This window comes from Microcystis sp. CS-574 (genome assembly GCF_028329095.1).
GTDB lineage: Bacteria > Cyanobacteriota > Cyanobacteriia > Cyanobacteriales > Microcystaceae > Microcystis > Microcystis ichthyoblabe_A.
The window spans coordinates 1-52,277 of sequence record NZ_JAQMSY010000152.1 but is presented as its reverse complement, the minus strand read 5'-3'; the positions used below and the strand labels follow the sequence as shown (position 1 = coordinate 52,277).

The window sequence follows — 52,277 nt, the reverse complement described above, 5'->3', positions numbered from 1 at the left end:
CAGTTAGGGAGTGAGTTAGGGAGAGGGTTAGGGAGTGAGTTAGGGAGTGAGTTAGGGAGTGAGTTAGGGAGAGGGTTAGGGAGAGGGTTAGGGTTAGGGAGTGAGTTAGGGAGTGAACACTCTGACTCATCACGATAGTGCAATTCTCTTGCGATCACTTCATAAAGGGTTATCAGTTGATAAGTTGGCACTGATCGAACATCTATCTCGATCGCATCTACTGACTGGTCACTGTCCGGGGTCAAGGTTTCGATCGAGTCTTCATTTTCACCACCGTCCGGGGTCAAGGTTTCGATCGAGTCTTCATTTTCACCACCGTCCGGGGTCAAGGTTTCGATCGAGTCTTCTGACTGGTTGCTGTCAGGGGTCAAGGTTTCGATCGAGTCTTCATTTTCTAAGTCCCATTGGCTGATCGGACGATCAGGGGGTTGATACTGAGAAAGATCAATTAATGGTAATTGACCGGGGATAACTTCATAAGCCGGCCTAACCTCGTCCATCCTTACGGTTATCTCTCGCAAGTCTGAGAGGATGACCCGGACTTTCTTTTTCCAGACTTGTTTAACCGTGGCCTTTTCTCCCTGATAGGAGACGCGATCGTTTATAGAGAAAGTCATCATAGTGGTAAACGACAAAATTTTTGTCACTTTCCCCAACGATTAGCCTTTTCGTTGGGGTGTTTTATTAGTTAGGGGAATCGTCGGGGATACCGGTGGTATCAATGCCTAAAGCGCTCATCACAGTTTTGGGTGATTGATTGAGAACACGACACATATCGGCAAAAACATCTATACTAGGGCGATTAATTCCAGAAACATAAAACTTTACTGCTGAATAATTAACGCCAATCCGATTAGCGAATTCTTTTTGAGTAATACCTGCTTCTTTGATTAAAGACTTCAATTTAAAGGATACTCGCGAATTAAGGGAAACACTCAACTTAACGAGATAGCTTATAAATTAGAGTGTAATGCTGAAGCGATCGAGATTATTAAATCTTTAGAATCTGACGCGATCATTCTCGAACCTACGGGTTACTGGTATGCAAGCTTCTGGGTTAATTGCGCTAAAAAGTTAGGCATGGATATCTATTGGATATCTCATCAGCAAACTAAGATAAATCGTCAGCACTATTTTAAGACTAAAAATAAAGACGATTATCTTGACGCGCTAACCATTGCCCTAACCTATTTTGATAAATCAGGGTTAGACGATTTAGGCAATCCCCCGATCTTAAACAATTATGATCACGACTCAATCGATTTATTGCGCCGGACTTTTCACGAACGGGAACAACTCGATAAAAACAAAAATTCTTTAATCAATCAACTTAGACAGCGATTATGTTGTGAATTTCCGGAGATTGCACAAAGAGACTTTGAGTATATCGGGGTTAAGGGTTGTAATCCTACGTTAGGACATATCGCTGGTTTGACAAAAAACCCGCGCATTAAAGCCACAGCCAGGACCGGAGTTAGTGAATACAGTCAATTACTGGCTAATGATATTATCATGTATCAAACTAGAATATCAATTAAAGAACAAGAGCTAAGAGATATTTTAGACTTAGAACAGTTTAAACTTTATCGTCAAGTCTTTAATCAATTTTGCTTTGGCACTATCACTCAAAGTTTACTGCTTTTACATTGCTACCCTATCGAAAGATTTTTAGTTAAGGGAAAACCTTACTTTAAAGGTGATCACGATATCAGCCTGAGAAAGTTTCAGGCTTATCTAGGGTTAGGCTATTCCTATCAAATTTCAGGGGATACCTCAGCCAAACAAGACAAGGTTAAAAAAACCTGGAAGGGTTCCGACTTAATGCGCTCTCACTTGTATGCTCATGCAATGGTGACTATTTGTCCAAATAAACCGGCTAAAACTGAGATTATGACTAAACTTAAGAACTCTTGGCTAAATCCCAGAAAACACACCTATTTTACTCGCAACGAAAAAACCGGGCTAAAAATTGAAGTCACTCAGGAGCTACCAAGTTTTAAGGCACTGGGGAAAGATGGACTGTGTCGCTTGCTATTTTACGAGACCAGGCTACTCTATCAACTTTTAACCCAAAATTTAGTAAAGTGATACTAAATCCAGTTATTAAAAACTGATTTAGTATGACATGGACAAACACCAACAGACCATGATCTGGAGAGATGGTCAAGAAAAGTATCAGAGTGAACTATTGGAAAAGAATTGGTAAAATATAATTAGTAGGGAGAGTATTGCTGTTAATGTTTCGCTTTTTAACGAGACGTTAACCAAGCCCAAAGGCAAAAAATAGCAGTAATTTGTCAAAAGCTCAGGGCCGATGGCTGACTGCTCTGTATATCTCTCGTATTCTTTACTTGTCGAGTTCAACACGACCCCTTTATGGAATCAAGCAACCCGTCAGGGAAGACTTCCGAACCTCCTAGTCATAGGTGGGCCAATCTACTCGGAACTATGATCGCAATTCTGACCCTAACGTTACCCTTGTTAGCGATTGGATATAACTCCACGCCTAACTATACCGAAGAACCCCTTACCGGCAACACATCCTACTCCCTAACGAGGCAAATGAGGTGACAGAATTGAGATAGACGATTGCCAAGATAAAATTTTTTTCTTCGTCCCGATCCCCCTTGTGGGTAAAATTTGGATCGGAGTCAATCAAAGTGTCTTTTAATTTTGCCTGCGCTTTTAGGTGACTCTAAAGGCGCTATTGTCTTGTATTTGGAGAAAGCTTGTGGATTTATCGCGCATTCCTGCCCAACCGAAACCCGGTTTAATTAACGTTTTAGTGGAAATTACTGCTGGTAGTAAGAATAAATACGAGTTTGATAAGGATTTAAACGCCTTTGCTCTCGATCGCGTTCTCTATTCTTCGGTACAATATCCCTGTGATTATGGTTTTGTTCCCAATACCCTCGCCGATGACGGCGATCCTTTAGATGGTATGGTGATCATGGATCAGCCTACTTTCCCCGGCTGTGTGATTACAGCGCGTCCCATTGGTATGTTAGAAATGATCGATGGTGGTGATCGCGATGAAAAAATTCTCTGTGTTCCCGCTAAAGATCCCCGTTATGCAGAGGTAAAATCTCTCAAAGATGTCTCTCCCCATCGCTTGGACGAAATCGCCGAGTTTTTCAAAACCTATAAGAATCTAGAGAAAAAAGTCACAGAAATTCTCGGTTGGAAAGATGTGGACGCAGTAACCGCTTTAGTTGAACAGTGTATTGCTGCTTATAAGTAAGGTTTGCGGCAAAAAGTTTGCTGGTGGGGTTAGTTATCAGTTATCAGTTATCAGTTATCAGTTCACTGATTACTGTTTACTGTTCACTGATAACTGAAAAGTCTCCCCACACCCCACACCCCACACCCCACACCCCACACCCTACACCCCAATTTATGCGAATAGAAACCTTAAAATCGGGTTTAATCGTCTCCTGTCAAGCGCCAGTGGAGTCATCTCTGCACGATCCTGTAATTATTGCTGCCATGGCTCATGCTTGCGTGGATAGGGGTGCTTGTGGGGTAAGAATTGATAGTCCCGCTCATCTGAAAGCCACCCGTCAACAATTGCCGGATATACCGATAATTGGACTCTGGAAACGCAATTATCCCGATTGTTCGGTATATATTACGCCCAAATATCAAGATGCTCTGGCCATTGCCGATGCGGGTGCCGATATAATTGCCTTGGATGCTACCCCCAGAAAGCGTCCTAATGATGAAAATTTAGCCACAATTATCGATCGTATTCATCGGGAAACTGGTAAATTAGTCATGGCAGATATAGACTCGATCGAAAGTGCTATTTATGCCGTGGCAGCTGGTGCTGATATTGTCGGTACAACTCTTTACGGTTACACAGAAGCAACTAAACAGCTGCAGCCGCCGAGTTTTTCTTTCCTAGAAGAATTAGTTAATAATTTATCAGTTCCTGTTATCTGTGAAGGAGGAATATCGACTCCAAAAGAAGCCAAAAAAGCCTTAGAAGTTGGTGCATATTCGGTAGTTGTTGGCACAGCAATTACAGGGATTGATTTAAAAACTAGCGCTTTTTTACAAGGAATTTTATCAAAAGATTAATGACATTAATCTTGCTCCTAGCCGTGCCTAATAGCCACTTCTAGGGATTAGGAAAAAAACCAAAAAGTTTCGCCGCACCACCCAAAATGGCGACGACTAAAGCGATTAAAATCCCCCGGTTAGTAAATTCCTGATAGGCAACCCGTGCCGTTAATCCCTTGATTTCCGTGGTCAATCGCTCATCTAAAGCTTTAATATCTCCTTTTAACTCTCCCTTGAGTTCGGCTTGTCCGATTTCTAATTTTGTGAGACGTTCATCGATTTTGTCGAATTTTTGAGTAACATCTCTTTGTAGGTTATCGATTTTTCCCTCAATCCTTGTCAGAACGTTTTCTAGGGAATAAGTTACAGTTTCGTTAGACATTTGCTAAACCCCTATTCAGTTTTCAGTTATCAGATTTGAATTTTAAGTGAGCGGTATTAAATGGCAGTTTTCTACTGTCTTTGCACCGATTACTATTTACTGATTATGGCAGTTTTCTGCTGTCTTTGCACCGATTACTGTTTACTGATTACTTTTAACTGGCTGTTAACTTAGTCATAACTTGGATAATATATAATACCTATGTCAAGTTTATGTAATAAAATTTAACCTAATCAAGGTCTGAACACCAGTTTTGACTTTATTCCTGAAAATATGAGTATTTCTCGCCGTAATTTCCTCACCTTTTTAACTGCCACTGCTGGTGTCTCTTTTTTCAGTCTGCAAGAGAAAAAATATTCCTCTCTGATTAGCAGTCCTGCGATCGCTGCCAATAGTTTCGGTTTCAACTTTTCTCCAGTCAAACTGCCAATTCCCTTAAAAATTGACGGTATGAGCGATGAAAGCCAAAAAAATGCCTATCAAACCTATAAAGTCCTAGATGATCTCGTTCTTCCGCAAGGATTCACCTATGATGTGCTGGCACAGTGGGGGGATAAAGTGGGTGATTCCCGTTTCGGTTATAACAATGATTATCTATCTTTTATCGAAACCAGTCCGGGTCAAGGTTATCTAACCGTTAATTTTGAATATATCAGTGGTCGTACTTGGCTACAAACCTTTGAACAAGTGATCGGTAAAACCCTACCCGTCAAGGAAGTACGGGAAAAAACGAACGAAAAGGGTGAAATTGCCGCCTATCACCTGCAAGATGCCAGCTTAAAGGCAAAAATCGAGGAAATCTCCCTAGAAGGCTTAATTGATCAGGGAATTGGCGTAATTTCCTTAGCTAAAGATCAAACGGGAAAATGGCAACGTACCTATAGTAAAGCCGATCGCCGCATTACCGGTATCTCTGGACTAAAGGACGGTCGTTACCTGAAAGCCACCGGTCCTGCTGTAGCAATTTTTACCAAAACCGATAAACTTGGCTACGATGACGGATTAGGGTCAAAAATTATCGGAACGTTGCAAAATTGCGCCGGGGGAACAACTCCCTGGGGAACCGTATTTAGTGCCGAGGAGAACTTTCAAGACCAAGTGACCGAGGTAGTGTTAAAAGATGGTTCCTCTTTGCATCCCGATACTACCCCCTTTATTCTCAATAGTGGGGAAGTGGATGGCCGGGGTAACGTTTTTGGGTTAGCGGGAAATAAATACGGTTGGATGGTGGAGGTGGATCCGGCCAATCCCGACGATTACGGCACAAAACACACCTGGTTAGGGCGTTTTCGCCATGAAGCAGTCGCTTTTCTCGCTCAAACGGGGCAATCCTTGGCGGTTTATTCAGGATGCGATCGCAGAGGCGGTCATGTCTATAAATTCGTCTCCGAGGGCAAAATTAGCGATATTAAAGACAAAAATAACTCAAAACTCCTAGAAAAAGGAATGCTCTACGGGGCCAAATTCAACCCCGATAAAACCGGTTATTGGATACCCTTAAATCCCGACACGGAGATCAATCCCGTCCTACCGAGTCAAATTGCCGCTAGTCGCGGGGATGGGGTGGTAGCTTTGCCGAATCCCGAAAGAACGGTCAATGAGACTAAATTACTGCTATTTAAGGACGATGAGGAGATTTTAGCCTACAAAGCTAAATATAAGACCCTCGCAGACCTGTATGAAGGTAATGGGACGGAAAAACAGGGAGCAATTCTCATCGATGCTCATTTTGCCGCTAACGCCGTTGGGATCACTTGTACTGGTCGGCCAGAAGATACGGAAGTGGACGAGAATGGCACTTTATATATAACCTTTACCTCTGGTAGTCCCAGTGAAGCGGAGGGAGGAGCCGATAGGGAGATATTTAAGGGACCAAATGGCGAAATCCCCTACGAATTTGGTTGGATTATCAGCTTAAGGGAAGATAATAACGATGCTGCTTCCTTAAGTTTTCGTTGGGATGTGGTCGCTTATGGAGGGGAACCGACAGAGAAAGGTGAGGGTTTTTCTAATCCCGATAACCTCGCTTTTGATAAACAGGGAAATCTCTGGATGGTTAGCGATATTTCCACGGGTGGGTTAAATCGAGAGATGAAAACTCGTTATCCCCAAGGGGTTCCGGTTAGTCAACGGGATTTATTGGGTATTTTTGGCAATAATAGCGCTTGGGTGTTTGCCAAGGGTCAAGAGCATCCCTATCCTTTTGCTATCGCTCCCATGGATGCGGAATTAACGGGATTGTACTTTACTCCCGACCAAGAGACGTTATTTTTGGCAGTACAACATCCGGGGGAAGCGGGGGGAATTCGTCGGGATTTGGCCTTTGAAAACCGCAAATTTGCCCTGAAAACCACTAATGGGCAGGAATTTGAACAAATACGACAAGTACCCCTAGGGTCGAATTGGCCCAGTGGTCAAGTTAATCAACCTCCCCGGCCGGCAGTGGTGGCAATTCGCCGAATTGAGTCAAAATAGACTTTAAACGAAAGTTTCCTCTTTCTTTTCTGGCTATGCCGCCATTGTATCGACTTCCTAAACTATTACTTCTCTTCCCATTCCGCAAACAGGGAATCAATTCCCTTTTCCTCTTCCTCTTGCGAAACCCGTAACCCCTTGTGCGGACGGAAACCAAAACTACTGGGATGCGACAGGCGATAGAAGAACCATCCCACAAAGATCCAGAGTAATAGACTACAACTGGCGACCAAAAAGCCTATAGCCCCGATCCCGATCAATTGTGCCATAAATAGATCCACTCCTCCCCCGAAAAGTAACCCCCCTTTCGGCAGCTTTAAATAGGTATCCGCCCAAGGAATATCTTTGGGGGCTAAACAGAAAATCCCCACGGCCAGAGTACCCCAGATACCGCAACCGAGATGAACGGGAACGGCTCCCACCGGATCGTCGATTTCCCCTTTTTCGAGCCAAATACTACACGGAAGAACGATCGCCCCACCGATAAAGCCGATTAGCGCCGCGCTCAAAAAATTCACGAAGGCACAGGGGGCGGTAATACTGACACAACCCGCCAGAATGCCATTAATAATAAAGGTTAGACTCGGCCTACCGGAGAATATCCAAGCGAGAGTGGTGGAGGCCAGCGCGCCGAAAGCCCCGGCGATGAGTGTCGTCAGGAGGATATGGGAGATTGCGTCCGCATTGGCCGCGAGGGTAGAACCCGCGTTAAAGCCGAACCAACCCAACCAGAGAATAAAGCATCCCAAGGTCGCTAGGCTCGGATTACCGCCAAAAGTCGCCATGATTTTATGGCCGCGATAGCTAGTAATTTTGAAGGAACGGTTTTCCCCTTGCCCCCAAGGGATATATTTTCCCGCACGAGGCCCTAACAGACACGCCCCCGTCAAAGCCGCCCATCCTCCCACCGAGTGAACCACCGTCGAACCCGCGAAATCCCGAAACCCCAACTCGTGCAACCAGCCCCCTCCCCAAATCCAAAAACCGGCAATGGAGTAAATCAGGATAAAAAAGGCACTAAAAAGGACGAACGCCCCGAAGCGAATCCTCTCCGCCACCGCCCCCGATACGATCGTGGCGGCAGTTCCCGCGAAAGTGAGTTGAAAGAAGAATTTAGCTGTTAGAGGAATATCCGCCCGATCTAGGGAGGGAAATTGACCATTGAGTAGAAGAAAACCCGGTGTTCCGACAAATTTGCCGCCATCCCCGAACATCAGCCCGAAGCCGATCAGCCAATAGACTGCGGTAGCGACGGTAAAGACGATCGTGTGTTTGGCGAGGACGGTGATCGCATTTTTACTCTGGCAAAAGCCCGTCTCTAGCATGGCGAAGCCGCAGTTCATGAAGAAGACGAGACTACCCGTGAGTAACACCCAGATCGTATTTTGACCGCGGTTTAACTGCGCCACTTGCTCGGATAATCCGGGATCTTGAGCCATTACCGCCGATATACCAACGTTTACGAGTATAGTAGCGAAAAATAAGCTGAAATATCGCCACCGAAAAATTTTTCTAACGATAGCCCGCTGAAATTCTGCCTTAGTCATGGAAAAGAAATGTCTGACTTGTGAATCAGAAGATAGATCGGAATGACTGTATTTTGTCTAACTCCACGCTACGATAGATTTATACCATTCGGGATAAACACTTAAATCTTATCTCGCAGAATCTTATTTCTCTCTTTTTTGTTCTCTATATCTGAATTCCCGATCGCCTGTCGAAAACTCAATGCGATTATGTATCAATCCCATCTGTCCCCGGCCGGAGAACCCCGAAGATCGGAGTATCTGTGAGGCTTGCGGTTCCCACTTGCTAATACAGAATAGATATCGGGTGATGAACGTACTACACCAGAGGGAGGACAGAGTAACTACCCTTTACGATGTGGTGGATGTGAAGGATCAAGACACTCCTAAGGTTCTCAAAGTTCTCTACACAGGGAACCCGGACACGATTTCTCGGTTCGATCGAGAGGCAGATTTATTAAAAAATTACCGGATCGAGGGACTTCCTACAGTAGGACAAGGCGGATATTTCCCGATCGAGTTTCCCAATAATCCTATTCCCGCTTACTGTCTAGTGATGGAGAAAATCCCAGGACTAAACTTAGAGCAGTGGCTAGAACAGCACGGGGCGATCGATGAAAGGCGGGCGATCGACTGGTTAAAACAAGTAACTACTATTTTAGAAAGACTACATTCTAATAATTTCATCCATCGCGATATTAAACCTTCTAATATTATGTACCGCGATAGCGATAACAGGATATTTCTAATCGATTTAGGTGCGGTTCGCTTAATTAATCAAAATATTTTAGAGGGGCAGACTACAACAACGATCGGGAGCTTCCCCTATATGGCTCCTGAACAGTACCGAGGCAGAACCGATTTCAAATCCGATTTTTATGCTCTCGGGCGTACTTTTGTCCATCTTCTAACCAACAAGAATCCCTCTCAAATCGAACAAGATACTCAAGAAAAGTTACTGTGGCGTGCAGAATCTACACCCGTATCGGATCAATTTGCCGCCTTAATCAATAGTCTTTTAGAGCGAAAACTTAACGGGCGGCCCGGAAATACAAAGGATATATTGAAACGAATTCAAATCATTGAAGATAAGGTTAATTCACAGGAAAACTCTCGTTCTATATTTCAAACAGTAGTCTTGTGGGCTATGGTATTAGGGGTTTCAGTTTTCGTATATTTCGCGATCAATTCCGATCCTTCTCGAACTAATCCTAATACTAGCAATGACACCAAATGCAGGATTAGAAAAGATGGCAAACAGGATAGCAATGCCCTAGCTAGAGATGCCCAAAAAGCGATTAATGCCGCTAAGTTAAAAGATAGCCCTTATCCTATCATCCAAAAATACTCGAATATTATTCTCGATCCCAAGCAATATGGTTGTACCGTGCAGGTGGAAATCCTCAGAAAACGAGACGAGACCATTCTCCCAGAACTAGCGGAGGAACTAGAGCAAGTTATCCGAGGGAGTGTTAATAATAGTGTTAAAGACGCGATAAAAGTTAACATCGTTCCTCGCTATCTCGATTGAAGTCCTAGAACGTAGGATTTAATCAAATTCGGAAGAATAAAGCCTGAATCTCTGCTTTCGATGAACGATCGCTTTCTCAAAGAATCAACTGCGTCCGTCAGTCCGGGTTTATTGAGCTTCGATCGTAATTCCGAGACAGAAATCGCTTCCTCTTCCCTCGCCAAAACCTCCAAGATCTCCCGCTCGATTTCCGAAAGCCTTTGCAACTGCACCTCGATCATCCCATTAATATCACTAAAATTTATCGTCCCAGCTTGTAAAAACTCCGCAATATTACCACCGAAGAGATCGACGATTCTAGCCAAAGCAAGCTTAAGAAAAAAAGGATTACCCCGATACAGTTCGATAAAATCCCGAATCTCCCTCTCTGTTCCTTCTCCTCCCTCCTTATTTACCATCTCCCTAGCCGATAGTTCATCGAGTCCTCCCAAGAACAGAGACTTTACTGTATTCTGCCGCTTTTCTAGAAAATCGATATCCTTGGGTTTCTCCCGACTCATCAATACTAAACAACTCTTATGCGGTGCTTCTCCCACCCGTCTCAATAGCTTTTCGTAGTTTTCAAACTCCTCTCGATATCTCCCGCTTAAATCGCCGCTTTGCAGAATTTCCTCGCCGTCATCCAATAACAAAAGACACCGATGATAGGTCATTCGATCGATTAGCCTAGCCAAACGGATATCGATACTATCAGGTAACTCCCGGCGGGGAGAATTTGCCAAAATCTCTAACCAATCCCCCAAAAGTTCCGTAAGGCGAGAAACTTGTTTAAGGGAACGATAGATGAGGTAATCGAAATATCCCTCGATCCCCTGCGCTAGTTTCACCGCGAGAGCGGTTTTTCCCATCCCTGCCATCCCAAAAACCGTAATTAAACGGCATTTGTCACCGATGATCCACCGTTTGATCTCGGCGAGTTCTTCCGTCCGTCCGTAGAAAAAATCCGCCTCCGGTACCCCTCCCCAGTCCTTCCGATCAATTTCCCCTTTCCCGAACGTTTCTTCTAGCAATGCTATCTCTTGCCAGTTTAAACCTAATTTCTCGCAAATTGTCGTAAAATTCTCATGACTAATCGGCTTACCTGTGAAAAATTTGGTAACTGTCGCTCTAGCCAAAGGAATCAATTCGGCGAAGGTACTTTTATTCGTGTATCCCTTTTGTTTAAGAGCGAGTTCGGCTTTAGGGATGTATTCGGGATTGATTTTCAGCGATCGAGACATAAGCAGTTATTTAGAAGTTATTCAGAAGTTATTCAGAAGTTATTCAGAAAGAATTTAAAACTATAATAAAGCAATTCTTAGGGCAATTCATTTCCCTCGCCAGCAGGAATGTATCTTAGAATACATTTTACCCACCAAATCCAAGAGAGCCAAATGAGCGTCAATCTTTTGAGAGCGATCCTCGATCTGATCGATGAATTTCGCGACCCCGACGCAAAAGAGGAGGAAGAACAAGAAGGAAAACAGTAGTCAATAGATGCTATCGCTCTAGGGTAATGAGCCAACAAGACTATCCTTGTTGGCTTCTCCTTTGTTTGGGCGAAGTTAGCTTTAAAATGGATTCCAGAGGGATTTCTAATGATCTAGGCATAAATGGTAATTTTAGGTATATGTCTATAGTAGCATAAGTTAGTCAGAAGTTAGTCAGAAGTTATTAAATATGTAAGATCTCGTCCTACGAATTAGCCAAGATAATAATAAGGAAAGAAAATCAGAAGATAAAAAGTTATCGAAATGCTAGAAATTATCAATTGTATACAGAAGTTAGTCAATTAGTAGTAGTTTTCTGTTCTTTTCTTTGTAAAATCACTATAGTAAGAGTGTTTCCAGTGTATTTTAAAGACACTAAAATCAATGATCCCCATCACTACTCAAGAATTAAAACGAAATATTCAAGAAGCTTCGGAGGCAGGAGTCCCGAAATCGAGGATCGATCGAATGAGGGACTATCTAAAAAAACTCGAATCTGGAGTGTTCGCCAGTCAGGAGAGTACGGGAGTAGCCTATCGGGAAATAGTTCGCGACGGCAGGAATATAATCGAGATGGCAAGCGCTCCCATCCTGCCGGAAGATCCAGAGAAAGACGCATTTGATGAATTAGATGACGGGCAACAGCCAACTATCTTTGACCCTTCAAGCAAGAAAAAATAATATCTTACAACACATATAATATAACCCAATCTACGATGTTGGGCTAGGTTATATTATTAGAATAGTCAGTTAAGAATCTACGAAAATCACGTTGCGATGCCTAGGATAAAAGACTTTAGTAAACAATATACTCTAGACGAATTAGAATCACTATCGGATTTTGTCGAGCAGGAACTTCGTCTTTCGTCACCAATCGAATTAGCGTGGTTGGATGCAATAGAAATTAAGGACTTGCGGAGTGATGACAATGGTTATTGGGTCGGGAACTACGATCGAGATCGACAAACATTTACGGCGACAATTTACCTTAACTCTCTTGCTTTAGGTACGATCGAGCAATTAAAACGAACCTTAGCCCACGAATACGGCCATCACTGGACTCTATCCTATCTCGCTGTTCATCACAACTGGGGCTTACGAATTTATAAAGAACGATTACCCAGAACCTATTACAAAATACGAGGTTTAAGCGAAGAGCATTGCATTTATAGTCCCCAACAGATTAGAAATCGTGACGACTGGATGAGATGCGATAAAGAAATTATCGCCGAGGATTATCGGGTTCTATTTAGTCCTCATCCTCACAATCAAGATCATCGAATGGTAGGAAATTTACCGTTGATTAGGCTCTCGGCCCATCCATCCATCAGGGAACAAGCTTTAAACATCTGGAGATCGATCCAAAATTTCTTCTACACGGTATTCAAGCTAGGGATCAGCCATCCCGATGATCGAGTTCAGGAATATATCAGGAATCTCCCCACCACTCCATAGTATTGGATTTTAGCAAAGCTTGATGAGGTTTTCTTCTGTATTTTTGGCAGTACAACATCCGGGGGAAGCAGGGGGAATTCGTCGGGATTTAGCCTTTGAAAACCGAAAATTTGCCCTGAAAACCACTAATGGGCAGGAATTTGAACAAATGCGACAAGTACCCCTAGGGTCGAATTGGCCCAGTGGTCAAGTTAATCAACCTCCCCGGCCGGCAGTGGTGGCAATTCGCCGAATTGAGTCAAAATAGGTGAGGGAAGTGAGGAGGTGGGGAAGTGGGGAGAAAAAGGAAATAGATTGTTTCCTTGGAGTAGAAAAGCGATCTTTTTCAGGAAAAATCGTTAAATTAAGGATTTTAAGGGCAAGGTCGCCATTAAAATCTCACTTTTGCCGGAGATATGTTGTGATTTTGTCCTTGAGTTTCCCAAAGATGGGCTTACTATGAGAGTAGGGGGAAAAAAGATAATTTTAGCGATCGATTAACAATGACTAGGGATCTCTGTAGAATTTTATTGATAGAGGACGAACCGACGACTGTTAAATTAATCCAGAGATTGCTGTTAAAGGCCCCCCAATGTTCTCTGGCTGAGGGGTTGACTTTTACCCTCACCCAAGCTCAGGATCTACAGGAAACTGCCGAAAAACTGGCAGGGGAGAAATTTAATCTCATCCTCTTAAGCTTGGAAATCTCCGTCCCCCCCGGCTTAAATATTCTAGTCAAAACCAGAGAATTAGCCGCTGCTATACCGATAGTGGTTCAAACTACTAGCAATGATGAGAAATTAGTCGTTAGAGCCTTTCAACTGGGTGCTGATGGTTATATTCAGTTAAATAATATCGATAGTAGTCTTTTAGTCTATCAAATTCGTGTAGCGATCGAGCGTCAGCAATATATCCTCAATCTTAAACATCAACAACAGGAAGAGGAATTTCGCGAACTGGAACAGTTAATCAAGGGAGGACAAACTAGCATCACGGCGAAAATGTTCGGTTCTGAGGCAATAAGGCAGAGTATTCCCGATATTTTTCAAGAATTAGTCCAAAATTACGGAGATTTATTAGATTTAGCTTTAGAAGAACAAGCATATAAAGTGGAACATAATCTATCGGAACGACTGCGAAGCTTGGCCGATAAGTTAGGATTCTTAAAAGCTAGTCCTCGCGATGTGGTGGATATTCATACCACCACCCTACGCCAAAAAAATCAGGATGTCACCCTGGCCAAAGCGCAGGCCTACGTTAGCGAAGGTCGTCTCATGGTCTTGGAATTGATGGGTTATCTCGTCTCTTTCTATCGTAAATACTATATCGGTCTCAGCAACATTAAACTGTTCAATAACACGCAATCATGAGTCAATATCTTCTCAAACTCTACATTATGGGTGATTCAAGTAAATCCCAAAGGGCGATCGCCAATATTTTTCGCATCTGTCGCGAGGAGTTATCCGATCTTTATACGGTAGAAATAATTGATGTTCTCGAACAGCCGCAATTAGCGGAACAGGATAAAATTCTCGTAACTCCTACTTTAGTCAAACAACTTCCCCCACCCCTACAAAGAATTATCGGCGATATGTCCAATACCCAAAAGGTTCTCCTCGGTTTGGATGTTATTCCCAAAGACTCGCGTCTCAATTAGGACTCACCTAAAAATTCGGCTCTTCTAGGTTCTGTGTGATAAGTTTAACTTACTATATGATCGATTAATCTTTGTGTCCTTTGTGTCTTTGTGGTTCGTTCCACCCCCTCGCTAGGAGGAATGTATCTTAGAATACACTTTACCCACCAAATCCAAGAGAGCCGAAATTCTTGCGGTTAGGTTTTTCCTCGCTAATAAGTAGATAGGATTAAAATTACCCCTTGAAGACAGTTGAAAATCAATAGTCATCCCCATCATAGCAAAGACTGGACACGATCGAGGGGCCAGTAAACTTTATAGGCTTGACCAACGATATAACTTTCTGGCAAAAAACCCCAAGCATGGGAATCAAAACTATGGTTACGATTATCTCCCAAAACAAACAGATTTTTTGGGGGTACAGTCATAAATTCTATTTCATAATTGCCCAACTCGGCGGTGTAGGGTTCCTCGATAACTTGCCGGTTGAGATAAACTTTACCCCTGCGGATTTCAATGGTATCTCCGGCAATAGCGATGACTCGTTTGATAAAAAAATCTCCAGAATTAGGATCTAGTTGCTTAATTTTTTCGGGAGTCCTAAAAACAATTATATCGCCTCTTTCCGTTTGATAATTACCAGATTGACTGACGAAAATGCGATCACCTACTGCGAGGGTAGGTAGCATGGATTCGCTCGGAATCTGGAAAAATTCTATTCTTTGATGTAACCAATTGGGAAAATAATTACAGATAATTCCCCAAGTAAAAATTGCTGCCACCATCAGTGCCAAAATGGAACGATAGGTGTGACGATGGGGGTGGAATTGATGGGGGAAAGTGTGATAAACATGATAAATAGCGATCGCTGTAACTAAAGGGGTAAGAAAGAGGATATTGGTGAAAAAATGATCCATTTTCAGGCTAATCTGGGATATAGTCAGAAAAATTATCCCTAATCTCACCTTATCAGCGTACAATTGCCCCAAACCTGGCATAATCCGGTTAGCGAAGACGGCAAACCATGGGTTTTTTTGTTTCCGGGGAATTTTCTCTAAGCTGTTATTCTGTCTGGAATCATAAACAGTCCAGTGAGCGTCAAAAATATTGCTAATGTAAACGATAACCAGAGCAACTATTCCCCCTAATCCCCAGCTTACAGGGCCATTGGGGCTAAAAATTGACCAAATTGTCACAATTATTAATATTACTTGAGCGATCGCCCAAATGGTTGCTTTTTGGTTTTTGTTAGCATACCATTGTCCCAAACCGGGGAAAAACATCGAGAGATTGACCGCTAACCAGGGATCTTTTGCTTGTGAATTAGTCGCATAAGGACGAGAAACAGCCGAAAAAAGGGAGGGTTTGCTCATAGTATATATTTATTGGCAATTCAGTAATTAGTAAACAGTAATCAGTAAACAGTGATCAGTAATCAGTGATCAGTAATCAGTGAAAACACATTAGGAATAATACTGCTCCCTTAATACATACTGCTCACTTAAAACTCAAATCTGATAACTGATAACTGGTAACTGCTCACTTAAAACTCAAATCTGATAACTGGTAACTGGTAACTTAAAACTCAAATCTGATAACTGATAACTGCTCTAACACCCAATAACAATTAATGCTTTTACTTCAATTTAGCACATCTCATTACTGTCGCAAAGCTCGTTTAGCCCTAGGTTATAAGGGGATTGATTACCAAGTAGAAAATCTTACCCCCGGACTACATATTCTCAAACTCAGTCCCCTAACTAAAGGGTTAACCACTGTCCCCGTTTTAATGGCAGCAGATGAGATTATTGCCGATTCTACTGCCATTTTCAGATATTTAGAAAAAGTAGTTCCTTTCCCCTCTTTTATTCCCGCTGGGGAAAAGGAGAAAAATCAAGCTTGGTTACTAGAGGATTGGTTAGATGAAAGTATTGGAGTAGCGACGAGATTTGTCTATTATGATTATCGCGCTGGAGAGGGAAAAGCGATCGATTCTTCCCTGAGTAGTCAAATAATTATTAAGATCGTGCGACAACAATATAAAATCACCCCAGCAAGGGTAAAACTAGCGGAAGAGCGCCTAGAAAATGCCCTCAAGATTCTAGAATATTGGCAAAATCAGCCCTATTTGGTGGCGGATAAATTAAGTGTAGCCGATATTGCCGCCACTGCCCTACTCAGTCCTCTGGCTCTAATTCCCAGTTATCGTCAAAAATATCCCTGGTTGTTTGCTAGAATCGGGGAAATTCATCAACAGTGTCGAGAAAAATTGCCCCCCGGTTTAAATTAAATGCAGCGAACGACAAAAATTATCATCCTCATCTCTATCGGTTTCTTATCGCCCCTAAAAGCCCTTGCTTTGCCCTCTCCTGAAGATATTCCCGAAGAAGTTTTACGAGCAGAAATTATCACCTCGGCTCGCTCGCCCCTTGATAATCAACCCCTAACTGCGGCAGAATATGCCTTACTAGAAGAACAATTAGCCACCAGCATTTATCCTCCCCAAATTAATCCCAAGATTCGACAATTAATTGCCCTGAGAAGATTACAAAAACTCCTCCAGATATTGATACCTTTCTATCGTTAAAATAAACATAGTCAATCTCCTTTGGCGAGAGTGCATCTGCTAACCAAAAAGTTAGAGAGGATTGGCGTAGGGCGATCGCTTTTTTCGCCAGCAGACAAAAATCCCGTGTTATGATTAATGAAAAAATCATAAAGTTTTGTAACAAACCTTGACTGCTATCCTCCGCCCCCAAGAAAAGCCCCTGCTTAATCCTCCTTGGTACTCCCTGTCCCCTCTCTGGCAAGGAGACGAAACCAATGTTAAACAAGGTTTACCCCATAGTCAACTCGCGCCTCCTTGGCAGATTTTAATTCTCGGCGATGGTTCTCCCACCCGTCATTTACAACTTTTAACCGGTGAAAAAACGGAAGTGGATGTGATCGATATGTCCCCCATCGGCGATGATGAGGATGGCGCACCGATGAAAATTAGCCTGATTCCAGGACCGAGATTGCGTCGTCAAGTCTGGTTACGCACAGCGAGCGGTCAAAGGTTAGCCTATGCCGCTTCTTGGTGGTCTGCCAATCAAGTGGACGAATATCTAGAAAATCGTTCCCTACCGATTTGGGAAAGTCTCTCGCGGCTGCACACGGAATTATATCGCGATGTGCAGGGACTTTATTACGGTCATTCCCCGGAATTAGAAATAGCTTTTGGGGAAAAAGGAGCATTTTGGGGTCGTCATTACCTATTTTGGCACGCTCGCCAACCCCTTACCCTGATTTACGAGGTTTTTTCTCCCTATCTCCGTAAATACCTCGGCGAAATGAGAATTGATCAATTAGAATAACTGCCGTAGATATTTCTATGTAGGGTTTACTGAATAAATCTAAAAACCTTCTTGGATAATATCTTTAGGCTTTTTTGAAATCAAAAAGTGGGGGAAATTTAGGCACTTTTTCCCTGAAAATTAGGTAATTGGCCACCTCAAAACTGGTAAAACCCCACACCCCACACCCCACACCCTACCCCCACGAAAAACTTTTTGCCGCAAACCCTAGCTAATCTTTGCAGAGAATTAAATGATTTTTCTCCGTTAATTTTGCCATCCAACCCGGTTCAATCACAATCGTGCTAATTTTTTCGATAATAATTGCCGGTCCTGCCAGACAATCAAAAGGTTGCAGATCTGAACGCTGATAAATTGGCGTTTCCCGCCATTGATTAGCCATAAAAACCGCTACTCGATCGAGGATATGAGGTAATTCTCCCATGGGACGGGTGCGAGTTAAAATTGCTTCTTGGGGACTGTCCATAGTCTGGATCAATTCCACGGCAATCGACTCAACAATTAAAGCTTTTTGTTCTTGTTTAAACCCATAACGTCTTTGATGTTCCCGTTCAAAATCCTGACGCATTTGATCGCTAAAATTAACCACTAAAGTGGCATCACTGCCTTGATATTTTAAACTAACTTGCTGCCGCACCCGATTATAACCCTCTAATTCCCGACCCGCTAAAACTTCTAATTCCTTCATCTCCGTGAGTAACTGCCCGATTAAATCGGCATTTAACGGCTGTTCGATCGCTTTTTCTTTAATTACCCTCAAATCGGCCAAACCCATGCCGTAGGCGCTTAAAACCCCAGCGTAGGGATGGAGAAAAATACTTTTCATTCCCAGAGTATCGGCAATTAAACAGGCCACTTGACCCCCGGCACCGCCAAAGGTACAAAGAGTATAATCACTGAGATCATAACCCTTTTGTAGAGAGATTTTTTTAATCGCATTAGCCATATTTTCTACGGCAATTTGAATAAACCCCGCAGCCAACATTTCAGGACTATTATTACCCCCCATTGTTGCCGCCAATTCTTGAAACTTTGTCAGCACAATCTCTCTATCTATGTGTAAATTTCCCTCTTCTCCAAAAATAGCGGGAAAATAGGCGGCTTGAATTTTTCCTAACAAAACATTAGCATCGGTAATTGTTAAGGGTCCACCCCGTCGATAACAGGCAGGTCCGGGATTAGCTCCGGCACTTTCTGGTCCGACCCGAAAACGATAACCATCATAGACTAAAATCGAACCCCCACCAGCGGCCACGGTGTGAATACTTAACATCGGCGCTCGCATTCTTACGCCGGCAATTTCGTTATCTGTTTGCCGCTCGTATTCCCCTTGAAAATGAGAAACATCGGTGCTAGTTCCTCCCATATCAAAACTGATAATTTTGCTAAATCCTGCCCTTAAACTGGTTTGTACTGCCCCAACTATTCCCCCCGCAGGACCAGATAAAATGCTATCTTTACCCTGAAATTTATCGGCTGTGACTAAACCGCCATCGGATTTCATAAATAGTAAGCTAGTTTTCGGTAATTGCTGGCTAATACTATCAACATAGCGGCGTAAAATTGGTGATAGATAGGCAGAAACTACCGTGGTATCTCCCCGGGATACCAGCTTCATTAAAGGACTGACTTGGTGGGAAATGGCTAGGTGAGTAAAGCCGATTTCTTCGGCAATGGCTGCCACTTGTTTTTCGTGGTCAGGATAACGATAACCGTGCATAAAAACAATCGCACAACTTCGGATACCCCCTTGATAAACTGGTATTAAATCGGCTTTAACTTGGGCGGGATTAACGGCGATTAATTCTTGTCCTTGACTATCGTACCGTTCGGCCACTTCGATAACTTGTTCGTATAATAAAGAAGGAAGAATAATTTGACGGGCAAAAATATCGGGGCGATTTTGATAGCCAATTCTCAAGGCATCTTTAAAACCTTTGGTGATTAATAAAACCGTGCGCTCTCCTTTTCTTTCTAACAGCGCATTGGTGGCTACTGTTGTTCCCATTTTAATCACTTCGATGTTATCTAGGGAACCACTAATATCTTTGATCCCTTGAATGACTGCATCTGGGTATTTTTCGGGATTCTCCGAGAGCAGTTTATAGAGAACAATCCACTGTTGATCAGCAAGGGGAACAATCAGAAATCTAGCGGCATCTCTAGCTAGTCGTTCAATAATTTCTGGTCGATCGATTATCGCCACGATATCGGTAAAAGTTCCCCCTCGATCAATAAAAAATTTTAACATAATCCCTTCCAGTTCTCAGAATCAATTAACAATTGCGCCTAATCCTTTTAAGATAAACTAGATTGATTTATCTGAGTAAGCAAAATGTCCACAGGAATCGCTATCTTAGGGGTAGGACGTTGGGGAGTGCATTACGTCCGTCATTTTTCTCAACATCCCTCAGCGCAAGTAGTGGCGATCGTTGATCCCTCCCCTGAAAAACTCCGTCTCTGTCGGGATCAATTTAATCTGGATACTAATAAAGTTATTTTAGCCAATGACTGGGAATCTATTCGCAATCACCCCGAAATCTCGGCTGTGGTCGTCGTTACTCCCGCCATCAGTCATTATCCCCTGATTAAAGATGCTCTTAATTTAGGTTATCATGTCCTCGCCGAAAAACCCTTAACCCTCAATCCCCAAGAATGTGGCGAATTAACGGAATTAGCGGCGAAAAAACAGCGTATTTTATTAGTTGATCATACCTATCTTTTTCATCCGGCCGTTATCACCGGACAAAAAGTCCTGCAATCCGGGGGTATCGGTAAACCTCTTTATGGTTATGCCACTCGCACCCACCTGGGGCCAGTTCGTCAGGATGTGTCCGCTTTGTGGGATCTGGCTATTCACGATATCTCGATTTTTAATCATTGGTTAAATAGTACACCAGTATTAGTGCAGGCAAGGGGAACCTTCTGGCTACAACCTAATCTAGCCGATTTAGTCTGGTTAACCCTGATCTATGGCGATGGTTTTCAAGCGACTATTCACCTTTGTTGGTTGAATCCCGATAAACAGCGACGTTTAGGGATAGTTGGCAGCGAAGGGACTTTAATTTTTAATGAATTAGACTCTCGATCGCCTTTAACCCGACAAAAGGGCGATTTTGAACGTCAGGAAGCCTATTTTATTCCCCGGGGACAGGAGACGGAATCTATCCCTATTGCCGATGGTGAACCCCTGAAAGCATTGTGCGAACATTTTCTAGAGTCGGTGGCTACGGGTGTCGATTCTCCTGTATCTTCGGGATCGGTAGGGACGGAATTAGTCAAAATCCTCCAGGCAGCAGAATTATCTCTAGCCAGAGTTGGAGAGATTGTGCGCTTAAAATAGGGAAACATGGGATCGATAGGTAGGGTCTGGTGAAAAAGTTTTTCGTGGGTACAGGGTGTGGGGTGTGGGGTGTGAAATATAACCTGATTTGCTATTGACGAGGAGTTTGTACGGCGTTAGATTTATTAGAGGTTTTCTTAATTTGTACCCAGTAAGAGGGTATCGGAAATTCTCTTAATCCCCCCTACAGCACAGGTTATGCCTTTTTGTCAACGGGGAAGTCCAGAACCCGATCGGTGCGTAGCGCGCTCGATCGCTAACGGCTCAAATCAGCGACGGCATTAGAAAGCAAGCTCGGCAGCGACGAATTGCGACCGTCCGCTGCCACGCAGTGTTAGCTGGTGGTTCAAGGAAATAACTCAAAGTAATCGCAGTGACTTGGACGAATAATCGAAAAATCTCGGCGATCAAGTGTGTAAACGCGAGTAATAGTAAGCCTTTCAGCTATGGCAATGATCGCTGCATCTGTAAAGTCAAGCTGATTGTCAGCATATTGTTCCAATATCTCATGCACTCGTACCAAGTCTTCTGGGATTACAGGTTCAACTTGAACCGCATCAGGTGTCATACTGGATACAAAACGGCGCATTGCTTGGTGGCCCAATCTTGATACAATCAGATAGCAGACCTCAGGCAGGACAACGACAGGTAGAACCAATGGCTCATTCACGCTTTGAGCAATAGCCAACACCCGTTAATGATTGCGATCGCCCTGATCGGTCAAGGCAAACAAAAAACTGGTGTCAAGTATCGCCGTCATACTGAATTGCTTGGCTTAAGATTCCAGCCGGACACCGGATCAATCTCATTGCCTAGAATCTCTTCATCACGTTCTGAAATATCCTCTTGACCAGAGTTGCCTAAACCTGCAACTGCAAGCAGAAAACTAGAAGAATGAGTGGTCAGTTCTCTTTGATGGGCTGCTTTATAGCGAAGATAGTCCAGAAAATTAGACAGTTCCACTAAAGCCTCATCAGGGAGAGCCTTGACTGCTTCAATTAGCGGTTGCCGTTCTATAATGCTTCTATCCATTACTAAATCTTAGATTAGGACTTCTCCTATTTTACTCCTCAACTCAACGAACAGGCTCACTTACTAACTATCACAGCAGGTAACACCTGAATACAGTCCGCACAAATTGGCATGAAGTCAAAGATCACAGTTGGGGGTCTGCCGTCAACCTAACCCACCAGAGCGGCGTACTGCTACCCAGTGCCTTCGGCATCGCACTTAAATCCACAGTTTCCATCAATGTGCATGGTGCGTTCCCCAAAATCTATTAGTGGAGTAGTAGGAGCCAGATTAGGGAACGCACCCTACGGCGATGGCGATCGCATTGCGTAGCAGTGCCTTCGACATCGCACTAAGTTTGGAGCATAACGATCGATTTCACCGACATTTTGGATCGTAGCGGAAAAATGTCAGGTACAACGATTTGTTATACCTTATCTTTCTTTGTCAGTTAAATCAATATATTCAGTTTGTATTCGTTTATTCTTGATTAGTATTCTAAAATACGGACATTTCCCATTTACTGATAAATCTTTATCATCATTCCCTTTCCTGAATTTAATTATTTCAAATTGGTCGGGATTAAATTTATGTAAAAATGTTATTGGCACCCCCATATATCCCTTATAATCTATTGGTATGTCTTGTGTTTTATTAATATTAATCCCATCATAATTGTCATATTTTGGATATTGAAATTCGTTGCCAAAATATCTTTTTGTAAGTTTTATATCTTCGTGCCGCTTAAAATTATCTAAATTAGTAAGCCATAAACAATTGTTCGGTGAGATTATTCTATTACCAGAGTTATCTATTCGACTTTCTGTTCCATATAGTTCATAGTGTTCAGGTACAATAAAACCTGAAATACCTCTACCAAGATTTATTCCTAACCACGCCTTGTTTTCTTTAATAAGTTTGAAAATTTCTTTATAGGTTATTGCATTAATATTTCCAATTATCAAAAACTTTTTATCGTATTTAACCAATTGAGCTACATACTCTCTGAATAATGAAAATGGGGGATTGGTAACAACAATATCGGACTGCTTTAATAGTTCAATGCTTTCCGAACTACGAAAATCACCATCTCCATTAAAGTAAACTAGGTCTGTTGAACTTGGTTTGTTTTTTTCGCCTTCTGTACCTGTATATTCAAAGAAAAACCCTTTTTCATCTTCTTCTGTATTAAATAAATTTTTTACTTGCTCTCTATAACAAGATGTTATTATTTTTTTAAGACCTAATTCATTAAAATTTGAGGTAAAATAATTAAAAAAGTTACTAATTCGGGGGTCATCGCAATTGCAATAAACTACTTGATTTTCAAAATGACTTTTATAATGCTGTAATTCGCTTTCTATATCTGAAAGCTGTGTATAAAACTCATCACTTTTTGATTTTTTAGCTTTTTGTAATAATTCGTTTGTTGCATTTCTTGCCATTTTCAACCTATTTTGATTTAATAAATCTTTGTTTTAGTTATTTACTTTTGGTTATCTGATTAAATATCTCACTGCCTAATACTTTAAGAGAGGTTTTAGAAATTTCAAGCATAATATCAAACATTTTTTTGAGATCCCATTTTTCGCCATTTCCTTGTGTGTATATAGAAGTTGCTTGAAGCATAATTGTTTTATCTTTATGCTTGACAAACTTATTTTTACACAAATTGGTATTAATGAGCATTCCATAATTTGCAGAAGTTAACCTATCTAATCTATTTAGCGTTCCTGAATTGTATTCAAGCGTTACAACCCTTCCATCGGGTCTTTTAATTGAAATAGTTTCTGTTAAAAAATTTGAGCCTTCTAGAAATAATACATAGGGAAAATGAGATTCAGATAACATCAAATTAGCGATTTCAGATATGTTTTTATGGGATCTTTCTATCGCATTACCAGCAGCCATCAAATCTTGATCATTTTTTGCTCCTACAAGTTTTCCTGCTTTGATGTTTTCAATGTCTTTCCCCTGATGTTTAGCTTCCGAAACTAAAACGATTCTCCAATTACCGTTATCATCTTTTACTTCTATTATTCCACCATCGGGTATAATACTTGAATTTGGTACAAAAAGTGTTTGTCCTAATTCAGGGTCAATTTTCTTTAATGCTTCGTTTATTTCTTCTTTTTTTATGCTCGTTTTGTATTGAAAAGATAATTGAAGAAACTCCTTTTCAAGCTGTTCAATTACAAAAAGTGAAATTTTTCCAACAGTTATGTCGTGTGATTTTGCTTCATCTCCAAATATACCAACTACACCTTTAGACTCTTTATGTTGATTCGTTAATCTTTTTGATTGATTCTTTTTAGTCATATTGTGCCTTTTCTTTACTTAAATCTGCCACTTTCTGCTACAGATAATGTATGTAAGTAGTCATGCAAAATAAATTTCCTAGTGAAGACAGGCAAGAGGCAATAGGCAAGAGGCAAAAGCTTTATCGAAATGTGTAATTAATTTTGCTTAGGTACTTATAACTAAAAATTATCCGGAAACTTTCTGTATAACACTCTCCAGAGTAACGATATGGGTCAACTTTCGCTATTCTATTTAGGCGCAATCACCCGAACTTTTCCGTATATCACGCCCAAAAGCGTGTTAGCCAGATTAGCCCACATCGCACTTTAACCCACAGTTTCAATCAATGTGCATGGTGCGTTCCCGAAAATCGATCGGTGGAGCAATAGGAGCCATATTAGGGAACGCACCCTACAAGATTGCGATCTGCTACGCAGTGCCTTCGGCATCGCACTATGCCAAGCTTGATAGCATATCCGCCAGTTCCATAGGCAGGTCTACCATGATATTGTGGCCACAAGGCATTTTTCTTAATGACCAACCGGATAGCCCATCAACCTTTTTGGCGAAGTAACGGAATGGGCTTGGATCCCAATTGTCTGCAAGGACATAATGCTTGCTCAAGTGATCCAATGTACTTGATAGTAATACTGGACACTCGAAGGTAGCTAGTGCTTGTGGGCAAGAGCGGCGGTCTATCCACGAACGCTTTTCACTGACAACATTAAAAAGCTCTGCCGGTAAAGGCTTCATCATTCCACAATGATTCTCAGCTGCCGAAGATCGGAAGCCTTCAATGAATAAAGCCGCTTCATCGGGTTTCAGTGCCTTGTGCAATAACCCAATTAAAGAATCACCAGATTCCGGCACATATGCATCGACGTAAACTAAGTGACGAATAAGGTTGTCATAGCGATCAGCCACAGCTGTGGCAACCATCCCCCCATAACTATGACACGCAAGAATAATCTCGTCAAGCTCTTCTGCTTCGATACAGCCACAAACATCGCGAATGTGTGATTCAAGTGTAATGCTCTCTGCGGACTGGTGTTTCCGTTCACCCAGACCTGAATGGGTAGGAGTAAACACATCATGCCCAGCCGCACGCAACAGCTTGGCAACATCTCTATAACACCAACCGCCATACCATGCGCCATGCACAAGTAAATAGGTTGCCATCAGCTGTAGCCCCCAACTAGTAATTATACGGAAAATTTCTGGATAACACTCCTCAGAGTAACGATATGGGTCAACTTTCAGTATATCACCCCATTTAGGAGCAATCGCCAGAACTTTTCCCTATATCACGCCCAAAAGCGTGTTAGCCAGATTAGCATATTGTCAAAAACCTTGTTTAACTAAATTTCTGACAACTAGGCTGATTCTAGCGACGATTATTCGATCTGACCGCACCCCTTGACAAAAATTTATAATTATTCGATTCGTTTAATTGTCGAGGCCTTCTGTAAAGATTTTTTACCTGGAAATCCACACCCACCAACAAACTTTTTGCCGCAAACCCTAATTCAACCTTTTGCTCCTGTACTTTTAGCAGCACAGGAGCAAAGCTGAAAATAAAAATTAATAATTGTCCTCATCGGTGATAACTTCCACGGGAATCACTTCTTCTAACACTTTTTCCTGCATTTCTTGGCGACGAATTGGTATTTTGGTTTTTTCTAATTCCGGTAAAGCGACCAATTCCCGTTGTTTTTCCCGGACAGTATTGGGTAATAACATCGGTAAAGGTTCGGGAGTTTCTAACCAGTAGCTGGCCACTGGTAGAGTATGTTCTAAATCTTCCAATAAACGGGGAATAATCATCACCGCGTGCAGTTCACCGATTTTCTCTGCTTCCCGCATTCCCGCATCAATGGCCACGGCCACATTAGCGACGGAACCCCGGATAATGGCCGTACACAAACCATCCCCAATCGTTTCGTAGGAAGCTAACTGCACATCGGCCGATTTTAACATGGCATCGGCTGCCCCCACCATAGCGGGAAAACCTCGGGTTTCCAAGAGACCGATCGACATATTGCTCAGTTTGCTGAAACCCCGTTGACTTTGGGCAATTTCAGCTAAACGGCTACCAATTGGGAAAATTACCTCTAAATTGGGCATCGGTCGGGGAATAACCGATTTAGATACCAATTGTCCGAACTGTGCGGCGGTTTTTGCCCCTTCTTCCACTGCTAACCGCACATCGGCAATATTACCACGCACGATCGCCGTACAGTGACCACCGCCAATTTTTTCGTAACCCACGAGGGTAACTTCTGCCGATTTTAGCATCATATCCGCCGTCCCGACGATCGCCGGAAAGCTGAGGGTAGAGACTAAACCCAAGGCGCTATCTTTGGGGTGACGCTTGGTTTTCATCGTCCTTTGACCGGGGTTAGTTGTGGACGAGGGGGGAATGCTTCCATTAACTCTTAATCTAGACATTGAAGATAAACTTGCCCTAACAGGTACGAAGGGGGTGATTGTCAGCTATCCTGTTACTATCTAGTCTATCCTGTTAACCTTAATTGCTATTGAAGATTTTTGAGGGATTAGATAAATTTTAGTTATTGTAGCTTGATCAAGTTGTCTATGACAGAACAGCCTCGCAGTACAGATGATCGAATCAGCGAAACGGAAGCGACCGAATTAATGCGCTCGCTGCTTCATAAGGAAGGAAATTGGGTGAATTGGGGGCAAAAATGTCAAAAACTGCAAAAAGCTGGCTACGATTCCCAGTTAATTTTTGAACAAACCGGTTTTCAAAATGCCCAACAAAATTTAATTATTGTCGCTGCCCAAGTTTTTGAGAGTTTAATCAAAGCGGGAGCAGATGAAGATTTGTTAAGTTACTACATCGGGCCGCGCAGTGATGTGCTATACGAATTACGGATTCTCAACCAAGAACAAAGATTGGGGGCAGCGAAATTAGCGGCAGAAAAAAGGATTGAGGTGGCCGAAGCACACGATATCGCCAAAGCTATCCAAGATTTTTCCCGTTTATCCCAGATTCCCAGTGAATTTACCCGTCATCCTGGAGATGCGATCGCTTATCAGTGTTGGAAACGGGGCAAACAAAAGCGGGATTTAGCCGAAAGAGCGAAATTAATCGCTAAAGGTTTGAAATTTGCCCATTCTGACTCGGCCAGACAGGCGATCGAGTCCTTACTACAAGATTTTACCGTTACTCCCACCCGTAGCGCTCCCCTGCTGCCCGTCCATCGTTTACAGGATGAGGACGAATTAGCCAGAATTATTCCTTTAGTAGGAAGATTTCCGGTGACGGTAACTGATATAAAACACACAGAAAGTTTGAGCGTCGAGGAACCTTTTCGACTGGTAACGGTGGGGGATAAACAAACGATTGTGCCTCTCCCCGGTTGGCAAGCAATTCTCAAGGCGATCGATCCTGTAGCTATTTTATGGCCTAGCGATCAATTACCTCGATCGATTGCCACTAGGTCTGAGGAAGTGTTATTAGTAATCGATCGAGTTTTGGCCGAATGGGACGTGAACAATTATTATCTAGTGGAGAGAGATAATTCCGTCTCTTTACAATGGTTTGATAGTTCCCCCGATGTCACCATACTAGGTGAATTGATCTTGATTTTAAGAGCCAAAAATATCCTCGATGAAAACAACATCACCGAACCCTGGCAAATGGACGACTAAATCAGTGATCAGTGATCAGTAACCAGTGATCAGGTTTAAGCTATTAGTTATGAGTGGGAATAAGAAAATAGATAAACTGATAACTGAATCTAATAAAACTGGTCACTACTAACTTGTAGCTGACGGCATAACTTAAGAAACTAAGAGACATTTTTCAAGGAAAAAGTAACAAAGAGGACAAAGGAGACAGGAGACTCGGAGACAGGAGACAAATTTACCATACTTTTGCCTTTTGACTCTTGCCTTTTTCTGGCTGATAACTGATAACTGATAACTGAATATATGCGTGCAGTAATTTGTGGATATTATGGGAGAGGAAACGGAGGAGATGAGGCATTATTAGTGTCTCTATTGCAGATGTTGCCGTCAGAAATTAAACCTATTGTTTTGTCAAATAATCCCAGAGAAACCAGTCAACGTTATGGGGTGGAAACCTGTCCTAGTCGGGATTGGTGGCAAGTTTTTCAAACTCTTAAAAAAGCCGATATATTTATCTGGGGTGGTGGCAGTTTAATGCAGGATGTCACCAGTTTTGCCAGTCCAATTTATTACGGTGGTTTAATGGCTCTTGCTCAATTATTGGGCTTAAAAACTATTGCTTGGGGGCAGGGAATTGGACCATTAAATAGACCTTTTACCCGTTGGTTAACCAAAAAAGTCTTAAAACAATGTAGTTTAGTTAGTGTGCGCGATGATATATCGGCTCATTTAGTGGCTGATTGGGGTATTAGTCCGATTGTTGCCCCCGATCCAGTATGGGCTTTAGAAGCTCAATCAGTCAAGGGGTTATCGGATTTACCCGCCCCAAGAATCGCCGTCAATTTACGTCCCCATCCCCTATTAACCCCAGCAAAATTAGATAAATTAACCCAAGCTTTAATTCATTTGCAAACCAGTACGGGAGCGTTTATTCTCTTAGTCCCTTTTCAAAAGTCGCGGGATTTGCCCATCTGTGAAGCTGTAGCCCGTCAATTAAGGGAAAATCATCAAATCATTAGCTTAGAGGATCCAAGACAGTTAAAAGGCTTATTTCGCGGGGTAGAAATGGTGATCGGAATGCGCTTTCATAGTTTGATTATGGCCGCAGCAGAAGATTGTCGTTGTTTTGCCCTTAGTTATGATCCGAAAGTGTCGCGATTAATTGCCGAAGTCCCGATGCAGGGTTGGGAATTAGATCAGTTACCAGAGGCAGTTAATGATATTAGTAATGCTTGGATTGATTTTTATGCCAATGGAGAGGGATTGACCAGCGATCGCAAACATTTTTTAATCGATCGAGCTTTAATTCATCGAGAAATTTTATCTAGATTGGTGAGCTAATTTTTATGTCGAGTGCTATTACCGAAGCGATCACGACTATTGCCCTGGGTGAGACAAGATTTAATCTCTCCTTAACAGAAGATGGGGCATTTTTCCCGAATGGCAAAGTGATTTACTGTCCCTATCTAGCCATGAAAAAAAGAGTTTAGATGAACTAAGACAAAGATATGTAGTAAGGATTCAGGTCAGGGGATTGACAAAAACAGAAAAAAGTGTAGATTGAGAGGATGAAGCAAAAAGAGCCGCAGCAGCTACTAGACAGGGAAAGCCTGAAAAAACTTACCCCAGAACAACTGGTGGAGATGGTGCTGAAATTACAGGAGTTAGGGACTTCCAAAAAATAAACTATTCATTCTCAAGAATAATAATCATTCTCGGAGTGTGGGAGGTAGGGGTCGATGGTTGCCCCCTCCTTCCAATTTTGTAGTAGAATTAATCCTGTACATTATTATCGCTCTTGGAGGGAGTCTGGCAAAAGTCTTACAGTCTCTAAACTCTAGCTCTCTTATGGGGTAAGCCTTCAAGCTATCGCTAACTAACAGAAACCCGAAATTTGAGTTTTTATTCTTTTTTGATATTAATTAGTAGAAAGCATTCAATGAAAATTTACTCGCAACTTATCGCTTTTCTTAGCTGTTTGGCTCTAACCGAGGTGACTATCTTTACAACGCCTTCTTTGGCTAATAGATTGCCCGTTTCTGCTAAGTGTCAAGCTTCCTTAGATAGAACGCAAGCTAAATTGAAGAAAGCTAAGGCATGGAGTTGGCAACTAAATTTTAGTGGCGGAAAAGTACCATCTGAATTTAGGATATGGACTCTGAATTCATCAAATGAATACATATATAATGGACAAAATAATCCTTGGAAAGCAACCAGAAATAAGATAGTAAACATAACAGTCGGTGAACCAGGATTAAACAATGTTGGCAATTCCCCCAAATTTATGGAATCAATCAGTCAAGACATCATATTTTCTTGTTCGGATGTTGTATTGATTAAGTTTTGGCTAGGATATGAATGGGGACCAGAAGTCGGTCTTCTTCAAGATGGAAATGTTAGAGTTTTTAAATGTTTGAGTGAGGATAATAGAAATTATGGTGAAAATTATCCTTGGGGATATGATGATTGTTGCTGCTAGTTATTAGACATCTCCAAAAATTATCACCGGCTCATAGCTTGCTTTGGGGCTGTGTACTAACTAAACAGTTCGATAAGTCTTGATATTACCCTTAGATTCTTGTTGATTTAGATGGAAACAAAACGCGACAAGTGCAGTATGAATGATAATCTTTACAGAAGTCCCCGACAATTAAGTACGTTGAATAATTGTAAACTTTTGTCAAAAAATGCAGTCAGATCAAAGAATCGTCGCTAGACTTCCAGAAAGTTTCTGTTATTTCAGCCTATTGTCATAAATCTACTTCAAGCTTCTGGGTGTGATATACGAAAAATTCTGCGATCGCACCCAAATAGGCTGATATGCCGAAACTTTTCACAGTTCGTTACTCAGACTTCAAAAAATTGCCGTTTATTAAGAGAGGAGCAAGTTAAATGCCGAGTAATTTTTTCAGTTTATTATTCGACCTTTCCTTTTCCAAATTTATTGGAATTAGAATTATTGGTTTAATTTACGGAGTAGGGGGAATTTTTATCTTCCTAATTTCTTTAACATCTTTGATAAATGGATTTCAAGCAGGTCCGGGTCAAGGTTTACTGGCTTTTCTCTTGTCCCCAGTTTTATTCCTATCACTCCTGATTAGCTTTCGCATTGTTTTAGAGGGATTTGTGGCCTCACTAAAAACTGCTGAAAATACTTCAGAGCTTGTTGAACACTTCAAACGGCTTCCGTAAGTCTGGAGTTTTTCATCACAAACTTCTGAAAACAAGTTAAGGTCATGCCAAATCATTAACCCTTAAATGAACTACTCCACTTGATCGTGTAGCAGCGTAGAGTGGTTCATTTTTATTTATTTACACCATGCGTTGCTTCTGCTTCCATCTGGTGCTATGTAATTATGATCACCATCACAGCTTTGTACACCATTAAAATTAGCACCTGTCACATCCGCTCCTGTAAAATTAGACTTACCTATAAAAGCATTTATCAAACTTGCTCTTTTTAAATTAGCATCCATTAATTTTGCATAGCCCATATAAGCACTATTAAGTCTAGCATTTGATAAATTTGCTCCTATTAATTTGGTACTATTCAAGTTAGCTCCCGTCAAAATTGCGCCACTTAAATTGGCTTTTGTTAAATCAGAACCACCAAGACTAGCACCACTTAAATCAGCGCCTTGTAGATTAGCGTGTCTTAGATTTAATCCACTCAAATCTGCACCACTTAAATCACATCCGGGGCATTGTTTTGTTTGCTTAAATTTCTTTACATGATCGAGATTTTCAGCACCGATAGAACTTGCTAAACTCACAGAAGATAGAACGATTATTGAAAAGATGACAGTAAGTTTCATAGCTATTTTACCTCAATTTTTTTCAAACAAATAAGTAGCTGGTTATAATTAAATTAAAAATGGATTTTAGGTTCGATCCCCCCTGCCCCCCTTGATAAGGGGGGTGCCGATCCCCCCTTAGTCCCCCTTTAATAAGGGGGAATCTGATAATTTTTAACGCCTACCTACTTAAGAAGCAATTATAACATAGTATTTCCCTGATGCGGACGAAAAGGATGCTATCCCTCAGTGCATTTTCTGAGGGCAATTTATTCTTCACTAACCCTATTGAGTCCAACGAAAGTACCTTTGAGATTTTCATTTCTAGGGAAATCGCAAAGGTTTTGAGTCATATCAAATAAAAGCCTTTTTTAGTAGGGCTTTTACCTATATTGAGCGAACCCTATCTTGTAACATCGGGATAAGATGGACATTCATAGACTGTTACTTCATGCATCTCCTTGTCACAGATTATGCTTCCCAAGAGATTGATGATTCCCAAGGGATCATCGATACGATTACCAGGGCAAACACGCTTTGTTGTTGGTACTTTATTCTTTTCTTCAACAATGGTTGTTGTTTCCACGTATGCTGTGAAGGTTCCCTGGTCAACTATTGTGTTTTTTTCCTTAATCGTATAATCGAAATCGTTTTCTCCCTGTCTGACGATTAGAAATTGTCCATCGTGTCCTGAACCGATGGTTATCTCGGTAATTTGGGAGCCTCTGCCCCGGCTATAATCTCGATCGGTGAAGGGAAAAGGATCGCTCGCCACTCCCCGGCTAACATTTCTAACAATAACCCTTCTGTCCCGACTCGGAGGGAAGGCGGTGGAGGTAAAGCTTGCTTTTACTATACCTTTAGAAAACCCCGGGCATTCACCAGTGTATCGGTACATGGGAATCACCAATCTGTTGAGAGAGGGACTTCCTATTATTTCCAAACCAACTTCCGGCGATTCCGTTTGCTTATTCTGTTGTTGTTGGTTGCTGGTGATAATTGGCGGGTAAATATTAATGGCTTGGGTATTTGACGGCAGACAAGTTAGGCAGAAACTTAGGCTGAGAAATTTCAGAGGTGAAATGAAACCGTTATTCATCATAATTAGGGTTCAGATTCGCTTGAGATTATATTCTCTATAATACCTGAGTCTGTGAAACTTAAAGCATCGCATTTTTCCAATCGGTTAAGAAATGTTCCGAAGTCGGAAGCGGCAAGAAGTTTATAGGATGGCAAGTGACCTTTTTTGGCTTCAAGACTGTAGTTGGGGGGATTGGTCAATGGTCCTTCATAGCCACGCCGCCATCCCACCCTCTCTTCAAATTGCTTATAGTCATTTTTTACGCCTCTCCAGATTTCTCCCTGAACGCTAAAGCCAAAATGTCCACTGGAATATTGCACCCAAAGTCGATTAATAATCTTCAGGTCAGAACAAGACAGATTGTTTATGATGTTTCCGTTAAAGTAGGTTTGATCTGTACCTCGAAGCATTAGTTTTTTCGTTTCGGCTTCGGCCCGCTGCCAATTTCCCTGTTCGAGAAGATTGCGAAGTGTCTGAAAGCGATTATTATCGGGCAGCGGAGTGGCTCGACAGTCGTCCACCACTTGGATATTTTGCCAGCTTGCATAAAGATTAATAGGAACGGATAAAAATTCTATAACTTGTGTGTTAGGGTCTCTGTCACCTCCCCCATTAATTCCCACCAAACAGCCGTTTTCGTGTAATAGTGAACCGCCACTCATTCCCTGTACAAGTTCGAGTTTATGGGCAATTTGATATCCCCCTGCGGCTTTTCTGTCAATACCAAGTATATTCCCTGGACCCAAAAATCGCGCACGTCGGTCTCGGCTAGTTTTGCTAGGAACTGCCCAGCCAAATGCATAAACTTTACTTGAGCCAGATAGCTCTTCTGCATTACCTATTCTAACAGTTTCGTATTCTATTGTACTAAAAAACTGGAGAATTGCTAAATCAGCATTCGGATGAATTTTTACCGAGGAAATTTCACTTATATATTGTTGTCTGTCAGAAGTTTCAACGCGATAACCAGTAGAGTTGAGCATCCCTTGGCTGGTTAGCTTATTTTCTTGATTGCAGAATTTTCGATCATTTGAATCAAGAAGAAGTACATGGCAGTTAGTCAGGACAGTATATAAATACCCTTGCCGTCCTTTAGATGTATCTTTTTGTTTCTGAACAATTGCTCCAGTACCTGGTTTATGACCAATTATTTTGACTGTAGTTTGTTTGGCGATTTCCTCAACTTCTCTTTGGGAGAGAGCTAATAAACCTTGCTGAGTTAACGAAACCGCTATTAATCCAACCATAAGCCAGTTTATTGTAGCTAATATTTTCATCTATTTATCAGATATTACTTTAATAATTTGTTCGCTGGGGATTGCCCAACTTGAGTTATTGATTAGAGTCTGCAAATCCGGCGATGGTTGAGAACCATCTTCATAATTATCGGAGTTTTCCCACAAAACGGGATGTCTGCCGCTGATGCCGACTAATTCTCCCTTTTTATTGAGTAATGGACCTCCGCTCATTCCCTTTTCAAAGTCGCCATTATATCCAATTTGATATCCTCCTTCTAGCGGTTTTTCTAAGAATGCAACTATTTTACCCGGTGTAAAATCAAACTCGTCGTTTAGGCTCTGAGTGCTTTCTTTTGTTTCTTTTTTTTGTATTGACTCATTGGCTGGATAGGCAAATTGTGGTTGCAAATAAAAAGGGAAACCCGCCGCTAACACATATTCCCCTCTCTTTAGGTTAGCGGAGGAACCTAGGCGAGAAGCCACATAAAAGCAGGGGGATTTAAATTGTAGTAAGGCTAGGTCATTCCGAGCAAAATTTGCAGTTTTTACCACTTCTGAAATATGAATCTTTCCGTCAAAAGTTTGAATGCTGTAGGAAAAGTGATTATCCTTGAGAACATGGGCGTTAGTAATCACTTTATAATTGTTGTTTTGGGAGTAAATTATTACTCCAGAACCGATAAATTCTGATTCATATAATATTTTTACTGTGATAACTTTAATCTTATTATATAAAGAATCGATCAAAATTGGTCGAGAAGATGGGCATCCCGACCGAATAATGTGAGGTGCAAAGTAGCTATTATCTGCATCAGTCACTAGCCTTAAGGCTGGACTACTGATCAGAAACATTATTAGTAAAAGTTGACATTGGGATTGGTTCACTGCCAAACTTACTCCTAGCGAGGCTCATTTTCTGAAGCTTCGATTATTTCTTCAAGATTGTTAATAAAAGTCTCGACATTAATATTAAGTTCTCCTTCTGAATCATAGGAAAAAGGCTGGTCAGTAAATCTAAATTTTGAAGGATTGCCATGGCGATTCACATTAAATAATTTTTTGGCAACTTCTTCAGGGTTTACCCCTGCTTTTAGAGTGAATAATACCTCGTTTTTAGCACAACTTCCGCCCTTAACTTTCGGAACACAGATAACGGGATAGCCGTTGACATTTGAAGTTTTAACATTGGTCAGCAGAGGAGCATATTGATTAAAGCGATCAGAAACTGTGATGCAGCGTTTCCTGTTGTCCCATCCTGAATCGGCAAAGTCGTTGGAAGTCCATTCAATTATCGCTATGGTTCTTTTAGGGCGTTTGACAAAGGTATTCCACTTTCCCTGAAGTTGGCCGCATAAGAACAGTCCCTTTCCTGCGGACTTGCTAGGTTCTGGCACACTGAAAGTGGCCGCACCAGTTAAGAATAACATCGCCAGAATTTGGCATGGCTGTCGGTGTTTCATTTTCAATGACCTCTTTTTTCGTTTTGCTTGCCAGTCTAACATAGGATTCATCCCAAATCAACTTTTAATAATACGATTAACTCCCGATCGAGCTTTGAAAACCTGCGCCCCGCTTCCCACTTACTTATAGCTATCAGTCATCAGCCTTGAAGACGTTATTAAACAAGATGTAGTATAAAAGCTGGTCAGGATAATCTTGACACCGATAATTCAGAAACTCGGCCGCAAAACTTGGATTTTCTTGTCAAAATTGCTGGCAACGGTACGCCCATCTCCACTGAGGGCGATCATTCTAGGTGAATCGAAAGATTTGGGAGAGGAAGGGGAGTAGCTAAAAATCTCCTTTTTGGTGTTTAGGTTCCATAATCTAATGGTTTCATCGGAACTGCGGCCAGCAATTATCTTGCCATCTTCGCTGATAACTATCAAACAGATATCGGCGGATGACCCTGCTTGGAGAGGAGAATCTTTCCAATTGCTATCTTTCCAAATTCTGATATTTTCTTGGCAACTGCTACTAGCGGCGGTGGTTCCATCGGCACTGACGGCAACCGAAGGGGCTTCCCATGAATTGATAGAGCGAAAAATGCGTGGTTCGTATGGGTTACTGCCTTGTTTTTGCCAAAAACTGATGTCACCACCCGAATGTCCGCTGACGATAATTGATGCGTCTTGATTGATGGCAAGGGATACCACCTCTTTTTCCACCGGTAGCGTCTCGATTAAATTTCCCGTTGACAGATTCCAGAGTTTAACTGTTGTATCTTTTCCACCAGTAACCAATGTATTGCCATCGGAACTTAAGGCTAGGGCGATCAAACCTCGTTGGTTTGGCAGGGTAATACGTTCTTTCCCCGTTTTTAAATCCCAAACCTTGATTGTGCCATCTTCACTGCTGCTGGCTAATATTTGTTGATCGTTACTTATAGCGATCTCTAAAATAGCTTTTCCGTGTCCTGCTATGGTTTTTTTCCGTTTTCCAGTTGCCACGTCCCACAGGTAGATGTTCCCTTTCTCATCCCCACCTAGCAAAGTTTGACCATCTTCGTCTAGTACAAAAGAATTAATCTGGCTCGACGGCTCAATCAAGGGAAGTTCTTTAACCGTTGGTTCATTTGGGAACAAGTAATCCAACCACGGTTTTATTATTGGATGGCCAAACCCAAAAGAAAACCCACCAGTTATAACAATAAAAATTACCCAGAACCAACGTTTAAACCTCGATGGCGGGAGAATTTTGGTATCAGGAGGAACAACAACAGGCGTTTTTTCCCGTCCAGCGGAACCAGGCAAGTCGGTTAACATTTCTTGAGCAGAGGTGAAGCGATCGCGGGGGTGGAAACGGACAGCGCGATCGATAACGGCGGCTAAATTGGAGTGGAGGCCCGGCGCATCTTTTCGCCAGAGGATTTCACCGGTGTTGGGGTCGCTGGTGAGAGCTTGAGGAGTTTTGCCCGTCAGCAGGAAAATTGCGGTTAGACCCAAGCTGTAGAGGTCGCTGGAGCGAACTGGATGGCCAGCTGCTTGTTCTGATGCCATGTAGCCAGGAGTTCCCAATGGGACTGTTTTATTGCCGCCATTGATATTGTTCACCTCTTTGAAAATACCAAAATCAATGAGAACCGGTTTACCGTCGCTGGCCCGCAGGATGATATTGTCGGGTTTGATGTCCCGGTGGATGATTCCTCGGCCGTGGATGTAGTCGAGGACGGGTAGGAGTTCTCGCAAGATTTTTTCTACTTCCGCTTCCGAGAGGTTGCCTTCTCGTTGGTGTTTTTGACTGAGGGTGATCCCTTCAATCCATTCTTGGACGAAGAAGAAATTTTCCCCTTCTGAAAAGTACTCGTAAAGTTGGGGAATTTGTCGGTTATTTCGCCCTAATTCTTCTAAAATAGCGGCTTCTCGCTGGAAACGTTTTTCAAACCAACCGGGAGTTGGTGCTGTGCCAGTTGTAGCCTCATCTGGCTTTAGTTGCTTGATTACACATTGGCGGCGGGAGGGCATACGAGTATCGATCGCGAGGAAAGTTTCGCCAAAACCGCCTCTACCTAGTTGTTCCAAGATTTCATAGCGATTGTTTAGCATTTAATAGCGACTCTCTAATAGGAATGCTGTCATTTTAAAATGGATAAACTTCGTGCGGGTGATTTTCTTTTCAACCCTCGCTGCCCGCTGCCCTTGAGCTATTGGTTAGATTAGCAAAAATGGTAAGTAGCTGGTTATAATTAAATTGAAGATAGATTTTGGGTTTGATCCCCCCTGCCCTCCTTGATAAGGGGGGCATTTGATAATTTTTAACGCCTACGTACTTAATTAAGTCCAGAAAACAAAAACTATCAAAAAGTCCCTCCTATCTCCTGCTGTCAACCCATTGATTAGGATTTTTCTTAGCCAAAAACTTTTTTGGCAGCGATCAAAGATTTTAGGCAAGGATGTGGAACGCTTCAGCTGATTTGGTGTAACAGAAAATTGCTGTAGATTTTACAATCTAAGACTTTAATGAGATAGTCAACAACTTACCCCGTCATAAAATTAGGGGATTTTAAACTCGAATTTTTGATAACCTGAGATGCCTCGATACGGAAAGACTTCACCCCCAAACCTCTCCACTACCCCCTAGCTTTTACCTAGGGATAAAAAAACAAATAGAACAGACAAAAAGCCTGTTCTATTTCTTAGGAGAAAAAAACTTAAACGGTCATGATATCTTTTTCTTTTGTCGTTAATAAATCCTCGATTTTGGCGATAAATTTATCGGTGGATTTCTGGACTTGATCCTGTAAATCCCTGGATTCATCCTCAGAAATTTCGTGACTTTTTTCCTGTTTACGGATAGCATCGATCGCATCCCGGCGAATATTGCGGACAGCCACCTTTCCCTCTTCGGCCAATTTCGCCGCTAATTTGACCAAGTCCTTGCGGCGATCGCTAGTGAGGGGAGGGATATTCAAACGAATGGTCTGACCGTCATTACTGGGGGTTAAACCCACGTCCGAGAGAGAAATCGCCTTTTCGATCGCCCCCATACTGGTACGATCGAAGGGTTGAATGGCGATCGTGGTTGCGTCGGGAGTGCTAATAGTGGCCAGGGACTTGAGGGGAGTTTCCATGCCATAATACTCCACCACGATTCGATCTAAAAGAGAAGCATTTGCGCGGCCGGTACGAATCGTATTAAAACCTCTCTGGGTTGATTCGACGGTTTTCTGCATATGGTCTTGAACTTCAGCTAACTTCACAGAATCCTCCTACCAATGTTCCAACGGGTTCACCTTTGACAGCGCGAACAATATTACCTGCTACCGACAGATCAAAAACGACTATCGGAATATTATTTTCCTTGCACAGAGCGATCGCCGTTCCGTCCATCACCCGCAGATCATGGGTCAGCACATGACCGTAGGTGAGACTTTGAAAGCGTCGCGCGTTAGGATTGTGAGAGGGATCGGAATCATAAACTCCATCCACTTTCGTCGCTTTAAACACCACTTCCGCATCGATTTCGGCAGCGCGCAGGGCTGCCGTGGTATCGGTGGTAAAGAAAGGATTACCCGATCCCGCACCAAAAACCACTACCCGACCTTTTTCCAGATGACGGATTGCTCGCCGGCGGATGTAGGGTTCAGCTAATTCCTGCATCGCAATCGCTGTTAATACCCTAGTCGGTACTTGCGCTCGTTCTAGGGCATCCTGCAAGGTCATGGCGTTCATGACTGTTGCTATCATACCAATATAATCGGCCGTGGCCCGATCCATGCCGGCTGAGGCGGCTTTCACCCCGCGAAAAATATTGCCTCCACCGACCACGATCGCCAATTGGATGCCTTGGTCAACCACTTCGGAGATTTCCTGGGCGATAGCGGAAACCACCATCGGGTCGATCCCATAGCCGAGATTGCCCATCAGGGCCTCTCCACTCAGTTTTAATAATACCCGCTTGTACGCCATGCCCTTACTACCACTCGCTAAAACAAGATCTAGATAATTTTTGTCTCCCCATAAGATAGCAGGTTTTGGCCTTGATTTAAGCTGACCAGTTCACTCTCCCCTGGGGCCGACAAGTTAAGATTAATAAATCTTTTCGTTGGGAAATTAGTATTTAGTGATACCTTTGTTATTAAGGGAAGCTTAGTTTTATAGAGAATTAATAACCGTGGTCAGCGATCGATTACTATTGGTTAACAAAAACAATCAAAAGGCCGCTAACATCGATACCTTTGATTGGGTCTATGGGTTTCAGGATGGAACTCGTCTGATGGGCAAGGTTTGCGGTTACTTAGATCCCGATAGTAATCGTCTTCTCGATCCCGAAAACTGCAGCGCTATCTACCAGAATGCCCAGGGACAAGTCCTTAGTCGTTGGCAAGGTGGAGATTTTATCGCTTTTGAACTAACCACCACTGGGGAAGATCTCCTGATCGTGGCTTCTAATGATAATTGTGTCAGTAATAGTCTCTGTTTGGTTTCGGGCATTAGTCGCAGCTGCGCCCAAGTTAGCGATGAAGGAAAATCCCTCGTCCGGGAGGTTTTTCAATACCCTGCTTGGTCTTTGCAAGACGATAATAGCAGTTCTAAGCCGGCTTTCAGTTGGAATTGTTCCGTATCTCCCTTTTTCCCCTTTGTTTCCCTGCGTTTTAATCTTCAGTCCACCAGCAGCAAAAAATTCTATCGTTGGACGGTTTCTCCCTATTTTCCCTTTTGTCCCCTCTTAGAAGTGGGAGAATCCCTTGCCTAATTAGCTTTTTCACTACGATAGTTTTAGAAGATTTCAACACATCAGGAATGGTTAAAACCGTAAGCTATCCCGTGCTATATCAGACTTAGGATGGCGTTCTTTTCGAGATATGCTATCGGCTAAATCCGCTTAATATGGTCGGGATTTTCGCTTAATTTCTCGATGGCAACCAACAAAGCGAAAAGTCTGACCGTTGCTGTGGACATAGGGTCCAAAAAGCCTTAAATGTCCCTAGAGATGTTAGAGCAGTTATCTTAATAGTGAGGTACGAAGTTTTCCGGCTCTCTTATTCTTTGTGTGATCTCGCGTAGCGAGCGCGTTGCGACCAGTTTAACTTACTAGAAAAGCGATCAATCTTTGTGTCCTCTGTGTCTGGAGTGGTTCCTTCCACCCCCTCGCTGGGAGGAATGTATCTTAGAATACATTTTACCCACCAAATCCAAGAGAGCCATAATTCATAATCCCTTCCCAAAATGCCTTCGCCAGAATCTGCTCCGTTGTTAGCACAACTGCAAAAAAAAGTCAATAGTTTAGATGTACCATTTTATGCGCCAGGGCATAAGCAGGGGGAAGGAATCGGGGAAGATTTAAGTAATTTACTAGGAAAAAGCGTCTTTAAAGCCGATTTACCCGAATTACCCGACCTGGATAATTTGTTTGCCCCGACGGGAGTGATTAAAGAAGCGCAAATTTTAGCAGCCGAGACATTTGGGGCAGATAAAAGCTGGTTTTTAGTCAATGGTTCCAGTTGTGGCATTATTGCGGCGATTTTAGCCACTTGCGGCGAGGGAGATAAAATTATTTTAGCGAGAAATATTCATAAATCGGCAATTTCGGGCTTAATTCTCTCCGGAGCGCAGCCTATCTTTATCAATCCCGAATATAATCCCACTATCGATCTAAATTTAAATATAACCCCCCAATCCCTCGCAAATGCCCTGAAACTTCATCCCGACGCAAAAGCGGTAATGGTAGTCTCTCCCACCTATCAAGGGGTTTGCTGTGACTTAAAAACTATCGCCCAGATTACCAATCATTATTCCATCCCGCTGCTCGTTGATGAGGCTCACGGGGCTCATTTTGCCTTTCATCCCGATTTACCTCCGGCTGCCCTCTCTCTCGGCGCTGATATGGCTATTCAGTCCACCCATAAGGTTTTAGGGGCCTTAACTCAAGCATCAATGTTACACTTAAAAAGCGATCGCATTAGTTCCGAAAAAGTCGATCGAGCCTTACAATTAGTTCAAACCACTAGCCCTAGTTATCTACTTCTCGCCTCCCTTGATAGTGCTAGAAAGCAAATGGCGATGCAAGGACTAGATTTACTGACCAAAACCCTCGATTTAGCCGCTACTGCCCGAAAAGAACTCGATAAAATTCCTAATATCTCTGTTTTAGACTTTCCCCATTCTATCCCGGGTTGTCACTGGTTCGATCGCACTCGTTTAACGGTAATCGTCAAAGATTTTGGCTTAACTGGTTACGAAATAGACGATATTTTGCGAGAAAAATACGCTGTCACGGCAGAATTACCGACTTTAAGCCAACTTACTTTTATTATCTCCATCGGCAATCATCGCGAACACATTAATCGCCTCATTACTGCTTTTCAATCCCTTCAATCCCCTTCCTCTACCAGTTTATCCCCCACTCCTCCTCCAGTCACGGGAAATCTGGCTATTTCTCCTAGAAAGGCTTTTTTTGCCCCTACAGAGATAGTATCCCGGAAAAATGCCCTCGATCGTCTTAGTGCCGATGTTATCTGTCCCTATCCCCCCGGTATTCCCGTTTTGATGCCGGGAGAGTTAATTTCTCAGGAAGTCCTCGACTATCTGCAAACTATTTTAGACCTCGGTGGCACGATTACCGGCGGTAGTGATGATAATTTGGCAACTTTTAGGGTTTTAAAATAATCGCAAAATTATCTGATATATTAACCGGAAAAAGGCAGTAATAGCAATGGCTCCAATGGCTGCCATCACGGCAATGATAGCAATTTCAGGAAAACTTAGGCCGTTTTGCAGTTGCGGAATTAACAGGAAGGCGAGGGTAATTGCTGCTAGAATCGGTAAATCTTTTCCTTCAATCACTTTTTTCAATAATGCCAAAACTAAGCCACCTAAGATCATAAAGGCGATGACAATTCCTGCCGAGGGAACTAAACTATTTAAGGCAATTACTAATAATGTCCCCTCAAATCCTGTAAAGGCAGCATTAGCGAAAGTTTCCCCAAGAGAAAAGCGGGAAGTTTTTCTCATCACCGGAGAAGCTGGGGGAATTGGAGAGGGTGGAGGAGATGGGGGAGGAGGATTTAAAGCGGTTAAAACTTCTTCACAGGATTGAAATCTATCCCGGGGATTTGCTAGTAACATTTTATTGAATACTCTTGCTAAATCTGCACTGATATTAGGGGCATAATTTTGCCAATTCCAGATCTGTTTTTGCGGATCGTATAGCTCGTCAGGATCGCGATTAGTTAAGAGCATAACACAGGTGGCTGCTAGGGCATATAAATCCGTGGCTGCCGATACCTGATTGCCTAATTGTTGTTCGGGAGGAGCAAATCCGGCTGAATAAATTGTTGTGGATTTCTCTTGTGTATTACTAGGGTTATTAGTTGCCTGTTTTACTGCCCCAAAATCGAGTAAATAGAGACGGCCATTTTGGGATCGCATGATGTTAGATGGTTTTATATCCCGGTGAATGGAACCATTTTCATGGATAAATTTGAGGATAAGAAGTAATTCTTTGAGAATGTTTTTGACTTCACTTTCTTGAAAGGGTTTTTGTTGCTGTTGGAGAATTTCTTCTAAGTTTTTACCATCGATATATTCCTGGGCCAGATAGAAAAATTGCTCTTCTTCTCCCGTTAATTGATTCTTGACTGTTAAAGGGAAAAAAGCATAGAGATCGGGGATTTGGGGATGTTCTCGGCCTAAATCTTCTAAAACGTGCGCTTCTTGAAAAAATAAGTTTTTCGCTTTTTCTAAAGCTTGCGGACTTAAATTACCAGAGGGTTGGAATTGTTTGATTACACATTTAGCTTTTTTGGGACTATAACGATCTACTGCTAAAAATGCCGCCCCAAATCCCCCTTGTCCCAATAGACGTTCTGGTAAATAACGTCCCCCCAAAATTAATGGCATCCCGCAAGTAATACAATATTTCTGCTCGATCGAGGTTAAGCGATTGCTATCGTCTAGGTCTAGGCACTGATTACGCGGTCTCGGACAGTGGGGACGCGTGCAAATAACTTCCATAATCACCGTTTCCCGTGGTACTGCTCTTAGTTTAGCTACTACCGGCAATTCGGGTTAAAATTTTTATTCTTGAGAAAGATTTAAAAAGAGGGTTCGTAGGCCGACACGGATTCCCATTCTACTACAAGGTTAGCAAAAATTTTAGAGTTTGTCAAGTCTTTGGCCGAAAAAAATTCAGCCAGATAAGGGCGGTTATCAATCGGGTCACGCATATCAGCCAAGGCAAGGGTTCTGGCCGCGGCGTTTTGATGCGCTTGAAAATATTGCTTTTTTTTCCCAAAGGCAGTAAACTCAAATGTATCGTAAATGTATTTCAGATGAATTATGACTCTATATCTAGTAGAGGATGATCGACAAGAAAGGACAAAAGAAGAGGTGAGCGAGATATTGGAGCGCATTGCCACAGTCGCATCAAAATCCCAGGGAGAGTTAATCGAAGCCCTAATCGGTGAAACAGAGGGGCGGTTATTCCTGATTATCAAAGCGATTGATCGCGCCTCCCTCGAACAAGTACTAGAAAACGCTGGGCTAAGTTGGCAACTAATCAAGGAAATGCGCTTGATTGGGCAGGACTTAGCCACTGTGCGAGAGCGCAAAGACAAAGCCAACTATCTAGTACAGTGGAATTTACCCCCGGGGCTAACGATGGAAACTTACCTGCAACGAAAAGCGGAGAAAACCCCCCTTTATGCTCAAGTGCCGGAAGTCAGTTTCGAGCGTACCTATGTTTGCGAAGACTTGAGTAAATGTCTCTGTTTCTACGATAGTCCCGATGAAGCGGCGGTAAAAAGAGCCAGAGAAGTGGTCGGCGCACCTATAGATAGTTTGACCTCGATTGAAAATATTCACCCCTAGGAGAGAACAATTATGCTCGATCGAGGCTCCGAAATCCTTTCTTTTCTGGAAGAAAGAGCCACTGACCTCAACAACGGTACAGCTAATCTCAACGTCGGTTCGGCCCTAACCAAGCTAGGAGAATCGGGCTGGTTCGGCTATGCTATACCTGAAAGCTTAGGGGGCCGGGGTGGCTCCTTATTACAGGCAGTAGAGGCGATCTCCGCTGTGTCCCAATGCTGCCTGACCACTGGTTTTGTTTTCTGGTGTCAGCGCGTCTTCATTCAATATCTGGCCGCCAGTAATAACACTTATCTACAAAACAAAATTCTACCGGCTGTTCTCAAGGGAGAGATAGCCGGAGCCACAGGACTCTCCAACGCGATGAAGTACCTCGGCGGTATCGAGGAGCTGCGTTTACAGGCAAAGATCGAGGGAGAAAACGTCACTGTTAATGGCTTCCTGCCCTGGGCCTCTAACCTTGACTCCAACGGAGAATTTATAGTGGCCGTTGCCGCTCAAACCACATCTGGAGAAACTCTTATCCTCGCCCTTCCCTCCTTCGCAGAGGGGTTAAAACGGGGTGAAGACCTACAATTATTGGGTTTACAAGCTTCCCGCACCAGTACCCTTGAATTCGATCGAGTTCAGTTATCTCACGACTGGATTATCAGCTTGGAAGCAGCAAAATTTTTACCCTCAGTCCGCCCCTGTTTCTTGCTGTTACAATGCGGACTGGCCCTTGGCATTACGCGTAAATCCCTTGGGGAGACAGAGAAAAGTTTAGGGGGAAAGGCAGCGGTAGCCAGCGATCGTTATTTCTTCGCCCGGGAGCGTCTGACTCGTCTAGAAAAGACAATCGAGCAATTCAGCACCCTAGAAAGCTTCGATCTCGCACGAACACGCCAACTATTCACCCTCAGAGTGGACATTACCCGGTTAGCGGTGGAATCCGTAGGGTTAGAAGCGGAAATTAAGGGAGGAAAAGGCTATTTCCGTAATAGCGACACGGCCCGACGGCTGCGGGAGGTCGCCTTTTTACCAGTGTTAACTCCGAGCCTGATTCAACTGGAAAGAGAGTTACAACGTCAGTCCGCTACCGATAAAATTCTCCCTGGCGAACTCGAGCGAGCGGGGGTGAGAGAATGAGTATCGCCACTGATTACCCCGTCCTCACCCTCAAAAATCTCCATAAACGCTATAAAACCCGCCATGGCTACCGTACCGTTTTTGAGGATATTAACCTACAGGTGCGCTCCGGTGAGGTGGTTTGTTTGCTCGGGGCTAGTGGTTGTGGTAAATCTACCCTCCTTGCTACCGCCGCTGGTTTGCAAAGTGCCGATGGCGGAGAAATACAATTGCACTCACGACCCCTACAAGCACCAGACATCCGCAGCTCGATCGTCTTTCAATCCCCCGCCCTTTTACCTTGGTTAACCGTTTGGCAAAACGTGGCTTTTGGTTTGAAATTAAAGCGGATGCCCCGCCTCGATCATCAGCAATTACGCGAAAGGGTTCACACCGCCGTTAAAAGCGTCAAACTAGAGGGCTTCGAGCGTGCCTATCCTCATCAACTATCCGGCGGTATGGCTCAGAGAGTTTCTCTAGCCCGCGTCCTCGCCCGGCGCCCCTCTCTCCTCCTCCTGGATGAGCCGTTTAGCGCCCTCGACGCGATCACCCGTTTCGAGATGCAAAAACTCCTCCTAGAAGTCATAGCTCTCTATCACAGCACGGTTCTCCTCGTTACCCACGACATCGACGAGGCCCTATTAGTAGCCGATCGAGTTCTTCTCATGGGCCGTCATCCGGTGGGCATCCGCCGAGAATGGACCATCTCGATGCCGAAACCCCGTTTCGAGTCAGCCAAGCTTTTGAGTGATCTACGCCAGTCAATTTTTCAAGAATTAGCCCTTGTCATGACACTGTAAATCCATGAACCTACACCATAATTGTGCTTGTTGCGGCATGAGCCGTCGAGATTTCCTGAAACTTTCGGCACTGTTTACCAGTTCCTTCGGAGCAGCGATCGCCGCCGATAATTGGAATCTCCCCGTTCACGCCAATGCCAACGATCAGCCTGTGAAAATCGGTTATCTACCGATTACGGATGCCGCCCCCCTATTGGTAGCCCACTCGCGAAAACTTTATCAAGCCGAAGGTTTAACTACAGAACAACCGCGCCTATTCCGCTCTTGGGCGCAGATTGTTGAAGCCTTTCTCGCTCGGCAGGTGAACGTTATTCATGTTCTTTTTCCCACCTCGATCTGGATTCGTTACGGGCGCAATTTCCCCGCTAAAATCGTCGCTTGGAACCATACCAACGGCTCAGCCCTCACCGTCCTTCCCGATATTGAAAATCCCAGGGAATTGGGAGGTAAAACGATCGCGGTTCCTTTCTGGTATTCGATTCATAATTTGGTCTTGCAACAACTCTTACAACGTAACGGGCTGAAAATAGTTCGCAAACCCAAGGACGCGCCGATCGCTTCTAACGAGGTTAATCTAGTGGTTCTCCCGCCCCCGGATATGGTATCAGCCCTCGCCAATAAGAGCATCGGCGGTTATATCGTGGCTGAACCTTTCAACGCGGCGGCGGAAAATCTAAAAACCGGTAGGGTTCTCCGTTTCACCGGCGATGTCTGGAAGAATCACGCCTGTTGCGTTGTCTTTGTTCACGAGGAGGATATTAGGCAACGGAAACAATGGACGCAGAGGGTGGTAAACGCCCTCGTTAAAGCTCAACTCTGGTCCCGGAGCAATCGCTCGGAAGTGGCCCGGATTCTCTCTAAAGATGGTGGAAAATATACCCCTCACCCGCTGCCAGTATTGCAACGGGCGCTTACTTACTACGATCGCAATTTCTACAAGAAAGACGGGGCGATCGAGAATCCAGCTTGGCAGGTCAACCGGATCGATTTCCAGCCCTATCCTTTCCCTTCCTATACGGAGGAACTGGTACGCTTGCTCAAAACCACTCAGGTAGAAGGAAATACGGATTTTCTCCAAAAACTGCAACCCCGACAGGTGGCCCGGGATCTGGTGGATGACTCTTTTGTCCGTAATGCCTTGCAACAGGTGGGCGGACCGAAAGCTTTCGGCTTACCGAATAATCTCTCCCGCATCGAGACGATCAAATTTTAAGGGTCCGAACCTATGAAGTCACAATCTTTGACCTCCCCGCCAAGAGCTTTACTACCCTTATGGGGTATGGGTTTTGGATTATTGCTCTGGTGGCTATTTACCAGTCCTCTATGGCACTCAAACCCGATTTTAAATGATTTTTCCCCTGAGCGATCTTTTGTCGCTTTATTACATCTTTTTGTTGGGGGGGAGATTATGCCCCATATCCTCACCAGTTGCCGCCGGGTTATTGTGGGCTTGGTTCTCGCTAGTGCCATCGGTGTGCCGTTGGGGGTATTAATCGGGTTGTATCGCTCCCTTGAATCGGCTTTGTCGGCCCTATTTCAATTTCTACGCATGATTTCGCCCCTTTCTTGGATGCCTTTAGCGGTGATGGTTTTGGGAATTGGTGATCTACCCGTGTATTTTTTGCTGACGGTGGCGGCTATCTGGCCGATCCTTCTCAATACGGCTGCTGGGGTTAATGCGGTTGATCGCTCTTGGTTGACTTTAGCCCGCAGTCTCTGTGCTACCCGAGGGGAAACGGTTTTCCAGATTATTCTGCCTGCGATCCTCTCCCATCTCTTAACTGGTTTCCGTTTGGCTATCGGTATTATCTGGATCGTTCTTGTCCCGGCGGAAATGCTGGGGGTTAGTGCGGGTTTGGGTTATTATATTCTCGATACACGCGATCGACTCGCCTATTCAGAGTTGATGGCAGTGATTCTCGTTATTGGCGCGATTGGTTATCTGCTCGATTGGGGTTTGCGTCTGGCCCATCGCTCTTGGACGCATCAAGATTAGCCTCTTGGTTCGACTATGGGGGAAGTGGGAAGTGGGAAGTCTTGGCGCTTTTCCTTAGTTAAAAGAGCGGGCCAGACGACTAACCCCAGTGTGTAATAACTGTTCCAAGCTTTGGCGATCGCTGATGGCTTGAAGATTGATCACAAAACAGGTTAAACCCAGTCCAAAGAGGATAAAAGTGGGGGCCATAACCACACCAATCATTAACCAAGTGGCGACGTGGAGAAACATGGTGACAGCGAACAACAAAGCTAGGGAAGCAATGGGGAAGATTTGACGGGTAGGACGACCGAAATAGAGAAAAAGAACTGTTAAAAGGGTGGTTACTAAGTTAGCGGGTACTAAAAAGGCACAAATCGAGACGCAATAGTTGCGGGAAAATTCAGCGAGGGTATTAAAATCTATCATTAATATTACTTTACAATTGCCTGAGTCTTAGTACTCTCGATTGTAGCGGAAAATTTACATGATCGGGATGAAGGTGACTAAAGGCTGTGGTGCCATAGATTTTCGAGAGGGAGCTAAAACGAGGATCGGGGTATAGATCCTCCAGTTATAATGAAATCTGGGAAAATGACACCGCCCCATCCCGAAAACTCTCACCCCTTGCTAGGTATAATCGATCGCAGGAAGAATTTTATGAGTAAATTTGTCTTTGTCACCGGGGGAGTTGTCTCCAGTATTGGGAAAGGAATTGTCGCCGCTAGTTTGGGAAGATTGTTGAAAAGTCGGGATTATTCCGTCTCAATTCTGAAATTAGACCCCTATATCAACGTGGATCCGGGTACGATGAGTCCTTTTCAACACGGAGAGGTATTTGTCACCGATGATGGGGCCGAAACCGACCTCGACCTTGGCCACTACGAACGTTTTACCGATACGGAACTCTCCCGTCTCAATAGCGTGACTACTGGCTCGATTTATCAAGCGGTATTGAATAAAGAGCGCCGTGGTGCTTATATGGGGGGAACTGTGCAGGTAATCCCCCATATTACCAACGAAATCAAGGAAAGGATTCTCCGGGTGGCCAAGGATACCAACCCCGATATTGTCATTACAGAAATTGGTGGTACGGTGGGAGATATCGAATCCCTGCCTTTTTTAGAAGCAATTAGGCAATTTAGGAAGGATGTGGGTCGAAATAACGTGGTTTATATGCACGTTACCCTAATTCCTTGGATTCCGGCCGCTAAGGAGATGAAAACGAAACCGACGCAACACTCGGTTAAGGAATTAAGATCGATCGGTATTCAGCCGGATGTGTTAGTCTGTCGTTGTCATCTACCCCTACAACCGGGGTTAAAAGAAAAACTCTCAGCTTTCTGTGATGTACCGGTGGAATCGGTGATTACTGCTCAGGATGCCAGCAGTATCTACGAAGTTCCTCTCAATCTGGAAAAAGAGGGATTAGCGCAACAAACCCTAGAATTATTAAACCTGGGTCCCCGATACCCCCATCTGGAGGAGTGGGAAAATCTCATCCGACAGATGCAATCCCCTAGTCAAAAATTAGAGATAGCTATCGTTGGTAAATATGTGCAATTGGGGGACGCTTATCTCTCGGTGGTGGAAGCCCTTAAACACGCTGCTATTGCCCTTGATAGCGAGATAGAATTGCGTTGGGTAAGTGCCGAAGATGTGGACAATGATTCGGCCGAAGCTCATTTAAGCGGTGTTGACGGTATTGTGGTACCCGGTGGTTTTGGTATTAGGGGAGTAGATGGCAAAATTAAGGCGATCGAGTATGCTAGGGTCAATAATATTCCTTTCTTGGGTCTCTGTTTAGGGATGCAGTGTTCGATTATCGAATGGGGTCGCAATGTGGCCCGATTAGAAAGGGCCAATAGTTCCGAATTTGAAGAGGATACACCGAATCCGGTGATTAATTTACTGCCAGAACAGGCAGATGTGGTGGATTTAGGGGGAACAATGCGCTTAGGTCTCTATCCCTGTCGTTTAAATCCCGATAGTCTGGCTTTCTCTCTCTACGGTCAAGAGGTTATCTATGAGCGCCATCGTCACCGTTACGAGTTCAATAATGCCTATCGTAGTCTCTTTTTTGAGACTGGTTATCTGGTGAGTGGCACTTCTCCCGATGGTCGTTTGGTGGAAATTATCGAACTACCAAAACATCCTTTCTTTATTGCTACCCAATTTCATCCCGAATTTCGCTCTCGTCCCAATAAAGCTCATCCTCTCTTTTATGGTTTCATGAAAGCGGCCCTCAAGGGTAGAGAGGAAAAGTTCTCCCTTATTAGTCAGCATTCGGCTATTAGTTAAGGTTTGCTGGTTCTATTGGCTCAAAATCTGTTTTTTTGGGGGGAAACCCCCGAAAATTTGTCATCTTAACCCCAGTCTGGCCTAGGGTTTTCCGAATTGACGTTGATAAACTACTTCTTCCTTGCCAGATTCCAGTTTAATATCGGAGCGAGGATAGGCCACACATAACAAAGCATAGCCCTCTTTTTGCAGGTCGGGGGATAATCCCATGCCCTCACCTTGTTCGACGCTACCCTGGGAAAGTTGAGCGGCGCAGGTAGTACATACGCCCGCATTGCAAGAACTGGGTAAGTCAATCCCGGCATCGTAGGCCGCCTGTAGTATAGTTTGATCTTCCCTAACTTCGATCGTTTGTATTTTTCCTAAATGAGAAATTTCTACTTTGTGGGTTGTGGTCATAGCTAATGAATGATGCTTTGAACTTCACCTATTTTATCATTCTAGATTGGGGGCTCTTCTGGTTTCTGTGTGGAAACGAGGTCTATACTGATAGTTTTTTTCCAAAAATAGTCCTAAAAGTGTTGCCTAGTAAGCATTTCACGATTCTATAAGCAAAAATTATCGACCCTGGTATGTACTCCCGTCACGAGGGTCTCTAGTTGCGCTTTTCCTACCGGGACTGCCGTGATTAACTTTGTCCAAGCTGTCATCCTTTTAACCACATTATAGCCGCGACTGCGGGCTAACTCATCCAAATGAGCGATCGCACTGTCCACCTCTACCCCCATCACCCGTTCTGACAGGTGTAGGTTTATTACAAAGAGGTGAGCAGTCACACACTCAAGGTGAGAAAATCAAGCTAGAGATTTAGAGGAGCATCGTGAAAGGCAATGCTGAAAAACAAATATCTCAAGCAGTGGTGGTGCATAGTATCAGAGCATCTACCCCATTTGTCAATACCGCAAGCTATCGGATTGGCAACTTGGAGCGGTGGTGATTCGGTAGTAGTGATGGCAGCTTAATCCTTTGCTTTGCTGTGCATTAGACCTCTTGCAAAAGTCTTAAGTCGATCCTTTTACAGCAACATTTTTGAAGATTATCAACTACTAATAAATAATTAACTGAAAGTCCCTCCCATTATTGTTTCTATCGTTTGTTTTCGGATTTATGCAAGAGGTCTAATCTAGGCGTTAAAGTCAATCTAACAATCCGTCGTAACCCACCGCTTTAGTCCACCGAAAGGATGTTTGATTTATGCTGAGAAATAAGATTGATCAGGTTTTGGAGAGGATGTGATGACTAGAATAAAAGCGCCATCCGATCCCCCCCAACCCCCCTTAAAAAGGTAGGGCTGTTTCATTCTCCCATCAGAATATCAAAAGTAAAAGCGATCACTATCAGGTAAAATGGGGAGTGACCGCCAACCTTTCAAATATATGTTGAGCTTAATAGAAAAACTAAAACAAGTCAAGGACTTTCGGAAAGATAAAGGAAAAAGACACCCTTTATGGATAGTATTAGTAGTAATAATACTGGGAACAATGCTAGGAT

Annotated in this window: 51 protein-coding genes and 4 pseudogenes; 30 read left to right on the top strand and 25 right to left on the bottom strand. The window is 43.2% G+C overall.

The window, feature by feature from the left end; all coding sequences use genetic code 11:
• A partial coding sequence (locus PN470_RS12260; RefSeq protein ID WP_272104607.1) for a hypothetical protein occupies window positions 1-620 on the bottom strand: 620 nt, incomplete at its 3' end.
• A gap of 64 nt (window positions 621-684) precedes the next feature.
• Complete coding sequence (locus tag PN470_RS12255) at window positions 685-903, bottom strand: helix-turn-helix domain-containing protein (protein WP_272104606.1); 219 nt, start codon at window positions 901-903, stop codon at window positions 685-687.
• Window positions 904-921: 18 nt separating this feature from the next.
• Here PN470_RS12255 and PN470_RS12250 point away from each other — a divergent pair, with 18 nt between their 5' ends.
• The 3 genes from PN470_RS12250 to PN470_RS12240 all read left to right on the top strand — a co-directional run bounded on the left by PN470_RS12250 (window position 922) and on the right by PN470_RS12240 (window position 4,080).
• The gene (locus PN470_RS12250; protein WP_442930014.1) at window positions 922-2,088 is read left to right on the top strand and encodes an IS110 family transposase; all 1,167 of its coding nucleotides are present in this window, start codon (window positions 922-924) and stop codon (window positions 2,086-2,088) included.
• 643 nt (window positions 2,089-2,731) lie between these two features.
• On the top strand, window positions 2,732-3,241 hold the full coding sequence (locus PN470_RS12245) for an inorganic diphosphatase (RefSeq protein ID WP_002732961.1): 510 nt from the start codon (window positions 2,732-2,734) through the stop codon (window positions 3,239-3,241).
• Between the two features lie 155 nt (window positions 3,242-3,396).
• Entirely contained in the window at window positions 3,397-4,080 is a 684-nt protein-coding gene (locus PN470_RS12240; RefSeq protein WP_271939245.1) for an N-acetylmannosamine-6-phosphate 2-epimerase, read from the top strand.
• 40 nt (window positions 4,081-4,120) lie between these two features.
• Here the strand turns inward: PN470_RS12240 and PN470_RS12235 are convergent, their stop codons facing one another.
• Window positions 4,121-4,444, bottom strand: coding sequence for a DUF4164 family protein (locus tag PN470_RS12235; protein ID WP_271939243.1), 324 nt, complete (start codon window positions 4,442-4,444; stop codon window positions 4,121-4,123).
• Window positions 4,445-4,717: 273 nt separating this feature from the next.
• On the opposite strand from PN470_RS12235, the gene PN470_RS12230 reads away from it, so the two are divergent.
• Window positions 4,718-6,919 (top strand): PhoX family protein, encoded by a 2,202-nt coding sequence (locus tag PN470_RS12230; RefSeq protein WP_272104604.1) that lies wholly within the window; start codon window positions 4,718-4,720, stop codon window positions 6,917-6,919.
• Window positions 6,920-6,984: 65 nt separating this feature from the next.
• Here PN470_RS12230 and PN470_RS12225 read toward each other — a convergent pair whose 3' ends face one another.
• Window positions 6,985-8,358 (bottom strand): ammonium transporter, encoded by a 1,374-nt coding sequence (locus tag PN470_RS12225; protein WP_272104603.1) that lies wholly within the window; start codon window positions 8,356-8,358, stop codon window positions 6,985-6,987.
• 289 nt (window positions 8,359-8,647) lie between these two features.
• On the opposite strand from PN470_RS12225, the pseudogene PN470_RS22370 reads away from it, so the two are divergent.
• Window positions 8,648-8,719, top strand: a pseudogene (locus PN470_RS22370) (4-Cys prefix domain-containing protein); the annotation flags it as partial.
• Window positions 8,720-8,755: 36 nt separating this feature from the next.
• Window positions 8,756-9,976: a serine/threonine protein kinase gene (locus PN470_RS12220; protein ID WP_272104602.1), complete on the top strand. Its 1,221-nt coding sequence runs from the start codon at window positions 8,756-8,758 to the stop codon at window positions 9,974-9,976.
• On the opposite strand, the gene PN470_RS12215 is transcribed toward PN470_RS12220, so the two are convergent.
• Window positions 9,964-11,196, bottom strand: coding sequence for an NB-ARC domain-containing protein (locus PN470_RS12215; protein ID WP_272104601.1), 1,233 nt, complete (start codon window positions 11,194-11,196; stop codon window positions 9,964-9,966). The two genes, PN470_RS12220 and PN470_RS12215, sit on opposite strands and share 13 nt — an antisense overlap.
• 633 nt (window positions 11,197-11,829) lie before the next feature.
• Here PN470_RS12215 and PN470_RS12210 point away from each other — a divergent pair.
• The 5 genes and pseudogenes from PN470_RS12210 (at window position 11,830) to PN470_RS12190 (ending at window position 14,536) form a co-directional block, all read left to right on the top strand.
• On the top strand, window positions 11,830-12,126 hold the full coding sequence (locus PN470_RS12210) for a hypothetical protein (RefSeq protein WP_271939227.1): 297 nt from the start codon (window positions 11,830-11,832) through the stop codon (window positions 12,124-12,126).
• Between the two features lie 96 nt (window positions 12,127-12,222).
• Window positions 12,223-12,900, top strand: coding sequence for a hypothetical protein (locus tag PN470_RS12205; RefSeq protein ID WP_271939224.1), 678 nt, complete (start codon window positions 12,223-12,225; stop codon window positions 12,898-12,900).
• 34 nt (window positions 12,901-12,934) lie between these two features.
• Window positions 12,935-13,147, top strand: a pseudogene (locus tag PN470_RS12200) (hypothetical protein); the annotation flags it as partial.
• Between the two features lie 235 nt (window positions 13,148-13,382).
• Window positions 13,383-14,249: a response regulator gene (locus tag PN470_RS12195; RefSeq protein ID WP_271939218.1), complete on the top strand. Its 867-nt coding sequence runs from the start codon at window positions 13,383-13,385 to the stop codon at window positions 14,247-14,249.
• Window positions 14,246-14,536, top strand: coding sequence for a circadian clock KaiB family protein (locus PN470_RS12190; RefSeq protein ID WP_002740746.1), 291 nt, complete (start codon window positions 14,246-14,248; stop codon window positions 14,534-14,536). The genes PN470_RS12195 and PN470_RS12190 overlap by 4 nt, the downstream gene beginning before the upstream one ends.
• Before the next feature lie 254 nt (window positions 14,537-14,790).
• Here PN470_RS12190 and lepB read toward each other — a convergent pair whose 3' ends face one another.
• Complete coding sequence (gene lepB / locus PN470_RS12185) at window positions 14,791-15,888, bottom strand: signal peptidase I (protein WP_271939214.1); 1,098 nt, start codon at window positions 15,886-15,888, stop codon at window positions 14,791-14,793.
• Between the two features lie 257 nt (window positions 15,889-16,145).
• Between lepB and PN470_RS12180 the strand changes: the two genes are divergently transcribed.
• The 3 genes from PN470_RS12180 (at window position 16,146) to PN470_RS12170 (ending at window position 17,871) form a co-directional block, all read left to right on the top strand.
• A complete protein-coding gene (locus PN470_RS12180) occupies window positions 16,146-16,805 on the top strand; it encodes a glutathione S-transferase family protein (protein ID WP_271939211.1) in 660 nt (219 codons plus the stop codon).
• A complete protein-coding gene (locus tag PN470_RS12175) occupies window positions 16,806-17,102 on the top strand; it encodes a hypothetical protein (protein ID WP_002733251.1) in 297 nt (98 codons plus the stop codon).
• Window positions 17,103-17,250: 148 nt separating this feature from the next.
• Window positions 17,251-17,871 carry a chorismate lyase gene (locus PN470_RS12170; protein WP_271939206.1) on the top strand — a complete coding sequence of 207 codons (621 nt, stop codon included), beginning with the start codon at window positions 17,251-17,253 and terminating at the stop codon, window positions 17,869-17,871.
• A 211-nt stretch (window positions 17,872-18,082) separates the two neighbouring features.
• On the opposite strand, the gene PN470_RS12165 is transcribed toward PN470_RS12170, so the two are convergent.
• Entirely contained in the window at window positions 18,083-20,122 is a 2,040-nt protein-coding gene (locus PN470_RS12165) for a hydantoinase/oxoprolinase family protein (RefSeq protein ID WP_271939202.1), read from the bottom strand.
• An 84-nt stretch (window positions 20,123-20,206) separates the two neighbouring features.
• Between PN470_RS12165 and PN470_RS12160 the strand changes: the two genes are divergently transcribed.
• Window positions 20,207-21,214 carry a Gfo/Idh/MocA family protein gene (locus PN470_RS12160; protein ID WP_002752667.1) on the top strand — a complete coding sequence of 336 codons (1,008 nt, stop codon included), beginning with the start codon at window positions 20,207-20,209 and terminating at the stop codon, window positions 21,212-21,214.
• A gap of 346 nt (window positions 21,215-21,560) precedes the next feature.
• Here PN470_RS12160 and PN470_RS12155 read toward each other — a convergent pair whose 3' ends face one another.
• The 6 genes from PN470_RS12155 to PN470_RS12130 all read right to left on the bottom strand — a co-directional run bounded on the left by PN470_RS12155 (window position 21,561) and on the right by PN470_RS12130 (window position 26,908).
• Window positions 21,561-21,902 (bottom strand): type II toxin-antitoxin system VapC family toxin, encoded by a 342-nt coding sequence (locus PN470_RS12155; protein WP_271939197.1) that lies wholly within the window; start codon window positions 21,900-21,902, stop codon window positions 21,561-21,563.
• 68 nt (window positions 21,903-21,970) lie between these two features.
• The gene (locus PN470_RS12150; protein ID WP_016517014.1) at window positions 21,971-22,246 is read right to left on the bottom strand and encodes a hypothetical protein; all 276 of its coding nucleotides are present in this window, start codon (window positions 22,244-22,246) and stop codon (window positions 21,971-21,973) included.
• A gap of 413 nt (window positions 22,247-22,659) precedes the next feature.
• The gene (locus PN470_RS12145) at window positions 22,660-23,670 is read right to left on the bottom strand and encodes an adenine-specific methyltransferase EcoRI family protein (protein WP_271939192.1); all 1,011 of its coding nucleotides are present in this window, start codon (window positions 23,668-23,670) and stop codon (window positions 22,660-22,662) included.
• Window positions 23,671-23,707: 37 nt separating this feature from the next.
• A complete protein-coding gene (locus tag PN470_RS12140) occupies window positions 23,708-24,544 on the bottom strand; it encodes an EcoRI family type II restriction endonuclease (RefSeq protein WP_272104600.1) in 837 nt (278 codons plus the stop codon).
• Window positions 24,545-24,979: 435 nt separating this feature from the next.
• Window positions 24,980-25,705 carry an alpha/beta fold hydrolase gene (locus PN470_RS12135; RefSeq protein WP_103111332.1) on the bottom strand — a complete coding sequence of 242 codons (726 nt, stop codon included), beginning with the start codon at window positions 25,703-25,705 and terminating at the stop codon, window positions 24,980-24,982.
• 402 nt (window positions 25,706-26,107) lie between these two features.
• Entirely contained in the window at window positions 26,108-26,908 is an 801-nt protein-coding gene (locus PN470_RS12130; protein ID WP_002753877.1) for a carbon dioxide-concentrating mechanism protein, read from the bottom strand.
• 213 nt (window positions 26,909-27,121) lie between these two features.
• Here PN470_RS12130 and PN470_RS12125 point away from each other — a divergent pair, with 213 nt between their 5' ends.
• The 5 genes from PN470_RS12125 (at window position 27,122) to PN470_RS12105 (ending at window position 31,372) form a co-directional block, all read left to right on the top strand.
• Entirely contained in the window at window positions 27,122-28,201 is a 1,080-nt protein-coding gene (locus PN470_RS12125) for a RuBisCO accumulation factor 1 (RefSeq protein WP_002775139.1), read from the top strand.
• Between the two features lie 282 nt (window positions 28,202-28,483).
• Window positions 28,484-29,521 (top strand): polysaccharide pyruvyl transferase CsaB, encoded by a 1,038-nt coding sequence (gene csaB / locus PN470_RS12120; RefSeq protein WP_103111330.1) that lies wholly within the window; start codon window positions 28,484-28,486, stop codon window positions 29,519-29,521.
• A 5-nt stretch (window positions 29,522-29,526) separates the two neighbouring features.
• Window positions 29,527-29,670, top strand: coding sequence for a hypothetical protein (locus PN470_RS12115; protein WP_016517020.1), 144 nt, complete (start codon window positions 29,527-29,529; stop codon window positions 29,668-29,670).
• Between the two features lie 449 nt (window positions 29,671-30,119).
• Window positions 30,120-30,659 (top strand): hypothetical protein, encoded by a 540-nt coding sequence (locus PN470_RS12110; RefSeq protein WP_271939183.1) that lies wholly within the window; start codon window positions 30,120-30,122, stop codon window positions 30,657-30,659.
• A gap of 413 nt (window positions 30,660-31,072) precedes the next feature.
• Window positions 31,073-31,372: a DUF4282 domain-containing protein gene (locus PN470_RS12105; RefSeq protein WP_002746713.1), complete on the top strand. Its 300-nt coding sequence runs from the start codon at window positions 31,073-31,075 to the stop codon at window positions 31,370-31,372.
• A gap of 116 nt (window positions 31,373-31,488) precedes the next feature.
• Here PN470_RS12105 and PN470_RS12100 read toward each other — a convergent pair whose 3' ends face one another.
• The 8 genes from PN470_RS12100 to pyrH form a co-directional block, all read right to left on the bottom strand.
• The gene (locus PN470_RS12100) at window positions 31,489-31,995 is read right to left on the bottom strand and encodes a pentapeptide repeat-containing protein (RefSeq protein WP_272104599.1); all 507 of its coding nucleotides are present in this window, start codon (window positions 31,993-31,995) and stop codon (window positions 31,489-31,491) included.
• A gap of 382 nt (window positions 31,996-32,377) precedes the next feature.
• On the bottom strand, window positions 32,378-33,076 hold the full coding sequence (locus PN470_RS12095; RefSeq protein WP_002731972.1) for a hypothetical protein: 699 nt from the start codon (window positions 33,074-33,076) through the stop codon (window positions 32,378-32,380).
• Window positions 33,077-33,078: 2 nt separating this feature from the next.
• Window positions 33,079-34,302, bottom strand: coding sequence for a GUN4 domain-containing protein (locus PN470_RS12090; RefSeq protein ID WP_334310436.1), 1,224 nt, complete (start codon window positions 34,300-34,302; stop codon window positions 33,079-33,081).
• 30 nt (window positions 34,303-34,332) lie between these two features.
• Window positions 34,333-35,040: a S1 family peptidase gene (locus PN470_RS12085; RefSeq protein ID WP_272104597.1), complete on the bottom strand. Its 708-nt coding sequence runs from the start codon at window positions 35,038-35,040 to the stop codon at window positions 34,333-34,335.
• A 152-nt stretch (window positions 35,041-35,192) separates the two neighbouring features.
• Window positions 35,193-35,795 carry a COP23 domain-containing protein gene (locus tag PN470_RS12080; RefSeq protein WP_272104596.1) on the bottom strand — a complete coding sequence of 201 codons (603 nt, stop codon included), beginning with the start codon at window positions 35,793-35,795 and terminating at the stop codon, window positions 35,193-35,195.
• A 168-nt stretch (window positions 35,796-35,963) separates the two neighbouring features.
• Complete coding sequence (locus PN470_RS12075) at window positions 35,964-37,838, bottom strand: serine/threonine-protein kinase (protein ID WP_272104595.1); 1,875 nt, start codon at window positions 37,836-37,838, stop codon at window positions 35,964-35,966.
• A gap of 605 nt (window positions 37,839-38,443) precedes the next feature.
• The gene (gene frr / locus PN470_RS12070; protein WP_409946726.1) at window positions 38,444-38,965 is read right to left on the bottom strand and encodes a ribosome recycling factor; all 522 of its coding nucleotides are present in this window, start codon (window positions 38,963-38,965) and stop codon (window positions 38,444-38,446) included.
• Between the two features lie 13 nt (window positions 38,966-38,978).
• On the bottom strand, window positions 38,979-39,701 hold the full coding sequence (gene pyrH / locus PN470_RS12065; protein WP_002732255.1) for a UMP kinase: 723 nt from the start codon (window positions 39,699-39,701) through the stop codon (window positions 38,979-38,981).
• A gap of 205 nt (window positions 39,702-39,906) precedes the next feature.
• On the opposite strand from pyrH, the gene PN470_RS12060 reads away from it, so the two are divergent.
• From PN470_RS12060 to PN470_RS12050, 3 genes and pseudogenes are all read left to right on the top strand, one after another.
• Window positions 39,907-40,488, top strand: coding sequence for a hypothetical protein (locus PN470_RS12060; RefSeq protein WP_002746740.1), 582 nt, complete (start codon window positions 39,907-39,909; stop codon window positions 40,486-40,488).
• A 14-nt stretch (window positions 40,489-40,502) separates the two neighbouring features.
• Window positions 40,503-40,618: pseudogene (locus PN470_RS12055) on the top strand (RNA-guided endonuclease TnpB family protein); the annotation flags it as partial.
• Window positions 40,619-40,961: 343 nt separating this feature from the next.
• Window positions 40,962-42,401 carry an aminotransferase class I/II-fold pyridoxal phosphate-dependent enzyme gene (locus PN470_RS12050; protein ID WP_271939161.1) on the top strand — a complete coding sequence of 480 codons (1,440 nt, stop codon included), beginning with the start codon at window positions 40,962-40,964 and terminating at the stop codon, window positions 42,399-42,401.
• On the opposite strand, the gene PN470_RS12045 is transcribed toward PN470_RS12050, so the two are convergent.
• Window positions 42,393-43,748, bottom strand: coding sequence for a serine/threonine-protein kinase (locus PN470_RS12045; RefSeq protein WP_272104593.1), 1,356 nt, complete (start codon window positions 43,746-43,748; stop codon window positions 42,393-42,395). The genes PN470_RS12050 and PN470_RS12045 overlap by 9 nt on opposite strands.
• Window positions 43,749-44,072: 324 nt before the next feature.
• Here PN470_RS12045 and PN470_RS12040 point away from each other — a divergent pair, with 324 nt between their 5' ends.
• Genes PN470_RS12040 through PN470_RS12020 form a run of 5 tightly spaced genes read left to right on the top strand, consistent with a single transcriptional unit; the run spans window position 44,073 to window position 48,506 of the window.
• Window positions 44,073-44,603, top strand: a complete 531-nt coding sequence (locus PN470_RS12040) for a DUF4242 domain-containing protein (RefSeq protein ID WP_002753852.1) — start codon at window positions 44,073-44,075, stop codon at window positions 44,601-44,603.
• Between the two features lie 12 nt (window positions 44,604-44,615).
• Entirely contained in the window at window positions 44,616-45,731 is a 1,116-nt protein-coding gene (locus tag PN470_RS12035; protein ID WP_271939153.1) for an acyl-CoA dehydrogenase family protein, read from the top strand.
• Window positions 45,728-46,510 (top strand): ABC transporter ATP-binding protein, encoded by a 783-nt coding sequence (locus PN470_RS12030; RefSeq protein ID WP_272104592.1) that lies wholly within the window; start codon window positions 45,728-45,730, stop codon window positions 46,508-46,510. The genes PN470_RS12035 and PN470_RS12030 overlap by 4 nt, the downstream gene beginning before the upstream one ends.
• Window positions 46,511-46,514: 4 nt before the next feature.
• The gene (locus tag PN470_RS12025; RefSeq protein WP_272104591.1) at window positions 46,515-47,723 is read left to right on the top strand and encodes an ABC transporter substrate-binding protein; all 1,209 of its coding nucleotides are present in this window, start codon (window positions 46,515-46,517) and stop codon (window positions 47,721-47,723) included.
• 12 nt (window positions 47,724-47,735) lie between these two features.
• Window positions 47,736-48,506, top strand: a complete 771-nt coding sequence (locus tag PN470_RS12020) for an ABC transporter permease (protein WP_272104590.1) — start codon at window positions 47,736-47,738, stop codon at window positions 48,504-48,506.
• A gap of 54 nt (window positions 48,507-48,560) precedes the next feature.
• Here PN470_RS12020 and PN470_RS12015 read toward each other — a convergent pair whose 3' ends face one another.
• Complete coding sequence (locus tag PN470_RS12015; RefSeq protein ID WP_008203368.1) at window positions 48,561-48,914, bottom strand: hypothetical protein; 354 nt, start codon at window positions 48,912-48,914, stop codon at window positions 48,561-48,563.
• A gap of 231 nt (window positions 48,915-49,145) precedes the next feature.
• Between PN470_RS12015 and pyrG the strand changes: the two genes are divergently transcribed.
• Window positions 49,146-50,786: a glutamine hydrolyzing CTP synthase gene (gene pyrG / locus PN470_RS12010; RefSeq protein WP_272104589.1), complete on the top strand. Its 1,641-nt coding sequence runs from the start codon at window positions 49,146-49,148 to the stop codon at window positions 50,784-50,786.
• 81 nt (window positions 50,787-50,867) lie between these two features.
• On the opposite strand, the gene PN470_RS12005 is transcribed toward pyrG, so the two are convergent.
• Window positions 50,868-51,185, bottom strand: a complete 318-nt coding sequence (locus PN470_RS12005) for a 2Fe-2S iron-sulfur cluster-binding protein (protein ID WP_002732025.1) — start codon at window positions 51,183-51,185, stop codon at window positions 50,868-50,870.
• Between the two features lie 146 nt (window positions 51,186-51,331).
• The gene (locus PN470_RS12000; RefSeq protein WP_223210835.1) at window positions 51,332-51,562 is read right to left on the bottom strand and encodes a DUF3352 domain-containing protein; all 231 of its coding nucleotides are present in this window, start codon (window positions 51,560-51,562) and stop codon (window positions 51,332-51,334) included.
• Between the two features lie 600 nt (window positions 51,563-52,162).
• Here PN470_RS12000 and PN470_RS11995 point away from each other — a divergent pair.
• Window positions 52,163-52,277, top strand: a pseudogene (locus tag PN470_RS11995) (ISAs1 family transposase); the annotation flags it as partial.

Coding starts and splice junctions, on each gene's coding strand:
- PN470_RS12215 (WP_272104601.1), bottom strand. CDS start 11,196: ATGTCTCGATCGCTGAAAATCAATCCCGAATACATCCCTAAAGCCGAA.
- PN470_RS12175 (WP_002733251.1), top strand. CDS start 16,806: ATGCAGCGAACGACAAAAATTATCATCCTCATCTCTATCGGTTTCTTA.
- PN470_RS12030 (WP_272104592.1), top strand. CDS start 45,728: ATGAGTATCGCCACTGATTACCCCGTCCTCACCCTCAAAAATCTCCAT.
- PN470_RS12115 (WP_016517020.1), top strand. CDS start 29,527: ATGTCGAGTGCTATTACCGAAGCGATCACGACTATTGCCCTGGGTGAG.
- PN470_RS12190 (WP_002740746.1), top strand. CDS start 14,246: ATGAGTCAATATCTTCTCAAACTCTACATTATGGGTGATTCAAGTAAA.
- PN470_RS12210 (WP_271939227.1), top strand. CDS start 11,830: ATGATCCCCATCACTACTCAAGAATTAAAACGAAATATTCAAGAAGCT.
- PN470_RS12235 (WP_271939243.1), bottom strand. CDS start 4,444: ATGTCTAACGAAACTGTAACTTATTCCCTAGAAAACGTTCTGACAAGG.
- pyrH (WP_002732255.1), bottom strand. CDS start 39,701: ATGGCGTACAAGCGGGTATTATTAAAACTGAGTGGAGAGGCCCTGATG.
- PN470_RS12045 (WP_272104593.1), bottom strand. CDS start 43,748: ATGGAAGTTATTTGCACGCGTCCCCACTGTCCGAGACCGCGTAATCAG.
- PN470_RS12025 (WP_272104591.1), top strand. CDS start 46,515: ATGAACCTACACCATAATTGTGCTTGTTGCGGCATGAGCCGTCGAGAT.
- PN470_RS12230 (WP_272104604.1), top strand. CDS start 4,718: ATGAGTATTTCTCGCCGTAATTTCCTCACCTTTTTAACTGCCACTGCT.
- PN470_RS12125 (WP_002775139.1), top strand. CDS start 27,122: ATGACAGAACAGCCTCGCAGTACAGATGATCGAATCAGCGAAACGGAA.
- PN470_RS12005 (WP_002732025.1), bottom strand. CDS start 51,185: ATGACCACAACCCACAAAGTAGAAATTTCTCATTTAGGAAAAATACAA.
- PN470_RS12040 (WP_002753852.1), top strand. CDS start 44,073: ATGACTCTATATCTAGTAGAGGATGATCGACAAGAAAGGACAAAAGAA.
- PN470_RS12140 (WP_272104600.1), bottom strand. CDS start 24,544: ATGACTAAAAAGAATCAATCAAAAAGATTAACGAATCAACATAAAGAG.
- PN470_RS12180 (WP_271939211.1), top strand. CDS start 16,146: ATGCTTTTACTTCAATTTAGCACATCTCATTACTGTCGCAAAGCTCGT.
- PN470_RS12105 (WP_002746713.1), top strand. CDS start 31,073: ATGCCGAGTAATTTTTTCAGTTTATTATTCGACCTTTCCTTTTCCAAA.
- PN470_RS12015 (WP_008203368.1), bottom strand. CDS start 48,914: ATGATAGATTTTAATACCCTCGCTGAATTTTCCCGCAACTATTGCGTC.
- PN470_RS12020 (WP_272104590.1), top strand. CDS start 47,736: ATGAAGTCACAATCTTTGACCTCCCCGCCAAGAGCTTTACTACCCTTA.
- PN470_RS12075 (WP_272104595.1), bottom strand. CDS start 37,838: ATGCTAAACAATCGCTATGAAATCTTGGAACAACTAGGTAGAGGCGGT.
- csaB (WP_103111330.1), top strand. CDS start 28,484: ATGCGTGCAGTAATTTGTGGATATTATGGGAGAGGAAACGGAGGAGAT.
- PN470_RS12225 (WP_272104603.1), bottom strand. CDS start 8,358: ATGGCTCAAGATCCCGGATTATCCGAGCAAGTGGCGCAGTTAAACCGC.
- PN470_RS12050 (WP_271939161.1), top strand. CDS start 40,962: ATGCCTTCGCCAGAATCTGCTCCGTTGTTAGCACAACTGCAAAAAAAA.
- PN470_RS12095 (WP_002731972.1), bottom strand. CDS start 33,076: ATGATGAATAACGGTTTCATTTCACCTCTGAAATTTCTCAGCCTAAGT.
- PN470_RS12135 (WP_103111332.1), bottom strand. CDS start 25,705: ATGGCAACCTATTTACTTGTGCATGGCGCATGGTATGGCGGTTGGTGT.
- frr (WP_409946726.1), bottom strand. CDS start 38,965: ATGCAGAAAACCGTCGAATCAACCCAGAGAGGTTTTAATACGATTCGT.
- PN470_RS12205 (WP_271939224.1), top strand. CDS start 12,223: ATGCCTAGGATAAAAGACTTTAGTAAACAATATACTCTAGACGAATTA.
- PN470_RS12110 (WP_271939183.1), top strand. CDS start 30,120: ATGAAAATTTACTCGCAACTTATCGCTTTTCTTAGCTGTTTGGCTCTA.
- PN470_RS12035 (WP_271939153.1), top strand. CDS start 44,616: ATGCTCGATCGAGGCTCCGAAATCCTTTCTTTTCTGGAAGAAAGAGCC.
- PN470_RS12165 (WP_271939202.1), bottom strand. CDS start 20,122: ATGTTAAAATTTTTTATTGATCGAGGGGGAACTTTTACCGATATCGTG.
- PN470_RS12150 (WP_016517014.1), bottom strand. CDS start 22,246: ATGGATAGAAGCATTATAGAACGGCAACCGCTAATTGAAGCAGTCAAG.
- PN470_RS12090 (WP_334310436.1), bottom strand. CDS start 34,302: ATGGTTGGATTAATAGCGGTTTCGTTAACTCAGCAAGGTTTATTAGCT.
- PN470_RS12100 (WP_272104599.1), bottom strand. CDS start 31,995: ATGAAACTTACTGTCATCTTTTCAATAATCGTTCTATCTTCTGTGAGT.
- lepB (WP_271939214.1), bottom strand. CDS start 15,888: ATGAGCAAACCCTCCCTTTTTTCGGCTGTTTCTCGTCCTTATGCGACT.
- PN470_RS12130 (WP_002753877.1), bottom strand. CDS start 26,908: ATGAAAACCAAGCGTCACCCCAAAGATAGCGCCTTGGGTTTAGTCTCT.
- PN470_RS12240 (WP_271939245.1), top strand. CDS start 3,397: ATGCGAATAGAAACCTTAAAATCGGGTTTAATCGTCTCCTGTCAAGCG.
- PN470_RS12160 (WP_002752667.1), top strand. CDS start 20,207: ATGTCCACAGGAATCGCTATCTTAGGGGTAGGACGTTGGGGAGTGCAT.
- PN470_RS12145 (WP_271939192.1), bottom strand. CDS start 23,670: ATGGCAAGAAATGCAACAAACGAATTATTACAAAAAGCTAAAAAATCA.
- pyrG (WP_272104589.1), top strand. CDS start 49,146: ATGAGTAAATTTGTCTTTGTCACCGGGGGAGTTGTCTCCAGTATTGGG.
- PN470_RS12080 (WP_272104596.1), bottom strand. CDS start 35,795: ATGTTAGACTGGCAAGCAAAACGAAAAAAGAGGTCATTGAAAATGAAA.
- PN470_RS12220 (WP_272104602.1), top strand. CDS start 8,756: ATGAACGTACTACACCAGAGGGAGGACAGAGTAACTACCCTTTACGAT.
- PN470_RS12195 (WP_271939218.1), top strand. CDS start 13,383: ATGACTAGGGATCTCTGTAGAATTTTATTGATAGAGGACGAACCGACG.